Origin of the sequence: Alcanivorax sp. S6407 (assembly GCF_023016115.1) — a bacterium.
Classification (GTDB): Bacteria; Pseudomonadota; Gammaproteobacteria; order Pseudomonadales; family Alcanivoracaceae; genus Alcanivorax.
Genome location: NZ_JALKBH010000004.1, coordinates 517805 through 574513, shown reverse-complemented (window position 1 = coordinate 574513; position 56709 = coordinate 517805). Strand labels below are relative to the sequence as shown.

Sequence of the window (56709 nt, the reverse complement as noted above, 5' to 3'; positions counted from 1 at the left end):
AGAAACAAGGAGGTCACATGTACAAACGACTATTTGCCCCGCTGATCATGGCACTGATGCTGCTGTCATCATTCAGCCATGCACTGACCGAGACGGTATCAGTTTCCTCTCGTGGCTTCGGGGATTCCCCGGAACAGGCCATGACCAATGCGTTGGTGGCCGCGGTGCGTCAGGGGGGCGGTGTGACCCTGGCGGTGGATCCCAACTTCCGTACCGATGTGTATGAGTGGGTGATACAGCAGCAAGGTGATGTGTCCACCTGGATGGGCAAGGAAACCTCGGTGCCGGAACCACAGTTGCCGACCCTGGGTAACATCAAGACTTATCAGGTGCAGTCGGTAAAGAAAGTGGACGACGGCATGTGGCAAGCGGACGTGCAGGCCGAGATCCTGCGGCCCAAATCGCTGGGCCCGGATCGTTCCCACCTGCCCGGCATTGCCATTGCCACCTTTGATACCCGTGCCAGCAGCTATGATCTCGGTGACATCAAAGTGCCGGCTGGCGAAGTGCAGCGTGATCTGGCGGAAAACCTGTCCATGGCATTTACCCAGTCCGGTCGCTTCCGGGTGCTGGATCGTGCCTATCTGGCGGATATCGAGAAGGAACTGCAAACGGTTTCCGAAGGCAGTATCGCCCCGGAAGAAATGGCGCGCATGGGACAACGCAAGGGCGCCGACCTGCTGTTGGTGGGTACCATCGAAGACTTCCAGGTCGGCGACAGCGAGCGGGAGTTCTATGGTTCCAAGATGGGCGGCTACGAGCCCTATGTGCGGGTGCGTTATCGCCTGATCGATACCACCACCACGGAAATCCTGTGGAGTGATCTGTACGTTTGGGACAAGCCGGAGGCGACTATTCGTGCCCTGGCCCGTGAACAGAAGATCGATGATCGCAATCACCCGGAACGTCTGGCTGATATCCTCTATCCGGAAATTGCCCGCGCCATCGCCGGAGATGCCACCGATGTGCTCTACCCGGTGCAGGTGATCAAGGTGGACGGCAGCACCGTCTTCCTGACCCAGGGCGAAGGTCGCCTGGAACAGGATGCACTGATGAAGGTGTATCGCCCGGCCGGTGAGATGAAAGACCCGGATACCGGCATGACCATCAAGATGGAAGGGGCTGCCCTGGCCACTTTGAAGGTCAGCGAGATCCGCCCGGATTACGGTATCGCCGTGATTGAAGGCGATGCCAGTGGTCCGCTAAAGGTGGGTGACCGGGTGCGTCCTGACAAACAGGCGAAAGCCCTGTCCGCGCAACCGGCCGGACAGCAGTCCAGCCCTGGCTCGTCGGAAGCGCCGATTCAGTGGTAAACAGACCCCCGCGCTAGCGGGGGTTTTTATTGGTAGCTGTATTGGTTACGCCCGGCCGTGCCAAGGCTGGCCGGACAACCTTCAGGGAAGATAAACATGACAACGCAACTGACGCTTTACACTAACCCCATGTCCCGGGGGCGCATTGCGCGCTGGATGCTGGAAGAAACCGGCGTTCCCTATCACACGGAAATTCTCGAATACGACGGGAGCATGAAGGCGCCGGAATATCTGGACATCAATCCGCTAGGCAAGGTGCCCACCGTGGTACACGGTGACCAGATCGTCACCGAGTGCGCGGCGATCTGTGCTTATCTTGCAGAAGCATTCCCTGAGTCTGGCCTGGCCCCGACGGCGTCTGAGCGCGGCGCCTATTTCCGCTGGCTTTTCTTCGCAGCAGGTCCGCTGGAAGCGGCAGTGACAGACCGGAATGTGCTGGGGCTGGAGGTGCCTGCCGACAAGCAGCGCATGGTGGGTTATGGCTCTTACCAGACTGTCATGGATGCGCTGGCGGCGGCGTTGAGCGTGACGCCTTACATTGCGGGCGAGCGCTTTACCGCGGCAGATGTGTATGTGGGCGCGCAGGTGAACTGGGGTCTGCAGTTTGGCTCCTTTGAGCATCGTCCTGAGTTTTCTGCTTATGCCGACCGCATTACGCAACGTGCGGCCTATCGTCGTGCTACGGAAATGGATGACGGCACTGCTGCCGCCCAATGATGCGATAGTCAGCGATTTGACGGCACAATTAAAAAGCCACCGCCAAGGCGGTGGCTTTTGCTTTCAGATTAGCCGCAGAGCAGCAATCAGAAAGAGGCGCCTACATTCAGGTAGTAGCCACTGGTTCCGAGGCTCTGTTGGCTGCGAGACAGTGAGCCGTTGACCACATCATCAGGGAAGTGAATGAAGTCGGACAGGCCATCGATGCTGGAGTACTGGAGACCAAGGCCTACATCAAGGTTAAGGCTATCAGAATCCAGCGCGGCAAAGACCACGCCCAGCTTGGCATTGGTCATGGTGGCGGTTTCTGCAAAGTCATCACCGGTGTTTACGGTAATGCTGTCACCGTCATCGATGGTCTCAAGATTGGTGCGTGATGCATCGGCTTGCATGATGCCGAGGTCAACACGACCTTCGATGCCAACCAGCTTGTTGAATTTCCATTGACCTTCAACCCCGGCATAGAGACCGAACAGGTCGTGGTCTACGCTTTCCGAAATGTTGGCTCCATCGGTATCAGAGGTATCGTCATAATATGTGTTCATGCTCTGCTCAAGGGAGGTGGAGCGAAGCCCGAAGAGCGGTGCCAGGGTCCCCTTGTCACCACCGAAATCAAAGCTGTAGGCCAGCTCAAGCTCGATGGTGGTTTGCTCCAGTTCATACTTGGAGCTGCCCTGATTCCAGTCATTTTCAGCTACATCATTCCAGTCGGAATGAACCCGGCTTGCAACGAGATCATAGTTGGTGACGACAGAGTCCTTTTCACTGAAGTCGATGGCGCTGTAGCGAATGGTGCCGGTCCAGTTGCTGCCCAAATCCATGCCCAGGCCCAAAGACAGGCCGGTTTCGGCTGACGGCTCAACGTATTCATAATCGCCAGCACCCACATCTTCAGTGTTGCCTGAGTTGTGAGGGGCATACCAGTCGAGGCCGCTGCGATTGAGATCGCTCTGGTCAGCCTGAAGATCTACATAAAAACCCGCCATGGCTTGAGTGCTGGCGGCAGAAATGGCAGCAACCAAAAGTGTTTTCTTGAAACTTTTCATTTTTTATCCCTGTGAATATGTCCATTTCCCTTCCCCCCGGGAAAGGGATCCTGTTGCGCAATTTTTCGCAAAGGCGTCAGGGTTATAAAGGGTTAGGCCTTATATTGCAATTCCGTTACATGGTGAACCCTGGGTGGGGACGGCTTAACGGTGTTTCTGTGCTGCTTGATGGGGACTGAACGAGCGCCAGAGAGTAGCGAGTTTCGGAAGCGAGAACCAACCCCCTGCAGGGAATGATGAACGGACCCTCACAACTCAATACTCGCTACTTGAAGCTTGTCATTCGCACCTCGAGAGGTATTCGTTTTACTCACCCTTCGGGCCGCACTGCGTGCGTTAATTTGCTGCGATATGTTCCTGCCGCTCTTTCAGGCGTTGGGTGCGGTGGTCGCGATGATTTCTTCCCTGCGCCGTCGGCTTGCAACCCTTGCCTTGCGTTTCTTCCACCAGATCACGATACCGGTGAAGGACAGCATGGCCACGGCGATGCCCATGAAGGAGATGATGATGCGCCCGGGCAGGCCGGCGATGCGGCCGGAGTGGAGCGGGAACTGGAGCTGGTTGAACACATCGGCGGCGGTGCCGGTCCAGGGCACTTCGTCACCGATGAGTTGGCCGTCGTTGTCGTAATAGAGGCTCTTCACTTTCATGCCGCCGCTGTCGTGGTCTTCGCCGGGGAAAAAGAAACGTACCCCGAAAACCGCAAAGTTGTCGCTGTAGAACACATCACCCACGGGTTCGTTCCAGCCACGTTGATCGGCTTCCGCGCGGGCCTGCCCAATCAATGGCTGCCACGCCAGTGACGGTTCCACGGGATCATGCAGGGCGCTGGGTGTGCGGGTTTCAAACGGGCCGGGTGTGGTTTCCGACACCGTGGACATGATCGGGTAGAACACTTCCCGGTACAGGTTCAGGGAGAAGGAGGTGAATGCCAGCATCAACAGCAGGCCGAATACCCACAGGCCCACGGCCCGGTGCAGGTCAAAGTTGAGCTTGTAGGCCCCGGCGCCGCGGCGTACTTTCCATGCCGGCTTCCAGCGTTGCAGCCAGCCTTTGCTGCTGGCGGTGCGGCGCTTGCGTGGCAGGGTAATGATCATGGCGATAAAGGTATCGAACAGCCACACCAGGGCAGCGATGCCCATCAGCCAGATGCCCCAGCGATCGGTGCCTTTCCACTCCGGCAGGTGCAGGGTGAAGTGCAGCTTGTAGAGGAATGACATCAGGTGTTCCGGATGCAGGGAGATCTGCCCCCAGAGCCGCTTGCCGACGATTTCACCGGTGACCGGATCGACGAAGACATGGTCGTATTCAATGGGATAACGGCGCCCGGTATCCGGGTTTTGTTTTGCATCCACCCATACTTCCAGATTGTGGCCCGGCTCGGCCTCAAGCGGGAAGAAGCTTGCCCGCACGCGGGAGTCAGCGGCTTCGACTCGTTCCACCAGCTCCATGACCGGCAGGGGCTCACCCTGGCTCTGGCTTTCGAACAAGTGCGGATTCAGCCATTCGTCCAGTTCGTGATCCCAGGAAATGATGGCACCAGTGAGGCCGGCAATGATCAGGAAAGTGGCGATAAACAGGCCAAACCAGCGATGGAGGACGACAAGGGCGGGGCGCATACAGCAGGCTCCAGGATGAATACCTGGTGCATCCTAAATGCTAATCGTTATCATTACAAATATCGTGCAGTAATTCTCCTGCCAGCTTTTGGCGGTCATGCACTGCCCTCGCCGCGATTAGAGTATGACGGCACTAACGGGCGCCAGATTGCGGTAGCATTCTGACAACGACAAGGAGGATGCTGTGGACGGATTCTTTGCTCAGGCACTGGTGCTGCTCGGTGCCACCCTGATTCTTTTGCCGCTGTTCCAGAAGCTGGGTCTGGGCAGCATCCTCGGCTATCTCGCGGCCGGGATTGCGGTGGGCCCGCTGGGACTGGGGCTGATCCACGATGGTACCCATGTGTTGCACTTCGCCGAGCTGGGTGTGGTGCTGATGCTGTTTCTGGTGGGGCTGGAACTGGCGCCCCAACACCTGTGGGCGCAGCGGCGCAGCCTGGTGGGGCTGGGTGCCACCCAGATGGTGGCCAGTGCCTTGCTGCTGAGCGGGCTCTTTGTTCTGCTGGGTTTTGAGTCCCGGGTCAGTCTGGCCGTCGGTGCCATCCTTGCCCTTTCCTCCACCGCTTTCGTGATCCAGATGCTGGTGGAAACCAACCAGCTGGGTACCCCTCACGGCCGGTCTGCTTTTTCCATTCTCCTGTTCCAGGATCTGGCGGTGATTCCCATCCTGCTGCTGTTGCCGGTATTGGCTGGTACCGGCGCCGGAGAGGATGGCCCGCAGTTGCTGGCGGGCCTGGCGGCGCTGGTGGGCATGGTGCTGGCCGGCCGCTACCTGCTTAACCCCTGGCTGGGCTGGCTGGCCAAGCTGCGTAACCGCGAGCTGATGAGCGCCAGCGCGCTGATGCTGGTACTGGGGGCGGCAGCGTTGATGGAGCATCTGGGCCTGTCCATGGGGCTGGGTGCCTTCGTGGCGGGGGTGCTGCTGGCCAATTCACCTTACCGGGAGCAACTGGAAACCGATATCCAGCCGTTCAAGGGGCTGCTGTTGGGGCTGTTCTTCCTGGCGATTGGCATGACCATGGACCTGCGCCTGTTGCGCGATTTCCCCGCGGACATTGCGCTCTACCTGTTGGTGTTACTAGGCGCCAAGGCGCTGGTGCTGATGGTGATCAGCCGGATCCGCAAGGCGGATTGGCGAGGCACCTTGCTGTTCGGCATGTTGCTGAGTCAGGGGGGCGAGTTTGCCTTTGTGCTACTCACCCAGGCCGTTACCCTCAATCTGGTGGATTCCACCCTGGCCGGACAACTCAACCTGGTGGTGGCCCTGTCCATGGCCTGTACCCCGCTGTTGCTGAAGGCGGTGGTGGCATTGTGGCCGGAAGACAGCAAAGCCGATCGGGCGGATCTGAAAGAGGAAACCCTGCCCAGTCATCATCCCCGGGTGGTGATTGCGGGCCTTGGCCGTTTCGGGCAGATCACCGCGCGGATTCTGGTGGGCCGGCAGATCCCCTTTACTGCACTGGATTCCGACCCGGATGAAATTGATCTGCTGCGTCGCTTCGGCAATGAGGTTTACTTTGGCGACGTGACCCGGCTGGATCTGCTCCAGAATGCGGGACTGGAACATGCCCAGGTGCTGGTGCTGGCCATTGATGATGTAGATGCATCGTTGAAAACCGTGGCACTGGTCCAGCACCATTTCCCCAGGGTGGCGATCATCGCCCGGGCCCGGGATCGCAACCACGCTTTTCGGTTACGGGCGCTGGGGGTGAAAATGGTGGTGCGGGAAACCTTTGAATCCGGATTGCTGAGCGCCCGTTTGACGCTGACCGAACTGGGGGTGCCGGAATCCACTGCCCTGGATCTGGTGCGCAGCTTCAGGGAACTGGATGAACGGATGCTAGAAGAGCAAGTGGAGCACCGTGACGACCATGACAAATTGCTGGAAACCAGCGTGCGTGGGCGGGAGGAATTGAGCTCCCTGCTGAGGCAGAGTGACAGATAAATAATAATCGTATTGAGAACCATTATCGTTACGTGTAATATGCTGGCCCTGTGACCGGCTCGTAACGCTGTCTTGGGGATGGGCGGAGCCGGGTTATTTGCAAACCAATCCGGGCTTAGCTATGAAATTCCGTCTGTTCGCCGGGGCCGTGGGCGCCTCGCTCCTGCTCCAGCCATACCTTGCGCTGGCTGAAGACTCCGACACCAGCAACGACACCGTCACCCTGGAAACCGTCAAGGTCAACGACCAGACCCAGGGCCGCCGTTCCGACGACACCGAGGCCTACACGCCAAAGAGCGCGGTGAGTGCCCCCACCGGCCTTTCCCTGAGCCGCCGGGAAACACCGCAATCGGTGTCCGTGGTTACCGAAACCCAGATGGATGATTTCCAGATGAACGGGGTGAGTGATGTGCTGGCCTCTACTCCGGGTGTCGTGGTGGACCGGGTGGAAACCGACCGTATTTACTACAACGCCCGTGGCTTCGAGATCACCAACTTCCAGTTTGACGGGCTTGGCCAACCCCTGCCCTACGAGATCGTCACTGGTGATGTGGATACCGCCCAGTTCGAGCGTGTGGAAATCGTCCGCGGCTCCAATGGTCTGATGACCGGGATCGGCAACCCCTCGGCCACCGTCAATTACGTGCGCAAGCGCCCGACGGCGGATACCAATGGTTCCCTTTCCGTCACCTATGGTTCCTGGAATGCCGCCCGTGTGGAAGGCGATCTGTCCGGCGCGCTGAACAAGAGTGGTACGGTGCGGGGTCGGATGGTGAGTGCCTATGACAACAAGGACTCCTACCTCGATCGCTACGAGAAAGAGCGCGGTCTGTTTTACGGTGTGCTTGAAGCAGACCTGACGGATAACACCCTGCTGACCCTGGGCTACTCTCATCAGAACGACAATGCGGACAGTCCGCTATGGGGATCCCTGCCGCTGTTCTACAGCGACGGCACGCCCACAGACTACGACGTGGAAACCAGCACCTCGGCAGATTGGGCTTACTGGGATAACGATACCACCATGGCCTTTGCCGAACTCCAGCAGCGCTTTGATAACGGCTGGGAAGCCAAGGGTGTATTTACTTACCGCAAGATGGAGGGCGAATCCGAACTGTTCTATGTGTATGGGGTTCCCAACAAGGACGAGACGGGTCTGTTTGCCTACCCCAGCTACTATGACGACGAAGTGACAGAGCGTTCCTACGATCTGTTTGCCCGGGGCCCCTTTGAAGTCGGCGGCCGCGTCCATGAGATGATTGTGGGGGTTAACTATGCGAAGGGTCGGGTCATGGAGCAGTCACTCTATGGTCAGGGTATCGGTACTCCCCTGACACCGGACCAGGCTTTTGGTGGCAGCTATCCCAAGCCTCCGTTTGATGCATCAGAGAACGGCAGCAAGTGGGATGGCCGCTACCGCAGCGGCTACCTGGCCACGCGCCTGAGTCTGGCTGAACCACTGACGGTGATTGCCGGTGGTCGCTATGTGGATGTACTGAGCGAAGGGGAAGGCTATGGCACCAGCAAGGATGCCAGCGCCAGTGAGCTGGTGCCCTATGCGGGTGTGGTCTATGACCTGACCGATGTGCACTCCGTATATGCCAGCTATACCGAGATCTTCAATCCGCAGACCGAAGAAGATGCCAGCGGCCAGCGTCTGGACCCGGTGACCGGTGAGACCCGTGAGGTGGGCTTCAAATCCGAATGGAACCAGGGACGACTCTACACCCAGCTGACGGCGTTCTGGACCGATCAGGAAAATCTGGCAGACGCGATTCCGAACACGGCTCCGGATACTGAATACACCGGTAAGGATTTCGAAAGCAGTGGCTACGAAGCTGAAATCAGTGGTGAATTGCTGCCTGGCTGGCAGCTCAGTGGTGGCTATACCTTCCTGGATATCGAGAAAGACAGACAAGGGAATGAGCAGCGAACCTATACCCCGCGGGAGATCATTCGCCTGACCACCAGCTATCGTCCGAGCGGACTGGAGAAGCTGAAGGTGGGTGCTCGCGTCAGCTGGCAGGACAGCATCTATCGTGGCACGGCTCCCGCCAAGCGTACCCAGGAAGCCTACACACTGGTGGATCTGATGGCCGGTTACGACTGGACCAAACAGTTCTCCACCACGCTGAATGTGAACAACGTGAGCGACGAGAAATACCTGAACTCCCTGTACGTTGGGCAGGCTTTCTACGGTGCCCCGCGTAGTGCCAGCATTCGCTTCGACTACAAGTTCTGATTGTTCTCTTCAGGTTGTGAGCAACCTTTAACGCCGGGTCTTGTGCAAGCAAGAGGCCCGGCATTTTTTTGGCCGCTCTGCGGCCGCTGCATGCTTCACGCAACAGGCAACACGCAAAAAAACCGTGGTGAAGCCTACGCGGTGGCGGGTCTGGCGAATGAACTTTAGAAGCGAGTTGCGAGTTGCGAGTAACGAGTTGCGAAGAGCAAACCCGGAATGGTTAAAGTTTTTTCGCTTCTCGAAACTCGAAACTTCGCCCAGACAAGCTGGGCTCCTGCACCGGTTCGCGTCGCCGAGGTTACAGCTTCAGCTTCTTCAGCCCACGACGGATACCTTGATCCAGAACGGCTTTCACCACCGGGCCAATCAGCGGCAGCTTGCCTTCGAATTCGATGGTGTAGTGCAGCATGCTGCCGCCGTTGCCGGTTTCGGAAAAGTGCATCACGCCCTGGTGGTTTTTCAGCGGGCTGCCCTTGCTGATGGCATAGCGGATCAGTTTGTTCTGTTCCACTTCCGTCACCGTTTCGTGGAAGGCGGGAGCCAGCGGCAGCTTCATCCAGCGGGTGGAGCCCACACCGTTGACGCTGTCCTGGCCATCCTTGATGCGTTTGATTTTTGCCGGCGCAAAGATCAGCTGCAGGTTGTGATGGTCACTGAGGAAGTCGAACAGCTTGTCCACGGAAAAGGGAAAGGTCTGGATGATTTCAATGCGTTGCATGCTAACTCCTGAACAGCCCGGATAATCGGGAAAAACCACCTGGCAATGGTGGTAAACAAGATGTTGATTCTGCCTAAAGCAGATCAGGCATCAAGGTTAATTTGAGCCAGAGGCGCCTTCTGCCAGCCAGCGGGTAATCGTCGCGGCGTCGTCGCTACGACAGGCATGGGCATACTGTCCGGCCCACAGCGGTGAGAAATCGCCGCTACCCATGGCCTCGGCTGCCGACCGCAATGGGCCAATGGCGTTGCCGGCCAGAGGAAAAGCGGGTGCGGACGTCGGCTGATGCCCCAGCTCGTTCATGATCCGGTTGACCATGCCCCGTGCCGGCCTGCCGGAGAAGACGGTGGTCAGGGCAGTGTGACGCACCCTGTCGCTCTGCAGCCATTCGCGGTGTACGGCTTTGGTGGTTGCCTCCGGGCAGAGCAGGTAGGCGGTGCCTGCCTGCACGGCATCGGCGCCCAGCGACAGCGCCGCCCGTATCCCTGGCGGAGTGGCGATGCCTCCTGCTGCGATCACCGGTACGGAAACCGCTTCGATGACCTGTGGCAGCAGAGAGATAGTGCCCTGTTGCAGGCTCAGGTCGTCGCTGAGGAAATGGCCGCGATGGCCGCCGGCTTCCAGCCCCTGGGCGATAATGGCATCGGCGCCGCGTTGTTCCAGCCACTGGGCTTCCGCCACCGTGGTGGCACTGGAGAACACCAGTGCGCCGGCCGCCTTGATCCGTTCGAGCAGACCCTGTTCGGGCAGGCCATAGTGAAAGCTCACCACCGCCGGGCGGTATTGCTCGATCAGCGTGGCACCCTCCGCATCGAAGGGCTGCCGCGAGGGCCCGGTGGGAATGCCGGTTGGATCGACGCCCAGCTCGTCATAGTAGGGTTTCAGTGCAGCAATCCACTGTTGCTCGCTGTCGGCATCCGGCGCTGGCGGCGAGTGGCAGAAGAAGTTCAGGTTCCAGGGATTGGCTGTTGCCTGCACCAGTTGCGACAGCTGTTCATCCAGCTGGCTGGCATTGAGCATGCCTGCCGGCAGCGAACCCAGGGCGCCGGCATTGCTGACCGTTGCGGCAAGACGCCAGTCCTGCACGCCGGCCATGGGGGCCTGAATCAGGGGCAAGGTGCTGGGCAGAAACGAGGACATGGCACAGTTCCGTTCGTGGCAGGTGGGACCACGCTACCATGCTTATCGACAAAGGGAGATTGCCGAGATGAAAAAAATCGTCCGCGGGCCAGCAGTGGTATTGCTGTTGGCTTTTCTGGCTGTTGCTCAGGTACAGGCTGGCCCACTGAAAGACTGGCTGCAGGAGCGGCGTCTCGACAAGGCAGATCGCGTTATTGGCAGAGAGCAATCCGCTTTGCAGCAACGTATTCCGGACAACCTTCAGGTGTTGCGGGATCTGCCCTATGGCGAGGCCCCGGCCCAGACCCTGGATGTGTATCTCCCCGAGCGGCCGGTGCAGGCACCGCTGGTGGTCATGGTTCATGGTGGCGCATGGCGCACCGGAGACAAAGGGACCTTGAGTACCGTCTACAACAAGATGCAACGCTGGGTGCCGGCCGGGATGGTGCTGGTGTCAGTCAATTACCGATTGTTGCCGGAGGCCGGGCCGGAAGAACAGGTTCAGGATGTGGCTCGTGCCCTGGCCTGGGTGCAGAGCCAGGCTCGCGACTGGGGTGCCGATCCGGATAACCTGGTACTGATGGGGCATTCCGCCGGTGCGCATCTGGTCAGTACCCTGACAGCCGACCCCGGCATGGCCATGGCGATGGGGGCCACTGCCTGGCTGGGAACCGTGTCACTGGATACCGCCGTACTGGATGTGGAGGCGCTGATGAACCGCCGCCATCTGGCCCTGTACGACGATGCTTTCGGTGATGATCCGGCGCTGTGGAGGCGAATGTCGCCTACCCACTTGCTGGATGCCGATTCATTGCCGTTGCTGGCGGTCTGTTCCACCCGCCGCAAGGATAACCCCTGCGAGCAGGCTCGCGTCTATGTGGAACGTGCCACGTCATTGCAGGTGCGGGCGCAAAGCCTGCCTCTACCCCTCACCCACAAGGCCATCAATGCCGATCTGGGTGAGCCGGGGGAGTACACCAAGGCGGTGGAAGCCTTCATGGCCAGTCTCTCCCCGGCCATGGCAGACCGGCTGAACGCTCTTGACTAATCGTCCTGTAGCGCGGCTCTGACCAGCGAATGCATTGGCTGTGCGCCCGGTTCACTGGCCAGGGCGGATAACAGAGAGCGCTGGTTGGCGGCGGGCTGGTTCTGGCTGGCCTTGTTCTTTCCGGCCATGCCGGTGATGCGAATTTCCAGGCCCACCAGGGCGCCGGCCATCCTGTCGATAAATTCGGCTGGGGCATCATCCACCGCCCAGGGCTGAGCCCTGCCCTGCTCCTGCTGATCGGTCAGCAGGCGAATCTGTCGTTGTACCCACTGTCCGTCATCGACCACACGTAACTGGCCGTGCACCTGGGTCACGGCATAGTTCCAGGTGGGCACCACCTTGCCGTGCTCGGCCTTGCTGGCATACCAGGATGGCGTGATGTAACCCTGCGGGCCATGGAAAATCACCAGCGCCGGATGACTGCCAGTGAGCTGGCTGAGGGGGTTGGCGCGGGGGATATGGGCAAGCAGTTGCTCGCCCTGTTCATCGGCGCTGAGCACGAAGGGAATGTGGTTGGCTTCCAGCCCGCCGTCATGCTGAAGCACCAGGGTGCCGAGCGGGTTGGCCGTGATGCGCGCACGCAGCGACGCGGGATCGTCATCCTTGAAGATCTCTGGAATAAACATGGTCCTGGGTCGTCTCTGGGGCGCTCCCACGGGGAGCGCCGGTGTTTCGGGATCAGTCTACGGAAAGGCTGTCAGGGAGCGTAACGGGTTCGGCGCCGGGTGCCTGGGGCGGACGCACCATGGCCTCGCCGATACCGCGCGGGTCACTGGCGGCGGTCAGTTCATTGCTATCACGGCGCCACAGGATGGCCTGCATGTTGCCATAATCGCGGCCGGTGGAGACCACCTTGTGGCCCAGCAGCATCAGCTGTTTGGCCGCTTCGCTGCCGACAAATTCCGGCTCTGCCTGTACCTCGTCCGGCAGGTACTGGTGGTGATAACGGACCCGGCCAACCCAGTCTTCCACGGGCTTGTTGTCGGCGGCTTCCAGCAGCCCCAGCATCACCATGGAAATGATGCGGCTGCCGCCGGGGGTGCCGAGAATGGCAATGCGGTCGTCAAACTCCACAAAGGTGGGGGTCATGGAGGAAAGCGGGCGTTTGCCTGGGGCAATGGCGTTGGCTTCGCTGCCCACCAGGCCGTAGGCATTGGGGCTGCTCGGCTTGGCAGAAAAGTCGTCCATCTCGTTGTTGAGCAGCACACCGGTACCGGGGGCCACAAAGCCGCTACCGAACGGCAGATTGATGCTGAGGGTGGCAGCGACCCGGTTGCCGTCCTTGTCGAGCACGGAAAGATGGGTGGTATGGAAGCCCTCTTCCACGCCGACCGGTTTGCCGAGGTTGGCGCTGGGGGTGGCCTTGTCCAGGGTGATGCTGGCAGCGCGCTGTTTGGCGTAGTCCATGCTCAACAGCTTATCCACAGGCATATCCACAAAATCCGGGTCACCGAGATAGCGGGCCCGGTCCTGGTAGGCGCGGCGCATGGCTTCGATGGTCAGGTGTGGGGTCAGGTCGCCGGTGTGGCCGTCGTTGAACTGGCTGAGGATGTTCAGGGCGTTGGCCATGACAATGCCGCCGGAGGATGGCGGCGGCGCGGAGATCACCCGGGCGCCGCGGAACTGGCTGATGACCGGGGTGCGCTCTACCACCTGGTAATCGGTGAGGTCCTTGAGGGTCCACAGCCCGCCGGCCTGCTGCACGCCATCCACCAGCTGCTTGGCCACCTCGCCTTGGTAGAAACCGGCATTGCCCTGCTCGGCGATGGCGCTGAGCACCCGGGCCAGATCCGGCTGACGGATAGTGTGGTTGGCAGGTGGCACTTTGCCATTATGCAGAAATATGCCTGCAGACTCCGGGAAGCGATTGAGTACCTCTTCCCGGTAGCCGGCCAGCTTTCGGTACTTCTCATCCACCGGGAAGCCGTTCTCAGCCATTTTGATAGCTGGGCTCAGGGTGGTAGTGAGTGGTAACTTACCGTACTTCTCCGCCAGGTGCACAAAGGCGGCGGCCTGGCCGGGAATGCCGGCGGCGCTGGGGCCATTCACCGCCCAGTCGCGCATCACCTTGCCGTCCTTGTCCTGGTACATGTTGGCTGTCGCAGCCCCGGGAGCCTTTTCCCGGGCATCCACAAAGGTCTGGAAACCATCCTGCTCGCGATGCAGCAACCAGAAACCGCCGCCGCCCATGCCCGCGGAATAGGGCTCCACCACCGCCAACGCTGCTGCCACCGCAATGGCCGCATCGAAGGCATTACCGCCCTGATCAAGAATCTCCATACCGGCCTGGGTGGCCAACGGGTGGGCACTGGCCACCGCATTCTGCCCCGGCCCGGCGGCCTGGGCGGAAAGGGTAAACAGCAGCAGTAACGGGATCAGGTAGCGCATGGGGGTTCCTCCTTGAATGCCGGTGTTTGTCGAGCGGTGTCCGGCGTTGTTGTTGTAAGAGCGGCAAGCCACAAGCTTCAAGCTACAACGCGGCTCAATACCTGATTGTACGGAAAGGGTCTCCCCGCGCCGCGAACATTGGGGCGCGGGCATGGCGTAAAACAAACCCCTGCCCTAATCCGTGTTGTAGCTTGTAGCTTGTAGCTTGAAGCTTGCTGCTTGCTGCTTGTAGCTGGTCTTATTTCTGCCGCGCCTTGCGTTTCTCTTCCAGTGCTTCGGCGACCAGGGGCGGGACGAAGTTGTTCACGTCGCCGTCCAGCAGGGCGATTTCGCGGATCAGGGAGCTGGAGATGAACGACAGGTGCTCCGCCGGGGTCAGGAACACGGTTTCCAGATCCGGGGCCAGTTGGCGGTTCATGTTGGCCAGCTGGAATTCGTATTCGAAGTCGGATACCGCGCGCAGGCCGCGCAGCAGGATGTTGCCGTCTTCTTCCTGGCAGAAGTGAGCCAGCAGCTTGGAGAAGCCCTTCACCTTCACATTGGGCAGGTGGGACAGTACCCGCTCGGTGAGATCCACGCGTTCTTCCAGGGTGAAAAGGGGGCCTTTCTTTTCGCTGGCGGCAATGCCGACCACCACTTCGTCGAACATCTTGGCGGCCCGCTCCACCAGGTCCAGGTGGCCGTTGGTGATCGGGTCGAAGGTGCCGGGGTAGATTACGCGGTTGGTCATACTGGCCTTGCCTCTGTTGCAGTCAACACTGTGCGCGGACACTGGCCCGGGCACCATATGGCCGCAAGGATACCGCAACCGCCCCCTGCCGTGCAGGGGCAAGGATGACAGGGGGCATGCGTGGGGTCAGGCGGGTTGTTGTGTCGCGGAGCTATGTTGCTGTTGATAGAAGTGGCTGCTGGCCGTGATGACTCCCTTGATGGCCGGGTGAGTTAACCCCTGAGCGGCGAGAAACGCATCACTGGCCCCGGTATCAAAGCGGGTGGTCTGGATGAAGTGCAGGGCCTCGGGCCAGGTATTGAGCAAGCGTGGCAGGCCGGGAAGGCGCAGCAGGGTGGCGAGCACGCCCATGGGCAGAAAGCGTTTCGGCGCCCGCTTGTTCAGCGAGGGTGCAGCATGGGCCAGCAGCCCCTGTAAGGTGGGCGTGTTGCCGTCCAGTGCCAGTAGTCGCGGCGGAGCCACCGGTGCCAGAGCGGCCCGGGCAATCAGGGCGGCGAGCAGGTCCACGGCCACCAGTGGTAGCCAGTGGTCCGGAGTGCCTGGAGTGGCTGCCATGCGCCCGCGGGCCAGGTTGTCGAGCAGCTGGTAGAGCGGTTGCTGGCTGTCCAGTTGCCCGGTGTGGCTGTCCCCTGCCACTGTGGCGGGTTGCACTTCCACCATCTCCAGCTGCTGATTGCGGGCATACTCCCGTACTCGAATGGCAGCCTCCAACTTGCTGGCTTCATAGCCCCCGGCGCGGCGATAGACCTGCTGCCAGTCTGTCTTGTCTGCTGCGTTAAGGTCGATACCCAGCCTGGTCAGATGACCCAGGTTCTCCAGCATGAAACCACTGATAAATACCAGCCGTGTCTGTTGCTGGCGGGCCAGCCGTGCCACAGCCAGGGCGCCGTCCACATTGGTGCGGCGTGCGTCAGCCATGGGCAATTGCCAGGCAAAGCGGGCCCCCAGATGAATGATCGCGTCCAGTGCCGGCAGCGTCTCGCTGATCGCCAGGTCTGGCTGATCCAGGTCACCTTGAATGGCGTGAACCAGATCGCTGTGCCCGCCTAGCGCATCGACCTGCTGGCGCAGGGTGGCCAGTTGTGATGATGGCTGACGCAACATGGCCAGAACGGGTTGCTGGTCGCGGGTAAGCTGTGCGCAGACGTACCGGCCGATGAAGCCGCTGGCGCCGGTGATCAGAATGGTCATGGGGTTCTCCTTGTCCTTGTGAAAACGCTGAATTACGGACAGGCTAAGGTGTAGAGTAGACTCTAAGGTCAAGGCCGAAGTGGCCATGGTAGTCAGGAAACAACTATGCGGATTGCGGAACTGGAACAACGCACCGGGATCAACCGGCACACCCTGCGTTATTACGAAAAGGAAGGCCTGCTGCTGGAGGTGGTGCGCGGCGAGAACAACTACCGCGACTACCCGGAAAAAGCGGTGGAACGGGTCACCATGGTCAGCCAGTTGAAGGAGCTGGGTTTTTCCCTGCGCGAAATCCGCGAGCTGCTCAATGCCCTGCGCAGCGATACCATCGATTGCGCCCAGGGGGCGCTGCTGATGGCGGAGAAGAAGGCCGCAGTGGACCAGCGGATTCGCGAGCTGAAAAAGGTCAGCCGTATGCTGGGACAACAGCAGGCCGAACTGGAAGCCAGTGCCGAGGCACAAAGAAAAGGACGTGACTGTATCCGTTGAGTACACAGTTGCTGTGCAGCAGGATAGGGAGCCTCTGAATAGCTCCTTGCATGCTCAGTCTTTCAGGCTGGTTCGCAATCTAGGCGCGCTTTTGATGGCATGCTGGTTGCCTGTCGAAAAAGCGCAACAACGAGTGCGGACCAGCCTGGAAGACCCGGAGGGCGCGGCCTGAAGCGCCCATCTGCTGCGCCTTGCCTCTCGGAAAGGGACCCACCCTGACCATCGAGACAAGGCACAACAGCTGCACGCTTCAGGCCACGCTGAGTACGCAAGGAGCTATTCAGAGGCTCCCAAAATCAGCGTTTCGGTCAACGATGGTGTTTTCGGTAAACCGGATTGCCGGACAATGGCCCATGTGGACTGGTCGTATCAGGCCATGGGGATTAGCTTAGTCGGCCTCACTGACACAGGCTTTCAAGGAGCACAGCATGGGTGCATCGACCGACAAGACCGCAGTACAGCAGGAAATCAGCTTTGCTGCCGCGCAGGCACAGGGGAAGGTATCCACTGAGGATGCGCTGGCCATTTTCGATGCACTGGAGCCGGCAGATACCGACTTCATGCTGGGCGCCTGGAAAGGGGAAGGCTTCGAGACCGGCCACCCCATGGACGGCATGCTGGAGCGTTGTCACTGGCACGGCAAGCGTTTCGAAACCACCGAGCATGTGCACCCGCTGGTGTTCCGCAAGCGCAACGGTGAGCTGTCCAGCGTCAAGCCGCTGCTGGCCATGCCGGGTCTGGGCCTGCTCGACAAGCTGTCGATCCTCAAGTCCGATGCGGCCGGTACCGCGTTTCAGGCATTGATTCCGCTGCTGTCCGGCAACAAGTCCGCCGCCCGCCTGCGCATGACCACCTACCGTGGCAAGCCCACCGCCACCATGGTGTATGACAACCTGCCCATCAACGATGTGTTCCACAAGGTGGATGAGGATACCGTGCTGGGCATCATGGATCTCAAGGGCATGAAGACGCCGTTCTTCTTTGTGCTGCGCAGGGATAAGTAAGCGGCTTTGTCGTTGCCGGATGCCGGACGCAAGACGCTGAAAAAAGCCCGGACTGCAACGCTGCAGCCCGGGCTTTTTTTGGCCGCTCTGCGGCTGCTTCAAGCGCCCTCGTAGGGCGGAAATGCCTCAGGGCATCTCCGCCGGGGAGTGGCGAGTTGCGAGTGACGAGTTTCGAAAATAGAAAACCGTTGGCCCGATTCGGGATTTGTGTTTTGCCTTTCGAAACTCGCTTCCCGTAACTCGAAACTCATTCCTCGCCCAGGCTCGGATCGCTTGCAGGCAAGCTCCTACGGCGGTTTCATCCTTGGCGTCAGGCGTCAGGCGTCAGGCGTCAGGCGTCAGGCGTCAGACCGGCTTGCTCTCCCTCAATTCTGCGATGCACCGTTTTTATGTCTGTCTGACTTGCCCTGCTCAATCAAACAACCCCTGAAAAATCTGGCACACTTTGCCTGATCTTGTTCAGGGGAATCGGATGGAGCAGTGGGCACCGCAATATAGCCGCCGCGAGCGGTTAACACTTCTGGCCTTTCATGGGGCCTGGGCGTTGCCGTTGTTGCTGGTCACCCAGTGGCTTTTCTTTCCCTGGTTTGAAACCTTCGTCGAGACTGCTCCTTGCCGTCAGCTGGGCCCGTTCAGTGCCATGGCGGTGCTGATCTACGGGATCTTTGTGGGATTGCCGGGCAGTTTCGTGCTGGTAGTGCTGGCCATTGAGGGCCGTCACAGCCTGCGCGTCTGGCAACTGGCCCAGCATCCCTTACCCGGCGAGAAAGTCCTCAAACCCACCCGCTATGTGTATGGCCGCCGTGCCAGGCTGCGGCCGCTGGTGTTTCTGCTGGTGATGCTGGCGGTGACCGGGCTGGCTGTTCAGGGGCTGTTCTGGGCGGGGGAGTTTCTGGATCAACTGGGGCCGGTTGAAGGCTGCTGAACTGGATCGGAGCCGCTGTAGGAGCGAGCCTGCTCGCGATCCGAGCCTTGGCGAGGTAAGGATTCCAGAAGAGAGTTTCGAGTAACGAGTTTCGAAAATCCAAAACCGGCGTCCAGGTCCGTTTTGGTTTGGGGTTCTGCCTTTCGAAACTCGCTTCTCGTAACTCGAAACTCAGTTCCTCGCTTAGGCTCGGATCGCTTGCAGGCAAGCTCCTACAGCGGGGTATAGCAAGTGTTTACCGACGCAAAAAGGCCCGCCCGGTTTATCGGGCGGGCCTTTTTGCGTCAGGCGTCAGGCGTCAGGCGTCAGGCGTCAGGCGTCAGGCGTCAGGCGTCAGGCGTCAGGCGTCAGGCGTCAGGCGTCAGGCGTCAGGTCAGGCGCTCATACAAAAGGCCGCGCTAGCTGCCTTGTGTTCTTTGCATGTTGCATGAAGCGTGATGCGTGCAGCGTTCCTAAAATATCACTTCCATGATGCGGCGCATCATGCCGTAGGGCAGGATGCGGCTGTAGAAGGTGGCCAACCAGTTGAGGGTGCCGGGCACGATTTCGCGCTTGCCGCGCTTGAGGCCTTTCAGGGCGGAAGAGACCACGTGCTCGCTCTTGCCGGTCATGAAGCGGGCGATCCAGTTGCGCTCGTGGCCGGCCACTTCGAAGAAGGCGGTTTCGGTGGCGCCGGGGGAAACCACGGTGACGCGGATGCCATCCGGGCGCAGCTCGCCGTTGAGAGCATAGCCCAGGGCGCGAACATAGTATTTGCAGGCGCTGTAGGCGGCGTAGCCGGGGATGGCCATGTGGCCGGCCACGGACGCTACCAGCAGGATGTAACCTTCGCCGCGGGCCTTCATGTCGGCGGCGTAATGATGGGTCAGGTGGGACAGGGCATTCATGTCCAGTTGCATCATGCCATGCAGGTCATCCCATTGCTGGGTCAGGTACGGCGCCTGCAGACCCAGGCCGGCATTGTTGATCAGGATGTCCACCTTGAGCCCGGCGTCGGCAATGCGGGTGATCAGGGAGTTACGGGATTCCTCGTCGACCAGGTCACAGGCAAACACGTGAATGTCCACGTTCTTCCCTGACCGGGAGCATTCGGCGGCCAGCTCCTGCTTGAGCGCGTCAAGACGATCCTCGCGGCGGGCAGTGAGGATCAGGTTGGCGCCGGCAGCGCAAAGCTGGCGGGCGTAATCCATGCCCATGCCTGACGATGCGCCGGTGATCAGTGCGGTCTTGCCGGAAAAATTGCTCATACCTTCCCTTCCCTTCTGTCATTGCCGAATGAATGAACCTGCCCGCCTGAATCTCCGTGGCAAATGCAGGCGATTTGCCACAGGTCGCAACGTGTCGGCTGTGCCTCTGCTACCATCCCGCTACTTCATCGGGGGAGGAGGTTTGTCATGACACCTGCGCAATGGGTGTTAACCAGTCTGTTACTCGTTGCCGTGCCGTTCGGGCTCAGCCTGCTGGGCTCGGGTATCGCCCGGCTCAAAGGCACCCGCCTGGATGCCGGTGCCGCTGACCCCTGTTTCGTGCTCGGGGTGGATATCAGCGGCCTGCTCTACAACCTGTTCATGTGTTACTGGCTGGTGCTGTTCACTGCGCCCATCGCCATGGGCGGCCTGATCTGGGCCGCCATTCTGGCCTGGTGGTAAGCAGGCTCAGGCCTTCAGTTTGTCCGCCAGCAAAGTGGCATTGCGGGCGCTGACACCGTAGATGCTCAGTTGCGGATTGGCGCCCACACTGGTGGGGAATACCGATCCGTCCATCACGTACAGGCCGTCCAGATGCTTGTAGCTGCCATCGCTGTTGACCACGCACTGGCTCTCGTCCGAACCCATGGCCAGGCCACCCATCACGTGGGCACAACCGATGCCGGTAGCCACCGGCACATAGGCCAGTTTCGACAGCCGCGCCTGGGCGTCCTTCCAACTGGTGTAGTAATCCGCCTGGCTGTGGCTGGGACGAACCTTTTTGGCGCCGGCCGCAAAGAACATTTCCACCATGCTCAGGTGGGCACGACGGGTGCCCTCCAGCACGTACTCGTTGATCGGGTAATCAATTACCGGCTCGCCGTTGTCGCGCAGCTCCACCGCGCCGCCCTGGCTTTGCTCATGGAAGCCATCACGAATCATGGCGATGGCGCCACCCATGTTGGGCAGCTGGGAAATTTCGTCCCAGGCCTGCTGGCCGAAACCGGCGACAAAGGCGCCGACCATGCCCGGGTGCAGGGCCATCATTTCCATCTTGTAGCCGGCCTTACCTGCGATACCGTCCTGGTGGCTGAACTCGTCGCAGTAGATGCTCTGCGGTGCGCCGTAATAAGGCGCGATTTCCTTGTCGAAGATGCCGAAGGCAAAGCTGGTGGGGTGAGTAAAGGTGCGCTTGCCCACCCGCTCATGGGGATCCGGTACCTGGGAGCGCAGCAGCAAGGCCGGGCTCTGGATGGAGCCGCCGGACACGATCACGGTGGCCGCCTTCAGGGTCAGGGTGGCGCCGGTGGCAATCTTGTTGTTGTCCAGGGTCTTGATGCGTACCCCGGTGACCTTGTCCCCTTCGATGATCAGGGTGTCCGCCTGGGCGCTGTGCAGCAGGGTGGCGCCGGCATCCATGGCAGCAGGAATGGTGGTGACCAGCATGGATTGCTTGGCGTTGGTGGGGCAGCCCATGCCGCAGTAGCCCAGATTCCAGCAGCCGCTCACGTTGCGGGGGATGACATCGGACTGCCAGCCCAGTGACTGACAGGCATCCTGCATGATCTGGTTATTGCTGTTGTGGGCCACCCACTTCATCACCTTGAGGCGCTTTTCCATTTGCGCAAACCAGGGGGCCATGGCGGCTTCGTCCATGCCTTCCACACCGAACTGGTCGCGCCAGAAATCCAGCGTCTGTACCGGGGTGCGGAACGAGCTGGTCCAGTTCACCACGGTGGTGCCGCCGACTGCCCGCCCCTGCATGATGGACATGGTGCCGTCCTTGGTGGCACGCATGCCGCCTTCCTGATACAGATCGTGGTAGGCCTCGGCTTCGTTCAGGTTGAACTCGTCGGAGCTCTTCAGGCGCGCCGCTTCTACCAGAATCACCTTGAGGCCCTTCTGGCTGAGAATTTCCGCGCTGACTCCGCCACCGGCGCCACTGCCGACGATGACCACATCGGCTTCCAGGGTGCGGTCGCTGAGTTCCTGGCGACCATCAATCACATCCCAGCCATTGGCCTTGGGATCTTTCCAGGGATCCTTGGACTGGATTTTCAGAGTGCTGAGGTCCTGCATGTGACTTCCTTTAGCGTCTGCCGGTAAGGGGGGTGAAAGGTAAAGGGATCAGGAAATAACCCGTTGCGGTGGTCCCGGGTAACCGGTGGTCAGGCCGGCCTCCGGCTGGGCAAACCAGGCAAACATCAACGGCTGTACCAGCCCTTTCCAGGCCATGCGGGAAAGGGTGCGATCGAGAGTGAACCAGGCCTGCAGGGTCTGGGTCAGGGTGGCCTGGTCCTGGTCAGCGAAGGATGCCCAGCTACCGGTGATATACCAGCGGGCAGCACCCAGCTGCATCAGATCGAACAACTGGAACATGGTGGCGCGGGTGCCAGGCATGGCGCCATTGAGCACCTTGTCGTAAGCCTTCAGGGCCGTCTCTGCAGATGCACCGGACTTCTCCAGGGCCTGGGCCAGTACCACCCCGGTAAGCGGCAGCAGCAGTTCCACATCCTGCTGGCGCAGATGCAGATAGCCCTCTGCCGGGCCGTCATTGCTGGAACAGCCGCTGAGCAGGGCAAGACTGGAGCCGGTGGCGAGCAGGGCACCACCGAACAGGCCGGTCTTGAGAAAGTCACGTCGATGCATTTCCACAGCCATGGCACCTATCCGTCGTTATTCGCGGGAATCGTCAGGCTGCAATATGGCGTAGTTCACCGTGAAACAAAATGAGGTTTTTGTCTCAATTGGTGAATTTTTGACATTGACTTGCGGCTGCCTGCCTGTTCAAGAGGCAGGCAGCCGGGTCAAGACTAGGCGGTGAGGGAATCCGCCAGGGCGGTGGCATTGCGGGCGCTCATGCCATAGATGGTCAGCTGCGGGTTGACCCCGAGGCTGGTGGGGAACACCGAACCATCGATGACATAGAGACCGTTGAGGTACTTGTAGCTTCCATCACTGTTGACGGTACAGCGCTGCTCGTCCTGGCCCATGGTCAGGCCGCCCATGACGTGGGCACTGCCCAGGCCGGTGATGGTGGGGGCGTATTCCAGGCTTTCCACACCAATACGGGCTTCTTTCCAGTTCTTGTAGTAAGGCGCATGAGCATGGCCGGGACGCACTTCTCTTGCGCCGGCAGCAAACTGCATTTCCAGCATGGTCAGGTGAGCCCGTTTAGTGCCTTCCAGCAGGTACTCGTTGACCGGGTAATCCAGCAGCGGTTCGCCGTTGTCGCGCAGTTCCACTGTGCCGCCCACGCTGTCCTCATGGAAGCCATCACGCAGCAAGGCAATGGAACCGGCCAGGTTGGGCAAGCGTTGGGCCTGATCGAAGGCACTGGCGCCGTAGCCGCCCACCAGCGCCGTATTCAGGCCGGGGTGCATGGGCATCATTTCCAGCTTGAAGCCGGCCCGGCCATCCACGCCATCCTTGAACACGAACTCGTCCGAGTACATGGACTGGGGGGCGCCGTAGTAGGGGGCGATTTCCTTGTCATAGATGCCATAGGCGAAGTTGGTGGGGTGCAGGAAGGTGCGTGTCCCGACCAGACCTTGCGGATCCGGGGCGCCGGAGCGCATCAGCAAGGCCGGGCTCTGCATGCTGCCACCGGCGGTAACCACTGCACGGGCCTTGAGCGTCAGTTTGGCCCCGGTGGGGGTCTTGTCGTCCTTGAGCGGCCGCGCGTTGATCCCGGTGACGCTATCCCCTTCGATGATCAGGGTGTCAGCCTGGGCGCTGTGGATCAGGGTGGCGCCACTGGCCAGTGCTCCTGGCAGGGTGGTCACCAGCATGGATTGCTTGGCATTGGTGGGGCAGCCCATACCACAGTAGCCAATATTCCAGCAGCCGCTCACGTTCCGCGGGATGGCTTCGGCGTGCCAGCCAAGCGCATCGCAGCCGCGCTTGAGCACATCGTTGTTGGCATTGGGGGGCATCAGCCACTTTTCGATCTTCAGGCGTTTTTCCATCTGCTCGAACCAGGGATCCAGTTCGGTCCGGCTGAGTCCTTCCACCGCATACTGGTCACGCCAGAAATCCAGGGTCTCTTTGGGCGTGCGGAAGGAGCTGGTCCAGTTCACCACGGTGGTGCCACCCACCGCCCTGCCCTGCAGGATGGTCATGCCGGCGTCCTTGGTGGCCCGCATGGCGCCCTCCTGATAGAGGTCACGATAGGCTTCACTCTCGTCCAGGTTGAACTGGGCAGAAGTTTTCAGTTTGGCCGCTTCCAGCACGATCACCTTGAGGCCGCGCTGGCTGAGGATTTCGGCGCTGACACCACCACCGGCGCCACTGCCGACAATGATCACATCCGCTTCCAGGGTGCGGTCATCGTTGATAGTACGGCCATCGATCACGTTCCAGCCGTTATCCGCGGGGCTTTTCCACGGGTCTTGTACCTTGATCTGCAGAGTCGTCAGGTCCTGCATGACATTTCCTTGTTCTTGTTGGGTGCGGGACAGCGGCTCAGGCCGTCACGATTTGGGGCGGCCCCGGGTAGCCGGTGGTCACGGCGCCAGCAGGTTTGGCATACCAGGCCATGAACATCGGCTGGGTGAGACCCTTGAACGCCATGCGCGCAATGCCATTGCTCTTGGCAGACCAGTCGTCGAGGGTCTGTTGCAGTTGCTCGTCACTCTGCTCGGCGAAATGGGCCCAGCTGCCAGTCAGGAACCAGCGGGCAGCACCCAGTTGCAACAGGTCCAGGAGTTGAAACAGCGTGGCGCGGGTACCGGGCATGGCACCTTCAAGAAGATCATCGTAGGCCTTCATGCCGTCAGTGGCAGAGGCGCCAGCAGCAGCCAGGGCGGGGCCAAGTACGGCACCCACCAGGGGGGTCAGTAGATCCACGTCCTGCTGGCGAAAATAGCGATAGCCCTCAGCTGGGCCTTCAGATTGGCTGGAACAGCCGGTCAGTAGTGCCAGGCCAGAGCCGGTGGCAAGCAGTGCACTGCTTGCAGCACCGAGCTTGAGAAAGCCGCGGCGGTCGATTCCCTGATCCATTGGGGGTCCTTTGTTATTGGTTTTCTTAAGGAGTTATTCAGAGGCTCCTTAACGCATTGCACTCAAAAAATGGCGCCACCACTTGCCCTCCGGAGAGAACAGGTGGCGGCAAGGTGTTACTTGATCATGTGCTTTTCGATCAGCTTGTGCATGCCACGGCCATAGGGCGGCAGGATGAAGCGGGTGGCGTTGAACTTGCCCTTCTTGTAGATGCCCTTGGCCTTGGAGAAGGTCTTGAAGCCTTCCGGACCGTGGTAGGCACCCATGCCGGAATCACCGACGCCGCCGAACGGAATGTCATCCACACCCACATGGGAGATGGTGTCGTTCAGGCACACGCCACCGGAGTGGGTCTGCTTGAGGACGCGGCTGCAGTTTTCGCTGTTCCAGTCGAAGTAGTACAGGGCCAGCGGACGGGGGCGATCGTTCACGTATTCGATGGCGTCGTCCAGGGTCTTGTAGGGCACCACGATCATCAGCGGGCCAAAGATTTCATCCTTGGCGATCTGCATGTCGTCAGTGACATTCAGCACCAGGGTATGGGGGATCTTCTGGCTGTTGCTGAAGTCTTCGTTGGCCGGGTTGATCTCGATCACCTCGGCACCCTTCTCACGGGCATCCTTCAGGTAGCCGAGCAGACGCTGTTGCTGGCGGCCGTTGACGATGGCGGTGAAGTCCGGGTTGTCGAGCATGGTCGGGTAGGACTGGGCCACCTGGGCCTTCCAGGCTTCCACGAATTCCTGCACCCGGTTTTCCGGGCAGAGGATGTAATCCGGGGCCACACAGGTCTGGCCGGAATTCAGGCACTTGCCAAAGGCAATACGCTCGCAGGCGTCGCGCATGGGGAAGTCCTGACCGATGATGCAGGGGCTCTTGCCGCCCAGCTCCAGGGTCACCGGAGTCAGGTTGTCGGCGGCGGCGCGCATGATGTGGCGACCCACCGCAGTGGAGCCAGTGAACATCAGATGGTCGAACGGCAGCTGGGAGAAGGCCTGACCCACTTCCACTTCACCGTTGAAGATAGCCACCTGGTCTTCCGGGAAACTCTCGGCGACCAGTTTTTCCAGCAGGGCACCAGCATTCGGGGTGGCTTCACTCATTTTCACCATCACCCGGTTACCGGCGGCCAGAGCGGTGATGATCGGCACTACCGCCAGCTGGATCGGGTAGTTCCAGGGCACGATCACGCCGACGACGCCCAGCGGCTGGTATTCCACCCAGGTCTTGCCGGGCCAGCTCAGGGCGCTGACGCTTCGCTTGCTGGGCTTCATCCACTTGCGCAGTTTGCGGGTGGTGTATTTGAGGCCTTCAAGAGTGATAAGGATTTCCGCCAGACGGGTTTCATCCGCGGCGCGGTTGGTGAAGTCCTCATTGATGGCCTGGACCCAGTCGTCCGCATGGTTGGCCATAATCGGGCGGAGACGATTGATCAGCTCGATACGCTGTTCCGCAGACGGATAAGGGTGCTGGCGGAACGCAGCCTTCTGTGCCGCAAAGATGCGCTGCATGCGCTCGATCTGGGTGTTGCTCTGATGTAGCTCTTTCACTTCGGCGACCATGGTCTTCGCCTCCCGAGTTTGTTTGTTGTGTAAGATAGGCCGGCGGGCGCAAACAACCCTGCTCATAAAATAGCCTTGCTGATGATTTTTAGAGTAATTACTCTAGGAGTCAACTCGGCGTAGCAAAAACACAACAGTTGTCCCGAAATGACCAGCACAAAACAGAAGATTCTCGATACCAGCCTGGCCCTGTTCAACAAACAGGGGGAGCGCAATGTGACCACCAATCACATTGCCGAGGCGCTGGGGATCAGCCCGGGGAACCTCTATTACCACTATCGCAACAAGGGTGTGATCGTGTCGGCCCTGTTCGACCGTTATCAGGCCCAGTTGCTGACGGCGCTGGAGGCCCCGCAGGAAGCCATGAACTGGCGGGTAAAGGTGTATTACTTTGAAAGCCTGCTGGCTTCCATGTGGCAGTTCCGTTTCTTCCACCGGGACCTGTCCCACCTGCTCCATGCGGACCCGGAGCTGGCTCGGCGTTACCGGGCGTTCGTCCAGGCGGTGACGGACCGCGGCGCGGTAATCTTTGGCGCCCTGCGTGACAGCGGCATCATTGAAGTGGATGACGAGCAGCTACAGGGGCTGATGGTAAATACCTGGATCATCATGTCGTCCTGGGCGTCACTGGTGCACGGCTTGCGCCCGGATGCGGCGGGGGATGAAGCCCTGGATGAGCGTCTTATGCGTCATGGCATCTATCAGATGATCTGTCTGGAAGAGCCCTTCCTCACCGGCGAGGCCCGTGAGCATCTGGAAGAAATGCGCGCCCGCTATCGCGGTGCGGATGTCACCACGTCGTTGTTGCTGGGGTTGCCGGAAACGGCAGAAGAGAAAGCCGGCTGAATCGGAGCTCCCGTAGGAGCTTGCCTGCAAGCGATCCGAGCCTCGGCGAGGTAAGGATTCCAGAAGCGAGTGACGAGTAACGGATTTCGAAAATCCAAAACCGGTAGCCAGGTTTGGGGTTCGGGGTCTTTGCCTTTCGAAACTCGCTTCTCGCAACTCGAAACTATTACCTCGCCGGGGCTCGGATCGCTTGCAGGCAAGCTCCTACAGCCAGCCTTTCCCGCCTCTCTACCGAAACCCGTAGCCCTGCACGAATGCCAGCAATCTCTGCTCCAGCCAATAACGATTGTCCGCCCCGCCGATAAAGCCCACATGTCCGCCATTTTCACTAATTTCCAGCGTTACCGCCGGGCCCAATTCGGCCTTCTTCGGCAGGGTGGCCGGGGTCATGAAGGGGTCGTCGCGGTTTTGTAGCAGCAGGGTCGGAGTGCGGATCTGCAACAGACGCGGGCCGGCTGAGCATTCTGCGTAGTAATGGCTGGCGCCGCGGAAGCCGTACAAGGGGGCGATGATCTGGTCGTCGTAACGCCAGAAGGAACGGATACCGGTCATGTTCAGCCGATACAGACGCTTGGCCTCGGGGGGGTTGACCTGGTCCAGGTGAGCCTTCTTGCGATCAAAGCTGGCCAGCAGTTCAGTGATCAGATGCTTGCGGTACATCCGTGACAGGCCCCGGTCCAGCCGGTTGGCACACAGGTCCAGTCGCAGTGGGGCGCATACCGCCGCCACCCCGGTGAGTCGGCCACTGTCGCGGTGGGCCAGCCAGTTGAGTAGCCGGCTGCCACCCAGCGACACGCCGATGGCCAGCCGGTGGCCGGTGGGGTCCTGGTGGAAAACGTGTTCGATCACCGTATCCACATCATCGGTTTCCCCGGCGTGGTAACACAGCGCGGTATCGTTGGGCTGTTTGGCGCCGCGGCTGTTGATGGCCACAGAACGGATGCCGGCATCGGCGAAGGTTTTCTGGAAGCCACGCATGTAGTGGGAATCGCTGCAGCCGGACAGGCCGTGCAACAGGATCACGGTGAGCTGGCCGGGTTCGGGTGCCGGGCCGGCCCAGTCCAGCAACAGGTAATCCCCGTCTGGCAGCTCCAGTCGCTCCTGTTGCCGCTCTACTTCCGGCAGGGTGCGGCCCAGCGGCCCCCACAGGGTTTGCAGGTGGGGGTTGCGCAGCCACAGGGGGGCACGGAAGGAAGAATGCAGGATCTCACCCATGGGTGTTTCTCATAGCAGGATTAACGAAGGCGTCAGCGCCCGGCTATGGTAGCCTTTTGCCCTTGCCGCGACACCCCGCATGCGATGGAGTAATCATGTCACGCCGTTTTTTTGATGATCAGGACTTTCAGGCCGGCCAGGTGGCTGAACTGGGGGCTGCTGCCAGCCATCACATCGGCAAGGTGCTGCGCATGGCGCCGGGGGAAGATATCGAGGTGTTCAATGGTCGCGGCGGTGAATTTCAGGCGCGCATCGACAGCATCAGCAAGAAGGCGGTGGCGGTAGAGGTGTTGTCCTTCAACGACGTTAACCGCACTCCGCCACTCGCGGTCACCGTGGCCCTGCCCATGATCAAGGGTGACCGGATGGATTACGCCATTCAGAAAGCCACCGAAATGGGCGCGGCGCAAATCGTGGTGCTGGATACGGAGCGTTGTGAAGTGCGTCTGAAAGGCGAGCGTGCGGACAAGAAGCTGGCCCAGTGGCAGGCGATTGCCATCAGTGCCTGTGAGCAGTGTGGGCTGAATATTCCTCCGCAGGTAAGCGGTGTGGAAAACCTGAAAAACTGGCTGGGCAGTGAGCTACCAGATCACAGGCTGGTTGCTCATCCTGGAGAGCAACCGTTCGATCCTGCAGTACTGGAGCGCGGTGCTTCACTGGCCTTGCTGACCGGCCCGGAAGGCGGCTTCTCGGATGAGGAATTGAGTGCGGCGCGGGACGCGGGGTTTGTTCCCTTCGCACTGGGCGAGCGGGTGCTGCGGGCAGAGACAGCACCGGTGGCCTTGCTGGCTGCGCTATGGGCCTGGCTGGGATGAGGACAGAAATGAAAAACGTATTCCTCGCGGTTGTTGTCGCAGTGGCTTTTTATCTCGGCCTTTACTGGCTGGCGAAAGACTACACTTTCTTCCCCTTCCTTCTGGCAGCGGCAGGGTTGCTCAGCCTCTATACCCTGCTGGTATATGGTCTCGACAAACGTGCGGCGGTGCAGCAGCGATCGCGTACTCCGGAAAACACCCTGCATCTATTGTCGCTGGCCGGAGGTTGGCCGGGTGCGCTGATCGCCCGCCCGCTGTTCCGCCACAAGACCCGCAAGCAGCCCTTCAGTGGGATTTTCTGGTGCACCGCAATTGTCAGTACCGGCGCCCTGTTGGCTTTCCTGATGCTGGAGCAGGCTGCCCCGGCCCGGGAGTGGCTGGATCTGGAAGCGCTGCAATGGCGTCTTTTTGTGCAGCAGTACCTGTCGTGATAACGCCCTGACGCTAATCTGAAAGCGCTCGCCCGTCCGCGAGAAACACCGTTCGCCACCGACGTATTGAAAGCCGGCACGGATGCCGTATTACTGACCGATAAATCAGCTTCAAGCCTCAAGCTGCAAGCTACAAGGCGCGGATCGGGCCTTCTTGAACATAACCTCAGTGCCCGCGTTCACGGTTTCAGGGTTTTGCTTGTAGCTTGAGGCTTGCAGCTGCTTTCAAACAAGGGACTGTCATGCTTAACACTCTGGCCATCAGCAATTACCGCTCGGCGCTGGATCTGGTGGTGCCGCTGGGGCCGCTGAATGTGGTGACCGGTGCCAACGGCAGCGGTAAATCCAACCTCTACCGTTCGTTGCGACTGCTGGCGGCCACGGCCAGGGATGATGTGATTGCGGCACTGGCCAGTGAGGGGGGGCTGGAGTCCACCTTCTGGGCCGGCCCGGAAACCCTCACTACGGCCATGCGCCGTGGGCTGGTGCCGGTGCAGGGAGGCCCGCGCCAGGAAAAACGTCGCCTGCGTCTGGGGTTCACTGGTGAGGACTTTGGTTATCTGATCGAACTGGGGCTGCCCAAGCCGGACAGTACCACCGCCTTCAATCTTGACCCGGAGATCAAACGGGAAATCATCTGGTCCGGTGAGGTGTTCCGCCCTGCCTCGGTACTGGTGGACCGCCGCGGGCCCATGGTCAAGGTGCGCAGCGATAGCGGCTGGAAGCTGATTGCCGCCCACCTCAACAGTTTCGACAGCCTGTTCAGCCAGGTGGCCGATGCCAACAGTGCTCCGGAAGTGCTGACCCTGCGCGAGCGCATTCGCGGCTGGCGCTTCTATGATCATTTCCGTACTGACCGCGATGCCCCGGCCCGCCAGGTGCAGATCGGCACCCGTACCCCGGTACTCAATCATGACGGCCATGATCTGGCCGCGGCCCTGCAGACCATTCGCGAAATCGGCGACAGCCGTGGGCTGGATGTGGCTATCGAGGATGCTTTTCCCGGGGCGCGACTGGAGATTGCCCCGCTCCCCGACGGTCGCCTCAAGCTGGAGTTCCACCAGCATGGTCTGCTGCGCCCGCTCACTGCGGCAGAACTGTCTGATGGCACGCTGCGTTACCTGCTGTTGATCGCTGCCTTGCTGACTCCGCGTCCGCCTTCCATGATGGTCCTCAACGAACCAGAGAACAGTCTGCACCCGGATCTGTTACCGGCCCTGGCCCGGTTGATCGAGAAAGCCTGCCAGCACAGTCAGCTGTGGGTAGTCAGCCATGCCAGTGAGCTGGTGGAGGCGCTCAAGGCGCACCCGGATTGTGTCCATACCGAACTGAGCAAGGAAATGGGCGAGACCCGGGTGGTGGGCCAGGGCCTGCTGGATGCTCCCCGCTGGCAATGGCCTGAAGTGGGTTGAAAAGTCACGGGGAGTAATTCAGAGGCTCCTTTGTTCCAGTAAGGGGTGGTATAAACGGAAGTCGATTTATTACCCGGGAGCCTCCCCTTGCTGATCTCGACACCCATTCTCACCCCTCTCGTTGTACTGGTTGCCTGGTCCATGGTCATGTGGCTATGGATGTATGCGACTCGCCTGCCGGCCATGATGGCCATGGACATGAAGCCCGACCCCAATGCGCCCCGTGGCGAGCAGATGAATACCCTGCCGGCCTCTGTGCGCTGGAAGGCGGATAACTATAATCATTTGATGGAACAGCCCACGGTGTTCTACGCCATCGTGCTGGCGCTGGCCTTGCTGGGCTTTGGTGAAGGCATCAACCTGGTGCTGGCCTGGGCCTATGTGGGCATCCGCATTGTGCATTCGCTGTTGCAGGCACTGGTCAACAAGATCGAAGTCCGCTTCCTGTTGTTCTTCCTGTCTTCGCTGGCGCTGATCGGTCTGACCTTCAATGCCCTCAGGGCAGTGTTCTGATCCGTGGCTTTCGATAGCGACCTGGCAGAGCGGGTGCGTGAGGGACTGGTTGCCATCAGTGGCGCTCTGCCAGACGAAAAGAAGATGTTTGGCGGGCTGTGTTTCATGATTGCCGGCAACATGTGTTGCGGTATTCTCGGCGACCGTCTGCTGGCACGGGTAGGCCCTGATGCCTATGAGCAATGGTTGAGGGAGCCGGGGGCCAGCGAGATGGATTTCACCGGCCGGGCCATGAAAGGCATGATCATGGTGGACAGCGCGGTGCTGGCGGAAGAGGATGAAATGACACGCTGGCTGGCCTGCTGTTTCGACTTCGTTCGCACCCTGCCTGCCAAATAACCACTCCGACGGTTGCAGGAGTATCCAATGCGGCAGATCGGCATTGTGATCTACGATGAAGCGGAAGTCCTCGACTTCGCCGGCCCCTATGAAGTTTTCGCCACGGCTGCACGGCTATGCGAGGAGAAGCCCTGGGCGGTCTGCCTGATCAGCGAGCGGCAGACCGTCAATGCCCGTGGTGGTCTCTCGGTGAATAGCCACTTCACCCTCGGCAATCATCCCAAACTGGATGTGCTGCTGGTCAGCGGCGGCGTGCACACCTGGGCCCTTAACAACCGCACCCTGCTGGAAGCCATTCGCCGTGCAGGTGAAAAGGCCAGCTGGGTGACCTCAGTGTGCACCGGTGCCTTTCTGCTGGCCGAGGCAGGCCTGTTGAGTAACGAGAAAGTCACCACTCACTGGGAAGATCTCCCCGACCTGCACCGTCGTTATCCGGCGTTGCAGGTACAGGAAAATATTCGCTGGGTGGAAGATGGCAACCGCATCACCTCGGCAGGGATTTCCGCTGGCATCGATATGAGCCTGCATCTGGTGGAGAAACTGCACAGCCGCGAGCTGGCCGAAAAAACCGCACGACAGATGGATTACGAGTGGCTGCAGATCGCTAGCGAATAGCCGGAAGGCTCGCTATATTGCCTGCGGGAATGACGTTGGGGGTCAGTATGAAATTTTCACGGGCAGCCGCGTGGCTGTTGTTCAGTCTCGGTGTGGTGTCGATAGGTCACGCGGATGTGGTGTGCAGCATGGAGCGCTGTCAGGACGTGGGGATGCAGGAGCTGGATGCCTACCCGGCGCAAAATGGTTTTACCCCGGATGCGATCTTCGCCATCGTCGAAAACATCATTCAGCTGTCTGGCCTGACACCCAACTTCCAGATCCTGGAAACCCCCCGGGTCGGCAATGCCGCCGCCACCGTCATGGATGGGCAACGTTACCTGCTCTACAACCGCAACTGGATGGATGGCCTGCGTGGGGATGAAGAAACCTGGAAGTTGTATGGTGTAGTGGCCCACGAAGTGGGTCATCACTTGCAGGGCCATACCCTGGATGGCCTTGGCAGTCAGCCAGCCAAGGAACTGGAAGCGGATGAATATGCCGGGTTTGTGCTGGCCGCCATGGGCGCCAGCCTCGGTGATGCCCAGCAACTCTGGCAAGGGCTCAATGCCGGAGCATCCTCCACTCATCCCGGCAGAAGAGATCGCCTGGTCGCGGTGGAGAAAGGCTGGGACCGTTGGCAGCGGCAGGTGGCCGCCATTCGCGCCAGCAGCCGCCCGGCTCCCTCGCCCTCTTCTCGTCAGGCCCCGTCGGCGTCACGCAGTGCCGGGGGGTCGCAATATCTGATTGCCGACAGCGCGCGACGGGTGCTGTCCGACAGCGATGTGCGCAGCCTGGATGCCCAGGGCCTGCGCGTGGCCCGCAACGAAATCTTTGCCCGCCACGGTTACACCTTCAATTCTGCGGATCTGCGTCGCCACTTCTCCCGCCAGCCCTGGTATGAGCCCAGGGGCAAACAGGTCTCACTGAATGCGGTGGAACAGGCCAATGTGGCTTTTCTGTTAGGCCGTGAGCGGGTGCTGGAAAACAGTGGCCAGAGCCTGCATGCAATGACCAGTGAAGATTACCTGCTGCCGGACTCTCATCGCCGCAAGCTCACCTATGCAGATATTGATGGTCTGGATAAAAGCACGCTGAGGCTGGCAAGGAATGAAATCTTTGCCCGCCATGGTTATGTATTCAAATCCGAAGATCTCAATCGCTACTTCAAACGCTACAGCTGGTACCGGCCACGTGGTGGTGCGGTATCACTCTCCGGCGTTGAACAGTTCAACGTGGGATTCATCAAACAGTACGAATAAAAAAGGGCGCCATTGGCGCCCTTCTTTTTGCAGTGTGGTTACTCCGTGTAGCCCACGATAGCCACATCTACGGGCAGGTTGCCCACCGCGACGGATTCTTCGGCAATCAGAGAACCATCCCCGTTAATGGCAAAGCGCGTCATCATTTCATTGCCCCTGATGGCCAGCAGAAGATGTTCACCTGTCGGGGCAACCGCCAGCCCTGCCGGAATGGAGTCGGTTGCCACACTACCAACTACTTCGCTAAACCAGCCAATGGATTGATCCACTTCACTGACCGCGTAAAGCACATTCAGGGGGGAGACCAGCACCTTGATAATGCCGTTACCGCTCTCGCTGGCATTGGAAGTGATCGCACCGGTGTCATTGTCGATCAGGAATTTTTCCATGCCAGAGCTGAACGAGGTATACAGCTCCTGGCCATCCGGGGTGATGGTGATGGACTTGGCACTGGCGCCGGTGGCTTTGATGAAATCATCCAGGCGGGTCAATGAGCCATCCAGTGCATTGATGGCGAAGGGGATCACACGGGAAGAAAGGGTGTCAGTAACCACCCACAGGAAGCGGCCGGTGGGATCAATCACAAGATCAGTTGGATCGGCAAAGCCAACCTGATAGGGATCTTCATTGGCCTCGATGCTGAGAGCGCCGCTGGCAGCAATATTAAAGCGTGTGATGCTGTTGTTGTCTTTGTGTGCTACGTAGAGATGGTTGCCTGAGGGATGTACCGCCAGCGCAGCAGGGCCAAGATCCGTCGCAATGTCACCGCCGCCAATCTCCTCCAGCTCATCAATTTCCTGAACTACCAGAGACGACGTTACCCGGCGAAACTGCGATACCGTGTCGTCGTTGTAGTTGGCGACATAGATGTATTTTCCTGTGGGATGTGCGGCGATGGCGGTGGGGTTATCTCCAGTAACAGGTGCGCTATCCCCCAAGGGCGTCAGGGCGCCATCGTCATCCATCAAGAACTGACTTACATTGTCTGCGCCGCTGTTGATGACATAGGCAGCAGTATTGTGCGAGGTAAGGGCCTTGCCGGTGGTAAAGACAAGATCAGAGGGATGTGCGTCCATGGCGATCTGCTTGATGGTCATGGGGTTTAGTTCGCCGGTTTCGTCAATGAAGAAGGGGATCATGGCCGCGCCATTGCCATTCATGGACTGGCTATTGCCGTCTGACAAGTAGAGCCGATCACTCACCGGGCTGACTTTCAGCGTGCGTGGTACGACCTTGCTGTCGACACTGATGAAAGGCGTGTCCAGTGGGGTGACGGCGCCATCTTCACCAATACGGAATTGCCAAATCTTGTCATCGGGTAGATCTGCAGCGTAGAGAAAGCTGCCACTGTTATCGATAACAACACTTTCCAGAGACGAGTTGGCAACAGGCAGCGCGGGGGCAATAGCCTGCAGAGTTCCATCCTGCTGGATAGAGAACTGCCCCAGGGTGCCATCATGGCGATTGGCCACATACAGGAGATTACGGGAAGGCTGAAGTGCGAGTCGGTAAGGGCCATCGCCAGTGGCGAAGGAGTCAACATAAGTCAGGGAGCCGTCCTGCTCCACGTTGAAAAAGGCGATTTGATCATTGGTAATATCCGCAGCATAAACATGCTCGCCATTACTGGTAATGGCGAGATCGGTCAGCACGGCACCGGGTTCGGCAGCGACACTGTCATTGGGTGACAGGGTGGAAAGCATCGCGTTTTCATCAAAGGCGAGTTGATAAATGCCTACATCAGAATCGGCCACATAGGCAAAATCACCAGACGGGTGAATGATCACATCGTTACCTTTACTACCCAGGTCTACCAGCCAATGGATAGAGAGTTCGCCACGCTCATTCAACTTGTATTGGGTGATGCCACCTTCATAGGAAAGTGAAGTGACGTCATTGTGGCCGGGACGCAGCGCCACTGAAGTAATCAGGCTTAATCCCGACGATTCCTTGTCGACCAGCCGCATTTGTCCACTCTGGGGATCGACAGCAAAACTGGAGATGGCCCCGCCGGTATAAGCCGAGGCAATCGCATAGCGTTCCACCTTGGGGGCGCTGGGTGAGGGGGCGCCGGCATAGGAGCTGCCGCCACCGCCGCCACAGGCAGTGAGAAGAGTGGCACTGGCCAGGATCAGTGCAGGGCTGAAATGGTGCAGAAAGCGTGACATGAGTATTCCCTCTCAATGAATGTTTTTCCCTGGGTCGTTGTCGCTCCCGAAACGGTTCAATAAAAAGGGAAAAAACTTTTCCGGCTTTTTATGGGGTGCCGGTTGGTTGGAAAGTCTAGGGCGGTGGCGTTGATGGCACTGTGCTATACATCATGTTTTGCATAGCAATTCCGTAAAGACAGGGCGTGGTGTGCTAGGTTTGACGCGGGATAGCGGTGAAATTTTTCTGAAGAAGATTCAGAAAAATGACATGGCCTCGGCGGGTGCCATAGACCATGTCGTCCATTGCGGTATTAGTCGATCTCGTCTGGCTCGACGCCATGCAGCTGTGTTGCACCAACCTTGGGCAAGCGGGTGGTGGTTTGCTGGCGGGTACCGGAAGAGCGGCGGATGATGTCCCGGTCCAGACCGCCCCGGGCAGCGGGGTGATCCTGGAAGTTGGCCTTGCCGGCACCGCCACCGCCGCCATGATGGAAACGATGGCTGGCGGTGGGGGCTGAGCGTTGGCTTTCGCCCTTGATGCCATCCAGCTTCAGGTATCCGGCCGCCAGGGCCTGTTGCCCGGCAGCGATGGCGAGAGTCAGGGTGGCGATACGGATGCACTGTTTAACCAATGTCATGATAAATCTCCTTGATTGATGTGTTGTCATCAGGGAGTCGCTGGTTGATCGCAAGCGGTTCAGATTTTTTTTATTTTTTTTGGGGGATGCAGCCGGAGGCCGGATGGATTGGCCCGGCCGTTTCAATGCGCATGCATTGCGAAGTAGAGAAAGCCATGGAAAGGAAACAATCAGGGTTGCGTCGGTATGGGTGGCTGGCAGGCTGGCTGCTGACCGCCAGCGTTAGCGCGAGTGCATCAGTGGAATTGCTGATGACGCAACCGGTTACTGCCAACAGCGAGATCACCGTGTTGCTGCCTGAATCAGCGGCGGCAAATTCACAATGGTTGCTTGAGCTGAACGATACTGATGTGTCTTCCCTGCTGGATGCTTCCGAGCCTGGAAAGCTGCACCTGATTCCCCCCTCTGCCCTGCCCACCGGCGATCATCAGCTGCGTCTGGTGGAGATGACGGCCGCGGGGGATCTGCGTGAGCATGGTGTCTGGACGTTTACTGTGCGGCATTCGGAGCGCTTTCGCGAAGCGGGTGTTAACTCGCGTCTGGATGTGACCGTCAGTGAGCGTCTTGATGACGACAATCTTCCCGAGCCATTACCGGATTCCACGGTGGTGGAGGGCGGTTTGCGCGTGGGGGCGACGGCGGCGGATGGCCAGTGGCGCAGCAGTGCGGTAGTGGAAGCCCTGGGCAGCAGTCGTGATCCGCTGGAAGGCACGGGTCGTGATGGCCTGTCGCTGGGCTATGTGCATGTGCAGGGGGAGCATGGCCCCTGGCAATGGACCGCCGGTGACCAGATTCCCCTGTCTTCCCGGTTACTCATGGAGCCGGTGCTGCGCCGGGGGCTGTCCGCAGGGCTGAGCAGCGAGCCGCTGGATGTGACGATCTGGTCGTTGCGCACCCCGGCACCGGGTGGTGGCAGCGCCCTGTGGACCCGCGAACCGGAGCGGCGCAGTGATGGCGCGTCCCTGACCCATCGTCCATTCGCCGATGCGCCGCAGCAACTCAGTGTCACCGTGAGCTGGCTGCAGGGTGAAGGTCCCAGCGGCAATGGAGAATTCGGTAGCGGGGTGCTGTCCGATCCGGAAAGTCGTGCCGGTGAAGTGAGCAGTGTGGCGCTGCAAAGCTGGCTGTTTGATGAGCATGTCCACTGGCAGGGAGAATACGCCTGGTCCAGTCGGGAAAGTGATACGGACAGTCTGTCGCCGGGTCCGGCACTGGAGGAACAACGGGACGAGGCCTGGGATACCCGCCTGACCTGGTATCCGCTGAGGAACTGGAAACTGATCGGCCAGCCGGTGGCCCTGAGCACCGGTATCGAGCGCCGCGAAGTGGGTGCCGCCTTCTACAGTCCCACCAATCCCCAGATGCTGGCGGACCGCAGTGTGCTGGGGGGCTATGGTTCCCTGTTCTGGGCCGGGCTATCCCTGCAGGCCTATCTGGGCACCCAGGATGACAATGTGGATGACAACCCGTTGTTGCCGGTAACGGAGCTGGAACAGCAAAGCTACAGCCTGGGTTATGCCCCGCTGCTCAATGGCAATGGCTGGCTGGGGCAACCGGCGCTCAATCTGAGCTGGCAGGACACCGATCAGGACGTCAGCCGGGCGGCGGCGCTGCTCGACGAAGGCGATCTGTACCGTAACCGGCAAATGACCGCGTCACTGGCGGTACAGTATCCGCGCTGGTCCTGGGATCTGGCCCACAGCCGTGGCCGGGATCGCAGCGAGCAGAGCGTCCTGTCCGATCTGGAAACCGAATTGTCGCAATTGAGTGTGCGTTTGCCGGTGGGCCAGCGGCTCACCCTGGAACCCTATGGCCAGCGGGCAGAATCCATGAACCGTTTGCTGCCCGACGACGACTCAACCCTGAGCCAGGCGGGCATGACACTGGGTATGCAGTGGAGCCGCCGGGTGTGGTCCAGCCTCACCTATACCTGGGGCCGGCTGGAACAGGGCGGTGAAGACAGCCAGCGTCTGGATGACGTGCAGGGCAGTGTGAACTGGCAATGGCGGCAGCCCCGTGGCTGGGTGCCCGGCGTCAGCCTGAACCTGGGCGGCCAGTATTATCGCCAGCCCGTGCTGGATGCGCTGGCCCGTGAGAATCAGTGGCAGGTGTTTGCCGGTGTCACCGCCAGCTGGGCCCGGACAGGAGTGCAGCCATGAAATCGATAGTGACCCTGATGATGCTGTTGGGGCTGGCCTGTGGGATGGCCCGGGCGGATGTACTGAGTGCGTCGGTGAACCCGGCCAGCCAGGGGGTTGCGCTGGGCCGGCAGGCACTGGTGTCGCTGAACTGGCAGGCGGTGCGCGATGAAACCAATTGCCTGGGAACCGTCACCTCCGCGTCCGTGGAAATTCGTGCCGGCCAGATTAACGGCCCCTTGCTACGCACCCTGCCGCGACGCTTGTCGCGCTCCATTGCCTGTAACCCCACCTTCGGCACCCGCACCTTTTCCTTTGCCGATACATTGAGCATTCCCTCCACCGTTAGCGAACAGGCCCTGCAGCTCGGCAGTGACAGGCTGGTGCTGGTGCGTACCTTCACTGATGGCTTGTCCGGCAGCAGTGCGGCGGCCACCCTGGCATTACGCTCCCCCGCCGCGGCGGGATTTTCCCTGACCGCCATCCAGCTGCAGCTGGCCCGCGGTGGTGCTGAGCGGGTGATCGAGCAGGGAGAAGCGGTGTCGGCCCATGCCACTTTCTACTACACCGGCAGTGGCCTGTTGCAAGGCCAGTGGGAGCTGGCTTCACCGCCGGGCAGCGCCGGGGTGCCCCTGTTCCGGCCGTTGCGTCAGGTACAGCAATTACTTCCCGCCGGTGGCCAGGCGAACCTGCAGGCTCCCCCCTTGCCCAGCGATATCCCCGGGCTGTATCTGCTGCGCTTCCGGCCACGCAGCACCAGCCCAGAGGCGACTCTTCCGGTGCTGCAATATCAGGTGATCACCAGTGCCAGCGGTCCTGCCGGCTGGGAGGATATTCTCTTGCAGGGCCCGGCAAGGGGTGCGGTGATGCAGGATGACACGCCATTCCAGTGGCAGCCGGTTGCAGCGGCCACCAGCTATCGGCTCAGTTTCTACGCCACCACCGGCAGTGGTTTGCCACGTCTGGATGGCGGCCTGGCGGTGCCGTTACAACCTGGTGGCGATGGGCCTGTGGCCGCGCAGTGGTTGTCAGCAAGCCAGACCAGCGCACAGCCGGGACCGCTGATGTGGGAGAAACTGTCCACGCCGGGGACTTATCTCTGGCGTGTGGAAGCTCTGGATGCCCTTGGCCAGTTGGTTGGCGTGAGTGAATGGCGGGAGGTACAACGCCCATGACCGATTCCGTAGCAGAAGAACAGGCGTTATTGCAGGCTGTGGCTGACGGGGATCAGCGCGCCCTTCAGACCCTGTACCGGCGCTGGCAGCCGCGTCTGCAGTATTACGTACAATCCCGGCTGGGTGGCGATGCCGCCGCCGCCCAGGATGTGGTGCACGAAGTGATGCTGGATGTGTGGCGCCAGGCGGGCCGCTTCGAGGGCCGCTCCAAGCCACTCACCTGGGCCATGTCCATGGCCCACAACAAGCTGGTGGATTACCTGCGCAAATGGAGTCGCGAAGACAGTCATGACAATGTGCCGGAACCGGAGGATCACGAAGAGGGTGATACCGCTGCGGCGATTCAGGGCAGTCAGGAAGCAGCCTATCTGCATCACTGCATTCGTCAGTTGCCGGATGGCCAGCGTGATGCCATCCAGCTGGCGTTCTTTGACGACATGGCCTATCCCGATATTGCCGAGGTGATCGACTGTCCGCTGGGGACGGTGAAGACACGCATCTTTCACGCCAGGGCACAGCTAAAGCGTTGTCTGTCGGCCCTGATGAAAGGGCTGTGCAGTCTCGATGAACCGGATGGCTGTTCGCCACGACCTAGCTGACAGAACGGGAGAATGACATGAAACATCCTGATGACGATCTGCCAGCCTTTGTGAATGGCACCCTGCCCGCCAGTGACCGCGAGGCCATTCAGGCACACCTGGCCGGTTGTGAGCAATGCCGGGAAGAGGTGCACTGGCTGGCCACCTTGCGCGAGCAGATGCAGAACGACCCATTGCCGGCGGTGAACGAGATGGGGATGGCACGGCTGATGAAAGCCGTCCGCGATGAAGAGAAACAGACTGCGACGAGCGCACCGGGCTGGTGGCGCGGAGCACTGGCGGCTGCCGTGCTGGTGGTAGTAGCCCAGTTCGGGGTGATTACCTCGCAGTGGCAACAGGAGACGGTTTACCGTCCACTGGGAGAAACCGTGGAGGACGCACGGATTCAGGTGCGCTTTGTGGAGACCGCCAGCGAAGCGCAGATTCGCGAGCTGCTGGACCGCGTGGAAGGGCAGATAGTGGCTGGTCCCAGTGCCCTGGGCTTATACCTGATTGCGGTGCCCGAAGGCGCTTCTGTTGAGCAAGCGGCCACCACCTTGCGGTCGGCGGAGGGCATTGTCGAGCAAGCCATGGTGGAGTCGGCAGAGTGACTACCCATCGGGAGATGAGGATGCTGGCACTGCTGCTGGGAGTGCTCTGTCCTGCCTGGGGGCTGGCGGCAGACCCTACCCACGGCCCGATACCTGGCACGGCACCGGCTCCTTCAGGGGCTACGACGGAGCCCACCGGTTCGTCGACCTCTCGCCCTTCCAGTGCGCCTTTAAGGGCGACCACTACCGTACCCTCAAGGGAGGCCACGGTCAGTGGAGAAGGGTCGCGGCCAGAGCCGCCCGTCGGCACGCCAACGCTGGCACCGGTTCGTGGCCATCCCCTGTCGATCCCGCAGCAACCGCTTCCCCCTTCCCTGTCCCGCGCTACCGAAACCGAACTGGTGCTGGTAACCACCAGCATGGACGCCGCGAAAGCCGTGGCGGCAAGGGCCGCCGGTTATCGCTGGCGGCTACGTCAGCGCCGCACCCTGGAGAATCTGGGCTGGGTAATGAGCGTGTTTCTCGCCCGCGACAGTCGCGAGCTGGACAGCCAGCTCAGCGCACTCAAGGCACAGGTGCCTGAGTTGCTGGTGGATGAAAATCATCGTTACCGGCTGCAGGGCAAGGGGGTTACCTACGGCCAGCAACAGATCGGCTGGCAGGTGAACCAGGATTGCGGCAAGGACGCCGTGCTCGGGCAGCTGGATTCCGGGGTGGATACCAGCCACCCGGTATTGCAGGGGGCGGCGCTGCAGCAACGTTCGTTTCTGCCAGCCGGGGTGGCTGAAGCCCCGCGAGACCATGGCACTGCCGGCGCGGCCCTGTTGCTTGGCAATGGAACCAACAATGTGAAGGGGCTGCTCCCCAAGGCCAGCCTGTATGCGGCAGGGGTGTTTCGGCAAGGCGTGGGTGGCGCGGAAACCGACAGTGCCTTGTTACTGGAAGGGCTCGACTGGCTGGCGGGTGTGCCGGTGCCCGTAGTGGCCATGAGCCTTGGCGGCCCACGCAATCAGGTGCTGGAAGTGGTCATCCGGCAACTGCACCAGCGCGGGGTGCGCTTCGCTGCCGCGGTTGGAAACGATGGCAAGCGGTCATCGCCACAGTGGCCGGCGGCGCAACCGGAAGTGATGGCGGTGACAGCGGTGGATGCGAGAAAGCGTCTCTATCGCAAGGCCAACCGTGGCGAGGCCGTGGATATCGCTGCACCAGGGGTGGAGTTGTGGACGGCAAAGGCAGATGGGCAGTATGGCTACATGACCGGCACCTCTTTCGCGGTGCCCTTTGTGGCGGCGGCGCTTTCCGTAGCGGACACAGACAGCATCCTGCAACACAGCGAAGATCTTGGTGAGCCCGGCAAGGACGATCAATTCGGTGTGGGCTTGTTGAAAGCTAGCTGCCTTTAGTGCGGCTGTAACCCCAGTAGATGACTGCCAGCATGGCTGCCAGCGTTGCCGGTGCCAGCAAGGCAGCAAAATGCAGCCAGCGGAACAGCACGGTGCCGACCACGCCGCCGCAGATAAACCCGGCGATCAGTAGCAGGAACAGCAGCAGGCGCCGGGTATCCAGCGCAATGCCGCGCAGCCAGTTGCCCAGCATGATACCCAGATCGGTAAAGATCCCCGACAGGTGCGTAGTACGAATGATGGAGCCGCTGTAAGTGGTCACCATGGCGTTCTGCAGGCCACAGGCCATGGACGCCAGATAGATGCCCAGATCACTACCCTGCTGCAGGGCCAGCATGGCCAGGGTCAACAGTACGGCCTCAATGAGCAGGGAAAACCCGTAGTGTCGCCCCAGCTTCAGGGCGGTGCTGGTAATCAGCATGCCACTGAGCGCCGCGCCAGCGAGAAAGCTGAGTAAGGTGAGTAACAGATGCAGGGCAACAGACAGATCCAGATCCGCCAACGCCAGGCCCAGCAGCGAGGAGGTGCCAGTGAGGTGCGATACCGATTGGTGGCTGAACCCCAGCAGGCCCACCGCGTTGACGCTGCCGGCGAGAAAGGCGAGCAGGAATGCCCCGACTTCTACCCAGGGCGGTAAACGTGTGAGCACCACATTCCCCCAATGTCTGATGATCAAAACCGCAGTCTAGCACGGGGTATCGCTGGCTAATCCTGAAAAGCATGGCGGAGATGCCTTGCAGGCATTGCCGCCCTACGGTTTTATCATTGGCGTCAGGCGTCAGGCGTCAGGCGTCAGGCGTCAGGCGTCAGCTTGCTGTTTTTCCAACATGTTGGCCTGCAGGATTTCGATCCAGTAACCGTCCGGATCCTTGATGAAGGCCAGGCCTTTCATGTTGCCGTCATCGGGTCGCTTCACGAAGGTCACGCCCAGTTCCTCGAAACGTTCTGCCGCGGCGTAGACATCCGGTACGGTGATGCCGATATGGCCAAAGCCCTGGGGCTGGGCATTGCCGTCGTGGTAGCTGAAATCTGCATCGTCTTCGGTGCCCCAGTTATGGGTCAGCTCGAGCATGGCTTCGCGGCCGAAAGTGTAGGTGAGACGCTTTACATCATCTTCCGGCACCTGGCTGGCTTCCTCGTCGTTCAGGTAGGCGAGAAAGTAGAGGCTGAATTTCATCTCCGGAAAATCCAGCTTGCGCACCAGGCGCATGCCCAGCACCCGGGTATAGAAATCGAGACTGCGGGTCGGCTCCTTGATACGCAGCATGGTCTGGTTGAACAGAAAATCGTTGGTCGCCGCATCGGGCTGTTCGCAGAGGCCGTCGGCCTGTTCAAAATGACGGGACATGGGAGCTCCTGAGGCTTTCGGGAAGGGAGCGTCAGGATATGGGGATGTGAGGGGCGGATTGCAAGAGCGGAGCAAGGACCGAGATGCGTCGCTACGAAGCTGCTGTAGGAGTACCTCTTGAGGTGCGAACCGTGCGAAGCACGGAATCGACCGAAGGGCGATCATGGCCTATCAGGGCTCCCTGACATCTGGATAGGGCTATTCAGGAAAGTCTTGTTGTAGCGCATGACGAATTTCCTCGCCAAGGCTCGGATTCGCACCTCAAGAGGTGCTCCTACCGGTGCGAAAGGGAGAGTTTCGATTCGCGAGTTACGAAGATCAAAACCCGATGGATCTGAGGGTTGGTCTTCGCAACTCGTAACTCGTTACTCGCGTCTGCCTTGGGGAGCTCGTTGTCGCTCGGATTCGCACCTCAAGCTGAGCTCCCGCCAGCAGGCGTTCTTCAGCCCGGGGTGTTGTCCACGGTCTTGAGTACTTTCTGCAGGCCGGCCACGGCACCACCGATATCGCTGAGGCCGTTGGGTAGCAGCATGGTGGTGGATTCCTTGGCGACTTTCTCGAAAGCGGCCACGTACTGTTCGGCGATACGCAGGCTGACAGCTTCCTGACCGCCCTCTTCCTTCACGGCGCGAGCTACCATGTTCAGACCCTTGGCGGTGGCCAGAGCGACCAGTTCGATCTGCTTGGCGCGACCTTCCGCTTCGTTGATCTGCTTCATCTTTTCACCTTCGGAGATATTGATCATCTCCTGCTTTTCACCTTCCGAACGGTTGATCGCCGCCTGGCGGTCACCCTCGGAACGGTTGATGGCGGCCTGACGTTCACCCTCGGACTCGGCGACCACGGCGCGACGTTCACGCTCGGCGCGAACCTGTTTCTCCATGGCATCCTTGATGGACACGGGCAGGTTGATGTCGGCCACTTCGTAACGCAGTACCTTCACACCCCAGGGCTGGGCAGCTTCGTCCACCGCCTGTACCACTTCCATGTTGATATCGCCGCGTTCCTCGAAGGTCTTGTCGAGATCGATTTTACCAATCACGGAACGCAGGGTGGTCTGGGCCAGCTGCTGGGCAGCCATGACATAGTCATCAACGCCGTAGCTGGCGGCCTTGGGGTCTACCACTTGCAGGTACATGACACCGTCGATGGAGACTTCGATATTGTCCTTGGTGATACAGCTCTGGCGCGGCACATCACGGACGATTTCTTTCAGGGAGTGCTTGTAGGCGACGCGGTCGATAAAGGGCATCAGGAAGTGCATGCCGGCATCCAGTGAGGTCTGGTATTTGCCCAGACGTTCTACCACGTACACCTGGCGCTGGGGCACAATGCGGATGACCATGAACAGCAGCACGACGGCGCCCAGTGCAAACAGTCCGGAAATAATTAATCCTGCCATGGGGAAAGCTTCCTTGTTGTGAGGTAAATCAGGAGGAGGTGTTGGTCCAGGGCTCTACGGTGAGCCACAGGCCTTCATGCTGGGTGATGCGCACCATCTGGCCCGCTTCCAGCGGCTGGCTGCTCTGGGCCTGCCAGCGGGCACCGCGATAGTTGACGGTACCGGTGCCATCCTTGAAAGGCTCAGCGACGGTGGCGCGCTGGCCGATCAGGCCGGCACTGTCTTCATTGCCTTCGGTTTCCCGTTCCTTGCCCATCAATTTGTCGCTGAAGTAGCGGCGCACGAAGATCAGGGACATAAGGCTGAGCACGGCGAAAAGGGTCAGCTCCCAGGTGGTGTCATCCAGCAGGCCAAGGAACTTGAGGCTGCCGACAATCAGGGCGGCGATACCAAAGAAAATCACCACCAGCCCGGAGACCACAAACTCCCCGATGACCAGTACCAACCCGGCAATAATCCAGTAACTGTATTCCGGCATTCCTGTGCCCTCGTCTCATGCTTTTGGGCTAGTAGACTAGCACAAATCCGCTGGCATGCAGCACGCATCACGCAACAACGCGGGAGGTGTTACCTGGGCAGAAAGTTGAGCGTCCGCGGAGAAATGTCAGATGAACAGCAAGGCCCCGTTCGCGAAGTCGCTGTAGGAGCTTGCCTGCAAGCGATTCGAGCCTTGGCGAGGTAAGGATTCCAGAGGAGCGAGTTATGAGTTTCGAGTTACGAAAAGCGGAAACAGTGCGCCCGGTTTTGCCTTTCTCAACTCGAAACTGATTTTCAGCAAGTTCGCGGAGCAGGCTTTGCTGATCCCGGGGCCTGTTCCGCGTTGTTGCGTGCCGCGTGATGCGTGAAGCGGATCTTAATGCGAATGCCCGCCTACCCCGTGGGCATGCTTGTGGGCGATCTCTTCTTCGCTGGCGTCACGGATATCGGTGATGTCGACCACGAAGCGCAGGGCCTTGCCGGCCAGGGGATGGTTGGCATCCACGTCTACAGTCTTGAGGCCCACTTTCAGTACGGTCAGCATGCGCGGCCCTTCGTCGGTGCTGACAGTGACCACCTTGCCCGGGGTCAGTTTGCCGGCGTGCTTCAGGTATTTGCGGGAGATACGCTGGAACTGGGTGTTGTCGTACTCGCCGTAGGCATCCTTGGCTTCAATGGTGACATCCACCTGCTCACCGCTGCTTTTACCTTCCAGCGCGCTTTCCAGGCCGGCAATGATGTTGTTGTAGCCGTGCAGGTAGGCCATGGGCTCGCCGGTGCTCTGGGAGTTTTCGATCTCGCTGCCGTCCTCGGCATTGAACAGCTGGTAATGCAGGGTGACGACCTTGCCTTTCTCGATGGTCATGGGGATCTCCGGATGCGGGCCTGATGGCGTTGCTCAACAATGGCGAAGCATTGTGCCGCTCCCATCCGGCAGGGGCAATGGTTTGATGGGACGCTGAACGCCTGAGGCCAGAGGCCTGACGAAAGGCGAATAACCTCCTCTTTGCTTTGTCTAGAGGGCTTCCCGATAGAGAGGGCCGGTAAGGTGAAGTCAACAGCCCCAAGGATGCGAGGTTTTATGCGTCAGGCTTCAGGCGTCCAGCATCAGGCCTGTCATAGCATCCGCCGCAGGGTGTCGTCCTTGTCGATGAAGTGATGCCAGAGGGCGCCTGCCACGTGGATAACCACCAGCGTCAGAAGTGCCGTCCACAGAAAGTCCTTGTGAATCCAGGCTGCCTGTTTGGCCAGGTCGGTGTTGATGGCGGTGATCTGGGGCAGTTTGAACAGCCAGAACAGCTCGGTGTCCTTGCCCGCCAGCTGGCGCATGCCCATGCCGGTCAGCGGCATGGCCAGGATCACCAGATAGAGCAACCCATGGACGGCTTTTGAGGCCAGCGCCTGCCAGGGGGAGGCGATCAGCGCTGGACGGGCATATCGGGCGCGCCCATAAAGTCGCAGTACCAGCGTCAACAACAGGGTAAAGCCCACAGTGAAGTGGAGCAGCTCCCACCACTCTCGCCAGGGATCGCCTTTGGCAAACTCCTCGTGCAGTTCAACGGCGGCCCAGGCGGTGATGATCAGGGCCAGCGTCAGCCAGTGCAGGCCCTTGTGCAGTGGGTGCCAGCTTGCCGGTGTCGTCATGTCAGTGTCCCTTCAATTTTCCGCATCTTCCATGATGCAGATTAAGGCAACATTAAGGTGGTGTGCCTTGATGATGATCAGCATCGGGGTGCAACCCCAATGCCTTGCGATCCTTGCCGGCAGCCACGTCGTTCAGCAGGCGCCGGGACTGGCGATACCAGTTACGGCGGCCATCGCGGCTCCACTTGAAGCGTTTGTAGGTCCACTGATACTGGGTCAGGTTGCGCTCTATGCAGCGCTGCAGGCCGGCGTTCATTTCGGTGAGGATCTCGGTGCAATCACTGGCCTGCTCGATGGCCGGGGCCGGTTCGAAATGTACATGGATGTCTTTTACGCCACCTTCGCCACGGTTACAGGAAACGATGAACACATGGGGGCGGTAACGCTGTACCAGCTTGTCGATCAGTGCCGGGGTGGGCACGTCATAGCCGAAGAACGGCACGCTGGGATTGCTGCGGTTACCGGGGTTGTGATCAGACAGGATGCCCAGGGTGCCGCCATTCTTCATGGCGGCCAGCGCCTGTTTCACCCCCTGGCTGTTGGTGGGGATCAGCACTGAGCCGGTACGCTCGCGGGCAGCCTTGACCATGGCATCCATCAGGGTGGCCGGGTGCGGCTGGTACATGATCAGGGTCTTTCCTGCCTCGGTCTTGTTGCCCAGATACAGGTTGCTGATTTCCCAGCTGCCCTGATGCAGCGACAGCAGCAGTACCGGCTTGTCACTGGCAGTAGCTTCAAGAAAGGCGGCCTCTCCGTGCAGGTGGGTGACCCGGGACAGGGTTTCTTCCACTGGACGGTGCCAGACATGGCTGAATTCCGTCAGGGTGCGGCCCAGTTCGGCCATGCTTTTGCGGCCGATGCGTTTGGCCTCGGCCAGGCTCATGTCCGGGTGGGTCGCCAGCAGGTTGATCAGCACCACGCGGTAGGCGCTGGCATAGCGCAGCGGCACAAAGGTGATCAGGGTGGCGATAAAGGCGCCGAAGGCGGTCACCAGAGGGAGCGGTAACCACGCCAGCAGGCGGACCAACAGCCACATTTGGCGACCCTGGGATTGTTTGCTCATGATCGTTGTTGTTAATCCTGCTGCAGGATCAGGGTTTCGCCATGTTGGGGAACACGAAACTGATCCGGATGAATCGAATGGCTTTCCAGGGCCAGTGCCAGCGCCTTGGGCGGCGCATCCATGGGCTCATCGGTAAGCACGAAGGTGCCCCAGTGCATGGCCACCGACTGCCGGGCCTGGATATCCTTGTGGATATGCACCGCTTCCGCCGGGTTGATATGCACCGGCGACATGAACCAGCGTGGTTCGTAGGCACCGATGGGTAGCAGGGCCAGATCCACCGGACCAAATATCTCACCGATCTCACCAAACAGCGGGGCATAACCCGTATCGCCGGCAAAATACAGCGAGAAGTCGGGAAATTCCAGACGCCAGCTGCACCACTGGCTGCGATTATGGTCACCGGGGCCGCGGCCGCTGAAGTGCTGTGCCGGCAGACAGAAGGCTTCCACCTGACCATGGAATTCGCTCTGCCACCAGCCCAGCTGGATAATACGCTCCACCCCCAGCTTACGCAGCCAACGGGCTACCCCCTGGGGCACAAACCAGAGAATATCCTTGCCGAAGCGGGCTTGCAGTTGCTTCACCGAAGCCTTGTCCAGATGGTCGTAGTGATTGTGGGATACCAGCACCGCATTGATGGGTGGCAGTTCATCGATGGTCAGCGCCGGTGGCACCGCCCGTTTCGGCCCGGCAAAGGTAAATGGCGAACAACGCTCGGAAAATACCGGGTCGGTGAGCAGGTTCCAGCCCTTGTACTGAAACAGGAAGGTGGAATGGCCGATCCAGGTCAATTGCGGCTCGGGGCCCGGGTGGTTCACTCGTGCCGGATCCGGGCTCTGCTGCGGGAAGGAAAGATGTCGCGGAAACTGGCCGCGGCTATCCCATTGCCAGCGCAGGAACTCGCGCAGGCCATGATGGGGCGTGTCGTAGAGATTACGGTATACGCCCGGGGTGTCAGGCTGTTCTGCTGCCAGCTTGGCAAGGCGCTCCCGGTCGATCATGTCTGCAGGCCGGACACCGCGCCTTCGATGGCATCCAGATCGGGAATCACGGCCAGGTCCCCGGCCACCTGGATGTACATGGATTCAGCCGGGCCGGTATCCACCGGTTCTTCCACCGGATCATCCTTGCCGACCTTGAGCAGCCGCGGGATCCCCTGCACGATCACCGCATAGAAGGGGCGTTTGCCGGCAACGGTGTTGAGCACCGCGATACGGGCATCCTGGCCGATGGTGATCTGTCCGGATTCATTGAGGCGCTCGAAGGACACCAGCGGAATGTTCTGATCGCGCCAGCTGAGCCAGCCCAGCAGCCATTCCGGGCCATGCCCGGGACGGTCCGGCTGGCGCAGGGGAATGACCTCGGCCACCACAATGTTGGGTACCAGCCAGGGGCGACCCTGCATGGGGATCAGCAGACTGGAAATTTCCGTTGGCAAACTGCTCATAATCAACCTCAAATGTAAGCCGGACCTTGGTGGTGCAAGCCCTCGTCAGGCGTCAGGCGTCAGGCTTTCGGCGTTGTTCAATTCTCTTCTTACCTGTTCCACCAGCTGCTGCGCAAGCTGTTCAGGAGAACCGCTAAAGGTGACGCAGCCGGTTTCCCGCACCGAGTCAGGCTGGCTGCTGCAGGCACAGGTGTCGCTGCTCTGGGCCCACACCGGCCGGCCACTGGCAGCCAGTTTGGGGGCGGCGATGGCGCCGTCGTTACCCATTCCGGAAAACAGGATGGCCCCACTTGCCTGTTCACCCAGGCCATCGCTGACATTCTGGATGACCTGATCAATGGACGGGGCATAGGGGCCTTCCCAATCCTGGCCGGTGGACTGGATGCGGCCGTCATGGCGAAAGCTGATAGCGTATTCCACCGGTGCAATGGCCAGTTCGCCGTGGCGAAGTGATTCGCCATCCACGCCCACCTTGCAGCGAGTGTGATTGTCACGACTGAGTACACCGCACAGGGTGTCCAGAAAACTGCCGTCGATATGCTGTGCCAGTACAAAAGCCACCGGCAGTTTGTCCGGCAGACAATCGAGAAAATCCTTCACCGCGGCGGGGCCGCCCAGACTGGCGCCCAGTACCCAGACGCGCTGGGGACGGTTGGCCGGCAGAATGGCCTGAAATTCACGGGGTTCAGGGATACGCGCTTTGGGGGCGCGCTGGGGAATGATGTCGAGACGTTCCTGCAGCTGGGGCTTGCCGATATAGTCCACCAGCTTGGTCACCAGGCGACGTTCCCAGCGTGGGTAGTGGGCGTCGGTGCGTGACGGTGCCTGACCATCGCAGAACAGGATCGGCGCGCTGGCTTCTTCCAGCAGGGTGTCGAGAAAGTCCTGCCAGCGATCCTCGCTGGACAGGTCCACCACCCACAGATCCAGCGCATTTTCCGCGAACCAGCGCGGTTCCAGATTGCCCGGCTCGGTGTTGACCACCACCTGATAACCCTGCCCTTTCACCGCGCTGGAGAGCAGATGTCCCTGCAGTGTGCTATCGGCGATCACGCCGACGCGGGCCGTTGTGGTCATCCCTGGGTCGTTTCCTGCAGCTCGCCCAGCAATTCACGGATGGTGGACAGCAGTTCGTTCTCCTGGAAGGGCTTGCCCATGTAGCAATTCACGCCGATATCGAAGGCCCGGTCGCGGTGCTTCTCGCCGGTGCGCGAGGTAATCATGATGATCGGCACATCCTTCAGGCGGCTGTCGTGGCGCACGTGGGTGGCCACTTCGAAGCCGTCCATGCGCGGCATTTCGATATCCAGCAGCATGAGATCGGGGCGGAAGTCTTCCAGCTTGGCGATGGCATCCATCCCGTCCTTGGCAGTGACGACTTCGTAGCCGTTGCGCTCCAGCAGGCGGGTAGTCACCTTCCGTACGGTTACCGAGTCGTCCGTTACCATCACCAGCGGGGTATCGCGCTTCGGCATGGCCGGCTCTTCCGGCAGCTTGGGCGTTTCCACGGCGGCCTCTTCCACCGGCAGGGTGGGCACCTGGACGTGGGCGGCACGGATCAGGGAGTGGATATCGAGAATGATCACCACGGAACCATCCCCGAGGATGGTGGCACCACTGATACCGGCCACACTGGCCAGCTGCGGGCCGACAGACTTCACTACCACCTCGCGGGAGCCGACCAGGTCGTCTACCACGATGGCGACGGTATGCTCGGCACTGCGGATCAGCAGCACCGGCATGGGTGTGCTCTGGTTTTCCAGATACGGGGCGCGGATGCCGTGGACAAAGTTGCCCAGGTACTCCAGCTCGTAATCCTGACCCACGTAGGTGTAAACCGGGTTTTCTTCACTGAAGTAGTGCTGCAGCTCGAAGGGGCTGATACGCACGATACCTTCGATCTGGTTCAGCGGAATGGCATAGCTGTCTTCGCCGGCCTTCACCATCAGGGCGCGGTTCATGGCCAGAGTGAATGGCAGGCGAATGATAAAGCGGGTGCCCTGTCCCTTGTGGGAATCGATGGTCACCGAGCCACCCATCTGCTTGATCTCGCTGGCTACCACGTCCATGCCCACGCCACGGCCGGAAATCTGGGTCACGGCGGCGGCGGTGGAGAAACCGGCATGGAAGATGAATTGCTGAATGTCCTGCTCGGAAAGCTGGGCGTCTTCAGTGATCAGGCCGCGCTCGATGGCCTTCTTTCGTACCGCGTCGGTGTCGATGCCCTTGCCGTCGTCGGACAGGGTGATGACCACCTCGCCCCCTTCACGGCCCAGTTCCAGATTGATGCGACCGGTGCTGTCCTTGCCTGCACTCTGGCGGCCTTCGCTGGTTTCGATACCGTGGTCCACCGCGTTACGCAGCATGTGCTCCAGTGGCGCTACCACACGCTCCATCAGGGAGCGGTCCAGTTCGCCTTCCGGGTTGAGCACATCGAAATCGACTCGCTTGCCCACTTCGCCGGAGATCTGCCGCACGATACGACGCAGACGTGGCACCAGACGGGTGAACGGCACCATGCGGGTACGCATGAGCTTTTCCTGCAGCTCGGTGTTGATCCGTGATTGCTGCAGCAACAGGGTTTCCGTGTCCTTGGTACGGTCCAGCAGGGTGTTCTTCAAATCCAGCAAGTCAGACGCCGATTCCGACAGCTGCTTGGTGATCTGGTGGAGTTCGGAGTACTGGTCCATTTCCAGTGGATCGAAATCCTCGTCGAATTCCCCGCGATCCACGCCCTGCTGGTAGTTGGACATGATCTGCGCTTCGGTTTCCGAATCGAGACGACGCAACTGTTCGTAGAGACGTTGAATGGTGTTACCCATTTCCTCTACGTTGAAGGTGAATTCGGTGAGCCCCTGCTCCACCCGGCCGCGGTTGATGGAGGTTTCCCCGGCCAGGTTTACCAGCGCTTCCAGCACATCGGCGCCCACCCGCACCATTTCCTGGGGCTGGGCCTGATTCTGGCGTTGGCGACGGTCATCCTGTTTCGGTTGCTGCTCGGGCTGTGCTGCCGGCATCAACTCGCCACTGACCGCTTCCGGCTCGGCCACAGGGGCCGGTTTGGCTGCCTGATTGGCGCGCGCTCCCCTGGCCACGGTTTCCATGCCCTTGCTGATCTGGTCGTGCCAGTCGAGCATGGGCTGGAAATCTTCCTGGGCGGGTGCGCCGGTGCGCTTTTCCAGCTCAATCAGGTAGGTTTCGAAATCGTGGCTGATGTCTCCCAGCTGCTTCAGGCCGGCAAGACGGGCACCGCCCTTGAGGGTATGCAGGGCGCGCTTGATGTCGTCGACAAACTCGCGGCTTTCCGGGTGGTCTTTCCAGGAACTAAGGTTGCCATCGATGATTTCCGACAGCTCTTCGGATTCTTCCAGGAAAATTTCCAAAATTTCCGGATCGGTATCCGGCTGCCAATTATCGTCGGCAGGATCGCTGGTGCCCAGGGAGACTTCGGCTGCCGGGGTGCTGGCTTCCGGTTCCGCTACGGGCGCGGTCTCTACGGCGGCAGCTGGCGCTTCGACCGGTGCCGCAGCAGACAAGGCAGGCAGGGTAAAGCCTGCCGGATCGGCCACATAGCCATGGATGGACTGAATCAGTTCGTCACCGCCGGGCAGCGGCTGGTTGCCTCGCAGGGCTTCGACCATCTCGGCCAACCGGTCGTGGCAGCGGTGCAGCAAGTCAAACAGTGTCGGTGCAACGGTCAGTTGGCTCTGGGCCAGCCCTTCATAAAGGGTTTCCAGCTCATGGCCCAGGTCACCCAATTCGGCTACCTCGGCCATCCGCGCGCCACCCTTAAGGGTGTGCAGGTCACGCTGCAGTGACTGTAGTTCGATCAGGTTGTCCTGCTCGCCGATCCACAGCTCCAGGCTGTTCCCCGCAGATTCGAGAATCTCGTCAGCTTCTTCCAGGAAGATCTCAACCAGTTCCGGGTCGCGCTCCGGTTGAGGGGGTGCCTCGGCAACGGGCGCGTCCTCAACCGCAACGGGCGTGGGGCTGAGCGGTTCCGGTTCCGGCTCGGGTGCCGGGGTCTGCGGCAGGCTGGTGTTGGCGGCTGGTTCGCCCTTGATGTACGCCTGAATGGCGCTGACCAGTTCCGGAGCGGCCTGTGGGCTGCTCTCGGCGCGCAGCGCATCAATCATGTCCGCCAGGCTGTCATGACAGCGGTGCAGCAGGCTGAACAAGTCGTTGTTGGCCTGCAGCTGGCCGGCATTGTAGCCTTCGTAGAGATTTTCCAGCTCGTGGGCCAGGTCTCCGACCGGGGCTACGCCTGCCATGCGCGCACCGCCCTTGAGGGTGTGCAGATCCCGCTGCAGGCTGTCCACATTGCTGCTGTCGCCCTGCTCCCACTGGTCCAGAGCATTGCTGGCGGTTTCCAGAATCTCTTCGGCTTCTTCCAGGAACAGGGAAACCAGCTCCGGATCAAGATGCGCCTGGTAGTCGCCAATGTTGTCGGCGGGCGACTCCGGCTGAATGTCGATCTGTTCGACCTGGCTGTCGCCGGCGTCGGACATTTCAAGAGGCGCGGGCTTGCCACCGTTCGGGCCATCATCATCCGGGCCGTCTTCGGTCAGTTCACGCAGGGAATCCACCAGCCCCAGTTCCGGGCGGACTGTCTGGCCGGCGGCCAGGCAATCCATCATGTTCATCAGGGCGTCCTGGCCTTCGCTGACCATGCCGAACAGCACATCACTATAGGCAAGCTGGCGGTTTTCCACCGCGCTGTAGGTATTGGCCAGGGCCTGGGCCAGCTGATGAATTTCGGTCAGCCCGGCGGTGGCGGCACTGTTGGCCAGCAGGTTCAGTTCATCACGCAGCCGCACCAGTTCTTCGGTCTGGTCCGGGTGCTGGGCCCACTGGGCCAGCAGTTGCTCGGCATCCACGATCAGATCCATGCCCTCGGAGAGGAACACGGAGAGAATGTGCGGATCGGTATTCGGTGCCGGGTCGTCGTTGTCGGTCAGGCCGTCCCGTTGTTGTTGCAGTGCCACAATCAACGGTTCGGCACCGGGCAGGTGAGCCTGGTCGAGACCGTTCAGATTGTTCTCGATCAGCTCACAGGCCTGGCGAACCAGATCCGCCTGCTCGGTGGTGGCACGGCGGTTATTGCTGATCAGGTCGCGGATCAGTTTCTCAGCGGGCTCGGCCACTTCCGCCACGGCTTCGATTTCGGCCATGCGTGCACTGCCCTTGAGGGTGTGCAGGGCGCGATGCACTTCATCATCCACGTCGTGTTCGGACAGGTCGCTGTCCAGGCTCTGCAGCCAGTTGCTGACCAGATCCAGGTTGCGGCGGGCCTCACTGGCGAAGATTTCGCGCAGCACCGGATCAGGGGCGTCGCTGTTGTCGTCTTCGCTGGACAGATCGGGGATGTCAGCCAGATCATCGCTGGCATCCAAGGCTTCCACAGCGATGGATTCGCTGGTGGCGTCATCACCATCGTCATCCAAGGCCAGGGCAGTGATCTCGAGGGTGTCATCCTCGCCACTGGCGTCATCCTCCGGCATCTCGAAGGTGATGCTGTCTTCCTGCAGGTCGTCTTCGCTATCGAAGGCTTCCAGGGTGATCTCGTCCTCGGCATCTTCCCAGCTCACTGCGGGGCTGCTGGTATCTTCTGCCTCATCGGCGTCAGGCAGGCTGTCCAGAGTGAGCGTGTCTTTGCTCTGTGCCTCGTCACCTTCAGATTCAGCCTCACCTTCAACCTCATCATCACTGGCGGCGAGTGTGTCGATCTCGATGTCGGCCGGAATCTCTTCTGCGGCTTCGGCGCTGACCTCGACGACTTCCTCACCGTGATCAGCGTTATCCAGGTCGGGACTGTCGCTGGTCACGTCCGGGATGGCATCAATCTGCCCACCGGCGGCCAGGGTATCGGCGGCGTCGGCCAGCGGCTGCGGGTTGAACGGATCCGGCTGGCGGGTGCAGAAGGCATCTACCAATGGCTGGATATGGTTACGAACCGTCTGCACCAGCTCGATCAGCATCGGCGTCGGGGTGATGGTCTTGTCGATCACCCGGTTCATCATGTTTTCCACAGACCAGGCCAGCTCGCCTACGGTCAGGGCGCCGACCATGCGGCCGGAGCCTTTCAGGGTGTGGAATGCACGGCGGAATTCAGTCAGGGACTCTTCGTCGCTGGTATTGGCGGCCCAGCGGGGAAAGTATTCGTCCAGCGCTTCCAGCACTTCGCCGGCTTCTTCCTGGAAGATCTCGATGATCTCGTCATCGATCAGATCGTCTTCCTCTTCCTCCACCGGCGCTGCGGCAACAGGAGCGGGATCAGGGGTTTCTGTAGGTGCGGGCGCTTCGTGGCTGTCGTCTTCGCTTTCTGCGCTGGCCACGACTTCGGGTTCTGGCTCCGGTTCCTGTTCGGGCTCGGCGTCCAGGGTAATGCTGCCCTCGCTTTCAGGGAGGTCTGCAGAGGGTTCGATTTCCTCGGGCTCGACAGCATCGGCGTCGCTGTCGGCGTCTGCCGATTCATCGGTTGCGACCGCGTCTTCTGCGGCGGTGACTTCCGCTTCCTCTGCCACCTCCGGGGTTGCCGGTTCGAGGCTCAGCTCTGTGACAGTGTCGGCTTCGGTCGCCTCGGTGCCCGGTTCTTCCACGGCCACATCGGCATTCAGCTCGATGCGCTCCACCTCGACACCACTGTCAAAATCGCTTTCGGCATCCAGGGGATAGCCCAGGGCTTCCACACTGGAGCGGGCCAGCTGCAGGATATCGTCACTGGTTTCCGGATCGTCACTAAGACGTTCCAGATAATATTCCACTGAGGTGATGGCATCCGCCAGGGTGTCCATGCTGCGCCAGTCAGGCTTGGGCTGATCGGCTTCCAGCAGCTGTTCTTCGATGTAGCGTACGCACTGGCGCAGGATCACGGCGGGACGGTTGAGCTGGATCACTTCCAGACCGCCGCGTACCGCGTTGAGCCGTTCCGGAACCGGTGCCAGATGGTCGGCGCTCCACTGCGAGGCAATGAATTCGACGATCCCGTCCTTGGCTTCTTCCAGGCCGGCACGGCACTCGCGCA

Annotated in this window: 50 protein-coding genes (1 of these 50 running past the window's edge); 22 read left to right on the top strand and 28 right to left on the bottom strand. The window is 60.4% G+C overall.

All coding sequences use genetic code 11. The features are described 5' to 3' along the window. Positions 1–17 precede the first annotated feature (17 nt). On the top strand, positions 18–1313 hold the full coding sequence (locus tag MWU49_RS12325) for a CsgG/HfaB family protein (protein WP_246972767.1): 1296 nt from the start codon (positions 18–20) through the stop codon (positions 1311–1313). Positions 1314–1409: 96 nt separating this feature from the next. Next, positions 1410–2030 carry a glutathione S-transferase family protein gene (locus MWU49_RS12320; RefSeq protein ID WP_246972766.1) on the top strand — a complete coding sequence of 207 codons (621 nt, stop codon included), beginning with the start codon at positions 1410–1412 and terminating at the stop codon, positions 2028–2030. A gap of 86 nt (positions 2031–2116) precedes the next feature. Here MWU49_RS12320 and MWU49_RS12315 read toward each other — a convergent pair whose 3' ends face one another. Then, entirely contained in the window at positions 2117–3076 is a 960-nt protein-coding gene (locus MWU49_RS12315) for a hypothetical protein (protein ID WP_246972764.1), read from the bottom strand. A gap of 368 nt (positions 3077–3444) precedes the next feature. Next, a complete protein-coding gene (locus tag MWU49_RS12310; RefSeq protein ID WP_246972762.1) occupies positions 3445–4695 on the bottom strand; it encodes a PepSY-associated TM helix domain-containing protein in 1251 nt (416 codons plus the stop codon). A gap of 184 nt (positions 4696–4879) precedes the next feature. On the opposite strand from MWU49_RS12310, the gene MWU49_RS12305 reads away from it, so the two are divergent. Both MWU49_RS12305 and MWU49_RS12300 read left to right on the top strand, forming a co-directional pair. Next, on the top strand, positions 4880–6640 hold the full coding sequence (locus tag MWU49_RS12305) for a monovalent cation:proton antiporter-2 (CPA2) family protein (RefSeq protein WP_246972759.1): 1761 nt from the start codon (positions 4880–4882) through the stop codon (positions 6638–6640). A 121-nt stretch (positions 6641–6761) separates the two neighbouring features. Then, the gene (locus tag MWU49_RS12300) at positions 6762–8882 is read left to right on the top strand and encodes a TonB-dependent siderophore receptor (protein ID WP_246972757.1); all 2121 of its coding nucleotides are present in this window, start codon (positions 6762–6764) and stop codon (positions 8880–8882) included. A 298-nt stretch (positions 8883–9180) separates the two neighbouring features. On the opposite strand, the gene MWU49_RS12295 is transcribed toward MWU49_RS12300, so the two are convergent. Both MWU49_RS12295 and MWU49_RS12290 read right to left on the bottom strand, forming a co-directional pair. After that, complete coding sequence (locus MWU49_RS12295) at positions 9181–9600, bottom strand: SRPBCC family protein (protein WP_246972746.1); 420 nt, start codon at positions 9598–9600, stop codon at positions 9181–9183. Between the two features lie 96 nt (positions 9601–9696). After that, positions 9697–10740 carry a nitronate monooxygenase gene (locus MWU49_RS12290; RefSeq protein WP_246972744.1) on the bottom strand — a complete coding sequence of 348 codons (1044 nt, stop codon included), beginning with the start codon at positions 10738–10740 and terminating at the stop codon, positions 9697–9699. A 67-nt stretch (positions 10741–10807) separates the two neighbouring features. Here MWU49_RS12290 and MWU49_RS12285 point away from each other — a divergent pair, with 67 nt between their 5' ends. Further along, entirely contained in the window at positions 10808–11767 is a 960-nt protein-coding gene (locus MWU49_RS12285) for an alpha/beta hydrolase (RefSeq protein ID WP_246972741.1), read from the top strand. On the opposite strand, the gene MWU49_RS12280 is transcribed toward MWU49_RS12285, so the two are convergent. The 4 genes from MWU49_RS12280 to MWU49_RS12265 form a co-directional block, all read right to left on the bottom strand. Next, positions 11764–12393 (bottom strand): FMN-binding negative transcriptional regulator, encoded by a 630-nt coding sequence (locus tag MWU49_RS12280; RefSeq protein WP_246972739.1) that lies wholly within the window; start codon positions 12391–12393, stop codon positions 11764–11766. The genes MWU49_RS12285 and MWU49_RS12280 overlap by 4 nt on opposite strands. 52 nt (positions 12394–12445) lie before the next feature. After that, the gene (gene ggt / locus MWU49_RS12275; protein ID WP_246972736.1) at positions 12446–14155 is read right to left on the bottom strand and encodes a gamma-glutamyltransferase; all 1710 of its coding nucleotides are present in this window, start codon (positions 14153–14155) and stop codon (positions 12446–12448) included. Positions 14156–14393: 238 nt separating this feature from the next. Further along, positions 14394–14885 carry a pantetheine-phosphate adenylyltransferase gene (gene coaD, locus MWU49_RS12270; RefSeq protein ID WP_246972733.1) on the bottom strand — a complete coding sequence of 164 codons (492 nt, stop codon included), beginning with the start codon at positions 14883–14885 and terminating at the stop codon, positions 14394–14396. Between the two features lie 126 nt (positions 14886–15011). Further along, on the bottom strand, positions 15012–16076 hold the full coding sequence (locus tag MWU49_RS12265; RefSeq protein WP_246972720.1) for an SDR family oxidoreductase: 1065 nt from the start codon (positions 16074–16076) through the stop codon (positions 15012–15014). 105 nt (positions 16077–16181) lie between these two features. Between MWU49_RS12265 and MWU49_RS12260 the strand changes: the two genes are divergently transcribed. The 3 genes from MWU49_RS12260 to MWU49_RS12250 all read left to right on the top strand — a co-directional run bounded on the left by MWU49_RS12260 (position 16182) and on the right by MWU49_RS12250 (position 18494). Further along, positions 16182–16565, top strand: coding sequence for a MerR family transcriptional regulator (locus tag MWU49_RS12260; protein WP_246972718.1), 384 nt, complete (start codon positions 16182–16184; stop codon positions 16563–16565). A gap of 428 nt (positions 16566–16993) precedes the next feature. Next, complete coding sequence (locus tag MWU49_RS12255) at positions 16994–17569, top strand: DUF4334 domain-containing protein (RefSeq protein WP_246972715.1); 576 nt, start codon at positions 16994–16996, stop codon at positions 17567–17569. Positions 17570–18041: 472 nt separating this feature from the next. Beyond that, positions 18042–18494 carry a hypothetical protein gene (locus tag MWU49_RS12250; protein WP_246972713.1) on the top strand — a complete coding sequence of 151 codons (453 nt, stop codon included), beginning with the start codon at positions 18042–18044 and terminating at the stop codon, positions 18492–18494. 452 nt (positions 18495–18946) lie between these two features. On the opposite strand, the gene MWU49_RS12245 is transcribed toward MWU49_RS12250, so the two are convergent. Next, positions 18947–19741 (bottom strand): SDR family oxidoreductase, encoded by a 795-nt coding sequence (locus tag MWU49_RS12245; protein ID WP_246972711.1) that lies wholly within the window; start codon positions 19739–19741, stop codon positions 18947–18949. A gap of 147 nt (positions 19742–19888) precedes the next feature. Here MWU49_RS12245 and MWU49_RS12240 point away from each other — a divergent pair, with 147 nt between their 5' ends. Then, entirely contained in the window at positions 19889–20143 is a 255-nt protein-coding gene (locus MWU49_RS12240; RefSeq protein ID WP_246972709.1) for a hypothetical protein, read from the top strand. Between the two features lie 6 nt (positions 20144–20149). Here the strand turns inward: MWU49_RS12240 and MWU49_RS12235 are convergent, their stop codons facing one another. The 5 genes from MWU49_RS12235 to MWU49_RS12215 all read right to left on the bottom strand — a co-directional run bounded on the left by MWU49_RS12235 (position 20150) and on the right by MWU49_RS12215 (position 26241). Next, complete coding sequence (locus MWU49_RS12235; protein WP_246972707.1) at positions 20150–21760, bottom strand: GMC family oxidoreductase; 1611 nt, start codon at positions 21758–21760, stop codon at positions 20150–20152. A gap of 48 nt (positions 21761–21808) precedes the next feature. After that, positions 21809–22342, bottom strand: a complete 534-nt coding sequence (locus MWU49_RS12230; protein ID WP_246972705.1) for a Tat pathway signal protein — start codon at positions 22340–22342, stop codon at positions 21809–21811. Between the two features lie 152 nt (positions 22343–22494). After that, positions 22495–24108 (bottom strand): GMC family oxidoreductase, encoded by a 1614-nt coding sequence (locus MWU49_RS12225; RefSeq protein WP_246972703.1) that lies wholly within the window; start codon positions 24106–24108, stop codon positions 22495–22497. Positions 24109–24145: 37 nt separating this feature from the next. Further along, positions 24146–24682 (bottom strand): twin-arginine translocation signal domain-containing protein, encoded by a 537-nt coding sequence (locus MWU49_RS12220; RefSeq protein ID WP_246972701.1) that lies wholly within the window; start codon positions 24680–24682, stop codon positions 24146–24148. A gap of 116 nt (positions 24683–24798) precedes the next feature. After that, complete coding sequence (locus MWU49_RS12215) at positions 24799–26241, bottom strand: coniferyl aldehyde dehydrogenase (protein WP_246972699.1); 1443 nt, start codon at positions 26239–26241, stop codon at positions 24799–24801. 147 nt (positions 26242–26388) lie between these two features. Here MWU49_RS12215 and MWU49_RS12210 point away from each other — a divergent pair, with 147 nt between their 5' ends. Beyond that, entirely contained in the window at positions 26389–27087 is a 699-nt protein-coding gene (locus MWU49_RS12210; RefSeq protein WP_246972697.1) for a TetR/AcrR family transcriptional regulator, read from the top strand. Positions 27088–27315: 228 nt separating this feature from the next. Here the strand turns inward: MWU49_RS12210 and MWU49_RS12205 are convergent, their stop codons facing one another. Continuing rightward, positions 27316–28302 (bottom strand): alpha/beta fold hydrolase, encoded by a 987-nt coding sequence (locus tag MWU49_RS12205; RefSeq protein WP_246972694.1) that lies wholly within the window; start codon positions 28300–28302, stop codon positions 27316–27318. Between the two features lie 95 nt (positions 28303–28397). On the opposite strand from MWU49_RS12205, the gene MWU49_RS12200 reads away from it, so the two are divergent. The 7 genes from MWU49_RS12200 (at position 28398) to MWU49_RS12170 (ending at position 33668) form a co-directional block, all read left to right on the top strand. Further along, complete coding sequence (locus MWU49_RS12200) at positions 28398–29117, top strand: 16S rRNA (uracil(1498)-N(3))-methyltransferase (protein ID WP_246972692.1); 720 nt, start codon at positions 28398–28400, stop codon at positions 29115–29117. Between the two features lie 8 nt (positions 29118–29125). Then, complete coding sequence (locus tag MWU49_RS12195) at positions 29126–29548, top strand: DUF1294 domain-containing protein (RefSeq protein WP_246972690.1); 423 nt, start codon at positions 29126–29128, stop codon at positions 29546–29548. 242 nt (positions 29549–29790) lie between these two features. Further along, entirely contained in the window at positions 29791–30960 is a 1170-nt protein-coding gene (locus MWU49_RS12190; RefSeq protein ID WP_246972688.1) for an AAA family ATPase, read from the top strand. Positions 30961–31047: 87 nt separating this feature from the next. After that, entirely contained in the window at positions 31048–31473 is a 426-nt protein-coding gene (locus tag MWU49_RS12185; protein ID WP_246972686.1) for an MAPEG family protein, read from the top strand. A 3-nt stretch (positions 31474–31476) separates the two neighbouring features. Further along, a complete protein-coding gene (locus MWU49_RS12180) occupies positions 31477–31812 on the top strand; it encodes a TfoX/Sxy family protein (RefSeq protein WP_246972683.1) in 336 nt (111 codons plus the stop codon). Positions 31813–31839: 27 nt separating this feature from the next. Continuing rightward, entirely contained in the window at positions 31840–32427 is a 588-nt protein-coding gene (locus MWU49_RS12175) for a DJ-1/PfpI family protein (RefSeq protein WP_246972681.1), read from the top strand. Between the two features lie 47 nt (positions 32428–32474). Next, positions 32475–33668 (top strand): YARHG domain-containing protein, encoded by a 1194-nt coding sequence (locus tag MWU49_RS12170; protein ID WP_246972679.1) that lies wholly within the window; start codon positions 32475–32477, stop codon positions 33666–33668. A 38-nt stretch (positions 33669–33706) separates the two neighbouring features. Here the strand turns inward: MWU49_RS12170 and MWU49_RS12165 are convergent, their stop codons facing one another. Next, positions 33707–35836, bottom strand: a complete 2130-nt coding sequence (locus MWU49_RS12165) for a beta-propeller fold lactonase family protein (protein WP_246972677.1) — start codon at positions 35834–35836, stop codon at positions 33707–33709. Between the two features lie 293 nt (positions 35837–36129). After that, positions 36130–36456, bottom strand: a complete 327-nt coding sequence (locus MWU49_RS12160) for a hypothetical protein (protein ID WP_246972673.1) — start codon at positions 36454–36456, stop codon at positions 36130–36132. A 155-nt stretch (positions 36457–36611) separates the two neighbouring features. On the opposite strand from MWU49_RS12160, the gene MWU49_RS12155 reads away from it, so the two are divergent. The 5 genes from MWU49_RS12155 to MWU49_RS12135 are packed head-to-tail and all read left to right on the top strand — an operon-like array spanning position 36612 to position 42301. After that, a complete protein-coding gene (locus tag MWU49_RS12155; protein WP_246972671.1) occupies positions 36612–38615 on the top strand; it encodes a hypothetical protein in 2004 nt (667 codons plus the stop codon). Then, positions 38612–39769, top strand: a complete 1158-nt coding sequence (locus MWU49_RS12150; protein WP_246972669.1) for a hypothetical protein — start codon at positions 38612–38614, stop codon at positions 39767–39769. Before MWU49_RS12155 ends, MWU49_RS12150 begins: the two co-directional genes overlap by 4 nt. Next, complete coding sequence (locus tag MWU49_RS12145) at positions 39766–40368, top strand: sigma-70 family RNA polymerase sigma factor (RefSeq protein ID WP_246972667.1); 603 nt, start codon at positions 39766–39768, stop codon at positions 40366–40368. The genes MWU49_RS12150 and MWU49_RS12145 overlap by 4 nt, the downstream gene beginning before the upstream one ends. A 17-nt stretch (positions 40369–40385) precedes the next feature. After that, positions 40386–40958 carry a zf-HC2 domain-containing protein gene (locus MWU49_RS12140; RefSeq protein ID WP_246972665.1) on the top strand — a complete coding sequence of 191 codons (573 nt, stop codon included), beginning with the start codon at positions 40386–40388 and terminating at the stop codon, positions 40956–40958. A gap of 20 nt (positions 40959–40978) precedes the next feature. Beyond that, a complete protein-coding gene (locus MWU49_RS12135; RefSeq protein ID WP_246972663.1) occupies positions 40979–42301 on the top strand; it encodes a S8 family serine peptidase in 1323 nt (440 codons plus the stop codon). Here the strand turns inward: MWU49_RS12135 and MWU49_RS12130 are convergent. From MWU49_RS12130 to MWU49_RS12080, 11 genes are all read right to left on the bottom strand, one after another. Beyond that, positions 42288–42950: a YoaK family protein gene (locus tag MWU49_RS12130; protein WP_246972661.1), complete on the bottom strand. Its 663-nt coding sequence runs from the start codon at positions 42948–42950 to the stop codon at positions 42288–42290. The two genes, MWU49_RS12135 and MWU49_RS12130, sit on opposite strands and share 14 nt — an antisense overlap. Before the next feature lie 150 nt (positions 42951–43100). Beyond that, a complete protein-coding gene (gene gloA, locus MWU49_RS12125; RefSeq protein WP_246972659.1) occupies positions 43101–43649 on the bottom strand; it encodes a lactoylglutathione lyase in 549 nt (182 codons plus the stop codon). Positions 43650–44091: 442 nt separating this feature from the next. Next, positions 44092–45051, bottom strand: coding sequence for a slipin family protein (locus MWU49_RS12120; RefSeq protein ID WP_246972657.1), 960 nt, complete (start codon positions 45049–45051; stop codon positions 44092–44094). A gap of 28 nt (positions 45052–45079) precedes the next feature. Then, positions 45080–45529: an NfeD family protein gene (locus MWU49_RS12115; protein ID WP_246972654.1), complete on the bottom strand. Its 450-nt coding sequence runs from the start codon at positions 45527–45529 to the stop codon at positions 45080–45082. A gap of 375 nt (positions 45530–45904) precedes the next feature. After that, complete coding sequence (locus MWU49_RS12110; protein WP_246972651.1) at positions 45905–46393, bottom strand: peptidylprolyl isomerase; 489 nt, start codon at positions 46391–46393, stop codon at positions 45905–45907. Positions 46394–46644: 251 nt separating this feature from the next. After that, positions 46645–47172 (bottom strand): cytochrome b, encoded by a 528-nt coding sequence (locus MWU49_RS12105; protein ID WP_246972648.1) that lies wholly within the window; start codon positions 47170–47172, stop codon positions 46645–46647. 52 nt (positions 47173–47224) lie between these two features. Beyond that, a complete protein-coding gene (locus MWU49_RS12100; protein WP_246972646.1) occupies positions 47225–48235 on the bottom strand; it encodes a lysophospholipid acyltransferase family protein in 1011 nt (336 codons plus the stop codon). 11 nt (positions 48236–48246) lie between these two features. Continuing rightward, a complete protein-coding gene (locus tag MWU49_RS12095; protein ID WP_246972644.1) occupies positions 48247–49239 on the bottom strand; it encodes an MBL fold metallo-hydrolase in 993 nt (330 codons plus the stop codon). Beyond that, positions 49236–49685 carry a chemotaxis protein CheW gene (locus MWU49_RS12090; RefSeq protein WP_246972641.1) on the bottom strand — a complete coding sequence of 150 codons (450 nt, stop codon included), beginning with the start codon at positions 49683–49685 and terminating at the stop codon, positions 49236–49238. The genes MWU49_RS12095 and MWU49_RS12090 overlap by 4 nt, the downstream gene beginning before the upstream one ends. Before the next feature lie 45 nt (positions 49686–49730). Then, positions 49731–50762 (bottom strand): chemotaxis protein CheB, encoded by a 1032-nt coding sequence (locus MWU49_RS12085; RefSeq protein ID WP_246972638.1) that lies wholly within the window; start codon positions 50760–50762, stop codon positions 49731–49733. Further along, on the bottom strand, positions 50759–56709 hold the 3' portion of the coding sequence (locus MWU49_RS12080) for an Hpt domain-containing protein (RefSeq protein ID WP_246972635.1). Its footprint extends 1327 nt past the window's final position; the window shows 5951 of its 7278 coding nt (coding positions 1328–7278); its start codon lies off the right edge, out of view; the stop codon is at positions 50759–50761. Before MWU49_RS12080 ends, MWU49_RS12085 begins: the two co-directional genes overlap by 4 nt.

What these genes read in the sequence shown, in the direction of transcription:
- MWU49_RS12215 (WP_246972699.1), bottom strand. Translation starts at nt 26,241, where the DNA reads ATGGTCGCCGAAGTGAAAGAGCTACATCAGAGCAACACCCAGATCGAG.
- MWU49_RS12255 (WP_246972715.1), top strand. Translation starts at nt 16,994, where the DNA reads ATGGGTGCATCGACCGACAAGACCGCAGTACAGCAGGAAATCAGCTTT.
- MWU49_RS12110 (WP_246972651.1), bottom strand. Translation starts at nt 46,393, where the DNA reads ATGACCATCGAGAAAGGCAAGGTCGTCACCCTGCATTACCAGCTGTTC.
- MWU49_RS12260 (WP_246972718.1), top strand. Translation starts at nt 16,182, where the DNA reads ATGCGGATTGCGGAACTGGAACAACGCACCGGGATCAACCGGCACACC.
- MWU49_RS12160 (WP_246972673.1), bottom strand. Translation starts at nt 36,456, where the DNA reads ATGACATTGGTTAAACAGTGCATCCGTATCGCCACCCTGACTCTCGCC.
- MWU49_RS12115 (WP_246972654.1), bottom strand. Translation starts at nt 45,529, where the DNA reads ATGCCGGAATACAGTTACTGGATTATTGCCGGGTTGGTACTGGTCATC.
- MWU49_RS12195 (WP_246972690.1), top strand. Translation starts at nt 29,126, where the DNA reads ATGAAAAACGTATTCCTCGCGGTTGTTGTCGCAGTGGCTTTTTATCTC.
- MWU49_RS12150 (WP_246972669.1), top strand. Translation starts at nt 38,612, where the DNA reads ATGAAATCGATAGTGACCCTGATGATGCTGTTGGGGCTGGCCTGTGGG.
- MWU49_RS12140 (WP_246972665.1), top strand. Translation starts at nt 40,386, where the DNA reads ATGAAACATCCTGATGACGATCTGCCAGCCTTTGTGAATGGCACCCTG.
- MWU49_RS12300 (WP_246972757.1), top strand. Translation starts at nt 6,762, where the DNA reads ATGAAATTCCGTCTGTTCGCCGGGGCCGTGGGCGCCTCGCTCCTGCTC.
- MWU49_RS12220 (WP_246972701.1), bottom strand. Translation starts at nt 24,682, where the DNA reads ATGGATCAGGGAATCGACCGCCGCGGCTTTCTCAAGCTCGGTGCTGCA.
- MWU49_RS12290 (WP_246972744.1), bottom strand. Translation starts at nt 10,740, where the DNA reads ATGTCCTCGTTTCTGCCCAGCACCTTGCCCCTGATTCAGGCCCCCATG.
- MWU49_RS12320 (WP_246972766.1), top strand. Translation starts at nt 1,410, where the DNA reads ATGACAACGCAACTGACGCTTTACACTAACCCCATGTCCCGGGGGCGC.
- MWU49_RS12315 (WP_246972764.1), bottom strand. Translation starts at nt 3,076, where the DNA reads ATGAAAAGTTTCAAGAAAACACTTTTGGTTGCTGCCATTTCTGCCGCC.
- MWU49_RS12210 (WP_246972697.1), top strand. Translation starts at nt 26,389, where the DNA reads ATGACCAGCACAAAACAGAAGATTCTCGATACCAGCCTGGCCCTGTTC.
- MWU49_RS12135 (WP_246972663.1), top strand. Translation starts at nt 40,979, where the DNA reads ATGCTGGCACTGCTGCTGGGAGTGCTCTGTCCTGCCTGGGGGCTGGCG.
- MWU49_RS12145 (WP_246972667.1), top strand. Translation starts at nt 39,766, where the DNA reads ATGACCGATTCCGTAGCAGAAGAACAGGCGTTATTGCAGGCTGTGGCT.
- MWU49_RS12095 (WP_246972644.1), bottom strand. Translation starts at nt 49,239, where the DNA reads ATGATCGACCGGGAGCGCCTTGCCAAGCTGGCAGCAGAACAGCCTGAC.
- MWU49_RS12205 (WP_246972694.1), bottom strand. Translation starts at nt 28,302, where the DNA reads ATGGGTGAGATCCTGCATTCTTCCTTCCGTGCCCCCCTGTGGCTGCGC.
- MWU49_RS12090 (WP_246972641.1), bottom strand. Translation starts at nt 49,685, where the DNA reads ATGAGCAGTTTGCCAACGGAAATTTCCAGTCTGCTGATCCCCATGCAG.
- MWU49_RS12310 (WP_246972762.1), bottom strand. Translation starts at nt 4,695, where the DNA reads ATGCGCCCCGCCCTTGTCGTCCTCCATCGCTGGTTTGGCCTGTTTATC.
- MWU49_RS12240 (WP_246972709.1), top strand. Translation starts at nt 19,889, where the DNA reads ATGACACCTGCGCAATGGGTGTTAACCAGTCTGTTACTCGTTGCCGTG.
- MWU49_RS12225 (WP_246972703.1), bottom strand. Translation starts at nt 24,108, where the DNA reads ATGCAGGACCTGACGACTCTGCAGATCAAGGTACAAGACCCGTGGAAA.
- coaD (WP_246972733.1), bottom strand. Translation starts at nt 14,885, where the DNA reads ATGACCAACCGCGTAATCTACCCCGGCACCTTCGACCCGATCACCAAC.
- ggt (WP_246972736.1), bottom strand. Translation starts at nt 14,155, where the DNA reads ATGCGCTACCTGATCCCGTTACTGCTGCTGTTTACCCTTTCCGCCCAG.
- MWU49_RS12085 (WP_246972638.1), bottom strand. Translation starts at nt 50,762, where the DNA reads ATGACCACAACGGCCCGCGTCGGCGTGATCGCCGATAGCACACTGCAG.
- MWU49_RS12100 (WP_246972646.1), bottom strand. Translation starts at nt 48,235, where the DNA reads ATGAGCAAACAATCCCAGGGTCGCCAAATGTGGCTGTTGGTCCGCCTG.
- MWU49_RS12120 (WP_246972657.1), bottom strand. Translation starts at nt 45,051, where the DNA reads ATGGCAGGATTAATTATTTCCGGACTGTTTGCACTGGGCGCCGTCGTG.
- MWU49_RS12170 (WP_246972679.1), top strand. Translation starts at nt 32,475, where the DNA reads ATGAAATTTTCACGGGCAGCCGCGTGGCTGTTGTTCAGTCTCGGTGTG.
- MWU49_RS12155 (WP_246972671.1), top strand. Translation starts at nt 36,612, where the DNA reads ATGGAAAGGAAACAATCAGGGTTGCGTCGGTATGGGTGGCTGGCAGGC.
- MWU49_RS12265 (WP_246972720.1), bottom strand. Translation starts at nt 16,076, where the DNA reads ATGACCATTCTGATCACCGGCGCCAGCGGCTTCATCGGCCGGTACGTC.
- MWU49_RS12230 (WP_246972705.1), bottom strand. Translation starts at nt 22,342, where the DNA reads ATGGCTGTGGAAATGCATCGACGTGACTTTCTCAAGACCGGCCTGTTC.
- MWU49_RS12285 (WP_246972741.1), top strand. Translation starts at nt 10,808, where the DNA reads ATGAAAAAAATCGTCCGCGGGCCAGCAGTGGTATTGCTGTTGGCTTTT.
- MWU49_RS12175 (WP_246972681.1), top strand. Translation starts at nt 31,840, where the DNA reads ATGCGGCAGATCGGCATTGTGATCTACGATGAAGCGGAAGTCCTCGAC.
- MWU49_RS12250 (WP_246972713.1), top strand. Translation starts at nt 18,042, where the DNA reads ATGGAGCAGTGGGCACCGCAATATAGCCGCCGCGAGCGGTTAACACTT.
- MWU49_RS12105 (WP_246972648.1), bottom strand. Translation starts at nt 47,172, where the DNA reads ATGACGACACCGGCAAGCTGGCACCCACTGCACAAGGGCCTGCACTGG.
- MWU49_RS12235 (WP_246972707.1), bottom strand. Translation starts at nt 21,760, where the DNA reads ATGCAGGACCTCAGCACTCTGAAAATCCAGTCCAAGGATCCCTGGAAA.
- MWU49_RS12245 (WP_246972711.1), bottom strand. Translation starts at nt 19,741, where the DNA reads ATGAGCAATTTTTCCGGCAAGACCGCACTGATCACCGGCGCATCGTCA.
- MWU49_RS12295 (WP_246972746.1), bottom strand. Translation starts at nt 9,600, where the DNA reads ATGCAACGCATTGAAATCATCCAGACCTTTCCCTTTTCCGTGGACAAG.
- MWU49_RS12325 (WP_246972767.1), top strand. Translation starts at nt 18, where the DNA reads ATGTACAAACGACTATTTGCCCCGCTGATCATGGCACTGATGCTGCTG.
- MWU49_RS12280 (WP_246972739.1), bottom strand. Translation starts at nt 12,393, where the DNA reads ATGTTTATTCCAGAGATCTTCAAGGATGACGATCCCGCGTCGCTGCGT.
- MWU49_RS12165 (WP_246972677.1), bottom strand. Translation starts at nt 35,836, where the DNA reads ATGTCACGCTTTCTGCACCATTTCAGCCCTGCACTGATCCTGGCCAGT.
- gloA (WP_246972659.1), bottom strand. Translation starts at nt 43,649, where the DNA reads ATGTCCCGTCATTTTGAACAGGCCGACGGCCTCTGCGAACAGCCCGAT.
- MWU49_RS12190 (WP_246972688.1), top strand. Translation starts at nt 29,791, where the DNA reads ATGCTTAACACTCTGGCCATCAGCAATTACCGCTCGGCGCTGGATCTG.
- MWU49_RS12200 (WP_246972692.1), top strand. Translation starts at nt 28,398, where the DNA reads ATGTCACGCCGTTTTTTTGATGATCAGGACTTTCAGGCCGGCCAGGTG.